32 protein-coding genes, 5 tRNA genes and 1 pseudogene are annotated in these 42,393 nt (G+C 24.4%); 14 read left to right on the forward strand and 24 right to left on the reverse strand.

Features of this window, described 5'->3' with window-relative positions; all coding sequences use genetic code 11:
- Positions 1–449 precede the first annotated feature (449 nt).
- The 4 genes from miaA to pgi all read right to left on the reverse strand — a co-directional run bounded on the left by miaA (position 450) and on the right by pgi (position 8,594).
- Positions 450–1,349 carry a tRNA (adenosine(37)-N6)-dimethylallyltransferase MiaA gene (gene miaA, locus U0T59_02620; protein ID XBC43596.1) on the reverse strand — a complete coding sequence of 300 codons (900 nt, stop codon included), beginning with the start codon at positions 1,347–1,349 and terminating at the stop codon, positions 450–452.
- A gap of 1,950 nt (positions 1,350–3,299) precedes the next feature.
- Positions 3,300–4,478 carry a mannitol-1-phosphate 5-dehydrogenase gene (locus U0T59_02625; GenBank protein XBC43299.1) on the reverse strand — a complete coding sequence of 393 codons (1,179 nt, stop codon included), beginning with the start codon at positions 4,476–4,478 and terminating at the stop codon, positions 3,300–3,302.
- Positions 4,479–4,577: 99 nt separating this feature from the next.
- Positions 4,578–6,497 carry a PTS mannitol transporter subunit IICBA gene (locus U0T59_02630; protein XBC43300.1) on the reverse strand — a complete coding sequence of 640 codons (1,920 nt, stop codon included), beginning with the start codon at positions 6,495–6,497 and terminating at the stop codon, positions 4,578–4,580.
- Positions 6,498–6,944: 447 nt separating this feature from the next.
- Positions 6,945–8,594: a glucose-6-phosphate isomerase gene (pgi, locus tag U0T59_02635; protein ID XBC43301.1), complete on the reverse strand. Its 1,650-nt coding sequence runs from the start codon at positions 8,592–8,594 to the stop codon at positions 6,945–6,947.
- A gap of 501 nt (positions 8,595–9,095) precedes the next feature.
- Here pgi and orn point away from each other — a divergent pair.
- The 3 genes from orn to U0T59_02650 all read left to right on the forward strand — a co-directional run bounded on the left by orn (position 9,096) and on the right by U0T59_02650 (position 10,889).
- Complete coding sequence (orn, locus tag U0T59_02640; GenBank protein XBC43302.1) at positions 9,096–9,641, forward strand: oligoribonuclease; 546 nt, start codon at positions 9,096–9,098, stop codon at positions 9,639–9,641.
- Positions 9,642–9,755: 114 nt separating this feature from the next.
- Positions 9,756–9,828: transfer RNA gene (locus tag U0T59_02645), tRNA-Gly, on the forward strand.
- A 164-nt stretch (positions 9,829–9,992) separates the two neighbouring features.
- Positions 9,993–10,889 (forward strand): N-acetylmuramoyl-L-alanine amidase, encoded by an 897-nt coding sequence (locus tag U0T59_02650; protein ID XBC43303.1) that lies wholly within the window; start codon positions 9,993–9,995, stop codon positions 10,887–10,889.
- 56 nt (positions 10,890–10,945) lie between these two features.
- Here U0T59_02650 and rpmE read toward each other — a convergent pair whose 3' ends face one another.
- Positions 10,946–11,152, reverse strand: a complete 207-nt coding sequence (gene rpmE, locus U0T59_02655; GenBank protein XBC43304.1) for a 50S ribosomal protein L31 — start codon at positions 11,150–11,152, stop codon at positions 10,946–10,948.
- A gap of 312 nt (positions 11,153–11,464) precedes the next feature.
- Between rpmE and U0T59_02660 the strand changes: the two genes are divergently transcribed.
- The 3 genes from U0T59_02660 (at position 11,465) to hslU (ending at position 13,948) form a co-directional block, all read left to right on the forward strand.
- Positions 11,465–11,743, forward strand: coding sequence for a hypothetical protein (locus tag U0T59_02660; GenBank protein XBC43305.1), 279 nt, complete (start codon positions 11,465–11,467; stop codon positions 11,741–11,743).
- Between the two features lie 328 nt (positions 11,744–12,071).
- Positions 12,072–12,602, forward strand: a complete 531-nt coding sequence (gene hslV, locus U0T59_02665) for an ATP-dependent protease subunit HslV (protein ID XBC43306.1) — start codon at positions 12,072–12,074, stop codon at positions 12,600–12,602.
- An 11-nt stretch (positions 12,603–12,613) separates the two neighbouring features.
- Positions 12,614–13,948, forward strand: a complete 1,335-nt coding sequence (hslU, locus tag U0T59_02670; protein ID XBC43307.1) for an HslU--HslV peptidase ATPase subunit — start codon at positions 12,614–12,616, stop codon at positions 13,946–13,948.
- 232 nt (positions 13,949–14,180) lie between these two features.
- On the opposite strand, the gene zapB is transcribed toward hslU, so the two are convergent.
- From zapB to U0T59_02685, 3 genes and pseudogenes are all read right to left on the reverse strand, one after another.
- Positions 14,181–14,420 (reverse strand): cell division protein ZapB, encoded by a 240-nt coding sequence (gene zapB / locus U0T59_02675; GenBank protein ID XBC43308.1) that lies wholly within the window; start codon positions 14,418–14,420, stop codon positions 14,181–14,183.
- A 424-nt stretch (positions 14,421–14,844) separates the two neighbouring features.
- Positions 14,845–15,414 (reverse strand): annotated as a pseudogene (locus tag U0T59_02680) (gamma-glutamyl-gamma-aminobutyrate hydrolase family protein).
- A gap of 2 nt (positions 15,415–15,416) precedes the next feature.
- Positions 15,417–16,994 carry an anthranilate synthase component 1 gene (locus U0T59_02685; protein ID XBC43309.1) on the reverse strand — a complete coding sequence of 526 codons (1,578 nt, stop codon included), beginning with the start codon at positions 16,992–16,994 and terminating at the stop codon, positions 15,417–15,419.
- 667 nt (positions 16,995–17,661) lie between these two features.
- On the opposite strand from U0T59_02685, the gene U0T59_02690 reads away from it, so the two are divergent.
- Both U0T59_02690 and coaD read left to right on the forward strand, forming a co-directional pair.
- Positions 17,662–18,411, forward strand: a complete 750-nt coding sequence (locus tag U0T59_02690) for a ferredoxin--NADP(+) reductase (GenBank protein XBC43310.1) — start codon at positions 17,662–17,664, stop codon at positions 18,409–18,411.
- Positions 18,412–18,873: 462 nt separating this feature from the next.
- Positions 18,874–19,359, forward strand: coding sequence for a pantetheine-phosphate adenylyltransferase (coaD, locus tag U0T59_02695; GenBank protein XBC43311.1), 486 nt, complete (start codon positions 18,874–18,876; stop codon positions 19,357–19,359).
- Positions 19,360–19,505: 146 nt separating this feature from the next.
- Here coaD and U0T59_02700 read toward each other — a convergent pair whose 3' ends face one another.
- The 4 genes from U0T59_02700 to dapF all read right to left on the reverse strand — a co-directional run bounded on the left by U0T59_02700 (position 19,506) and on the right by dapF (position 25,474).
- Positions 19,506–20,684 (reverse strand): hypothetical protein, encoded by a 1,179-nt coding sequence (locus U0T59_02700; GenBank protein XBC43312.1) that lies wholly within the window; start codon positions 20,682–20,684, stop codon positions 19,506–19,508.
- Between the two features lie 732 nt (positions 20,685–21,416).
- Positions 21,417–22,916 (reverse strand): inorganic phosphate transporter, encoded by a 1,500-nt coding sequence (locus U0T59_02705; protein XBC43313.1) that lies wholly within the window; start codon positions 22,914–22,916, stop codon positions 21,417–21,419.
- Between the two features lie 215 nt (positions 22,917–23,131).
- Positions 23,132–24,421 carry an MFS transporter gene (locus U0T59_02710; protein XBC43314.1) on the reverse strand — a complete coding sequence of 430 codons (1,290 nt, stop codon included), beginning with the start codon at positions 24,419–24,421 and terminating at the stop codon, positions 23,132–23,134.
- Between the two features lie 228 nt (positions 24,422–24,649).
- Positions 24,650–25,474, reverse strand: a complete 825-nt coding sequence (dapF, locus tag U0T59_02715; protein ID XBC43597.1) for a diaminopimelate epimerase — start codon at positions 25,472–25,474, stop codon at positions 24,650–24,652.
- A 248-nt stretch (positions 25,475–25,722) separates the two neighbouring features.
- On the opposite strand from dapF, the gene cyaY reads away from it, so the two are divergent.
- Entirely contained in the window at positions 25,723–26,046 is a 324-nt protein-coding gene (gene cyaY, locus U0T59_02720) for an iron donor protein CyaY (protein XBC43598.1), read from the forward strand.
- 795 nt (positions 26,047–26,841) lie between these two features.
- Here the strand turns inward: cyaY and U0T59_02725 are convergent.
- From U0T59_02725 to U0T59_02765, 9 genes are all read right to left on the reverse strand, one after another.
- Positions 26,842–26,915, reverse strand: a tRNA-Pro gene (locus U0T59_02725).
- A gap of 42 nt (positions 26,916–26,957) precedes the next feature.
- Positions 26,958–27,030: transfer RNA gene (locus U0T59_02730), tRNA-His, on the reverse strand.
- A 51-nt stretch (positions 27,031–27,081) separates the two neighbouring features.
- Positions 27,082–27,155: transfer RNA gene (locus U0T59_02735), tRNA-Arg, on the reverse strand.
- Between the two features lie 264 nt (positions 27,156–27,419).
- Positions 27,420–28,679 carry a transcription termination factor Rho gene (gene rho / locus U0T59_02740; protein XBC43315.1) on the reverse strand — a complete coding sequence of 420 codons (1,260 nt, stop codon included), beginning with the start codon at positions 28,677–28,679 and terminating at the stop codon, positions 27,420–27,422.
- A gap of 200 nt (positions 28,680–28,879) precedes the next feature.
- Complete coding sequence (gene trxA, locus U0T59_02745) at positions 28,880–29,215, reverse strand: thioredoxin TrxA (protein ID XBC43316.1); 336 nt, start codon at positions 29,213–29,215, stop codon at positions 28,880–28,882.
- A 102-nt stretch (positions 29,216–29,317) separates the two neighbouring features.
- Positions 29,318–31,303, reverse strand: a complete 1,986-nt coding sequence (locus tag U0T59_02750) for a 3'-5' exonuclease (protein XBC43317.1) — start codon at positions 31,301–31,303, stop codon at positions 29,318–29,320.
- A gap of 101 nt (positions 31,304–31,404) precedes the next feature.
- Positions 31,405–32,880 carry a ketol-acid reductoisomerase gene (gene ilvC, locus U0T59_02755; protein ID XBC43318.1) on the reverse strand — a complete coding sequence of 492 codons (1,476 nt, stop codon included), beginning with the start codon at positions 32,878–32,880 and terminating at the stop codon, positions 31,405–31,407.
- Between the two features lie 104 nt (positions 32,881–32,984).
- Positions 32,985–34,820: a dihydroxy-acid dehydratase gene (gene ilvD / locus U0T59_02760; protein XBC43319.1), complete on the reverse strand. Its 1,836-nt coding sequence runs from the start codon at positions 34,818–34,820 to the stop codon at positions 32,985–32,987.
- A gap of 324 nt (positions 34,821–35,144) precedes the next feature.
- Positions 35,145–35,217: transfer RNA gene (locus U0T59_02765), tRNA-Trp, on the reverse strand.
- Positions 35,218–35,487: 270 nt separating this feature from the next.
- On the opposite strand from U0T59_02765, the gene U0T59_02770 reads away from it, so the two are divergent.
- The 5 genes from U0T59_02770 to fdx all read left to right on the forward strand — a co-directional run bounded on the left by U0T59_02770 (position 35,488) and on the right by fdx (position 39,701).
- Positions 35,488–36,702, forward strand: coding sequence for an IscS subfamily cysteine desulfurase (locus U0T59_02770; protein ID XBC43320.1), 1,215 nt, complete (start codon positions 35,488–35,490; stop codon positions 36,700–36,702).
- 32 nt (positions 36,703–36,734) lie between these two features.
- The gene (iscU, locus tag U0T59_02775) at positions 36,735–37,118 is read left to right on the forward strand and encodes a Fe-S cluster assembly scaffold IscU (protein XBC43321.1); all 384 of its coding nucleotides are present in this window, start codon (positions 36,735–36,737) and stop codon (positions 37,116–37,118) included.
- Between the two features lie 118 nt (positions 37,119–37,236).
- On the forward strand, positions 37,237–37,743 hold the full coding sequence (hscB, locus tag U0T59_02780) for a Fe-S protein assembly co-chaperone HscB (protein XBC43322.1): 507 nt from the start codon (positions 37,237–37,239) through the stop codon (positions 37,741–37,743).
- Positions 37,744–37,775: 32 nt separating this feature from the next.
- A complete protein-coding gene (hscA, locus tag U0T59_02785) occupies positions 37,776–39,335 on the forward strand; it encodes a Fe-S protein assembly chaperone HscA (protein ID XBC43323.1) in 1,560 nt (519 codons plus the stop codon).
- Positions 39,336–39,374: 39 nt separating this feature from the next.
- Complete coding sequence (gene fdx, locus U0T59_02790; protein XBC43324.1) at positions 39,375–39,701, forward strand: ISC system 2Fe-2S type ferredoxin; 327 nt, start codon at positions 39,375–39,377, stop codon at positions 39,699–39,701.
- A gap of 171 nt (positions 39,702–39,872) precedes the next feature.
- Here the strand turns inward: fdx and der are convergent, their stop codons facing one another.
- The 3 genes from der to U0T59_02805 form a co-directional block, all read right to left on the reverse strand.
- A complete protein-coding gene (gene der, locus U0T59_02795) occupies positions 39,873–40,997 on the reverse strand; it encodes a ribosome biogenesis GTPase Der (protein ID XBC43325.1) in 1,125 nt (374 codons plus the stop codon).
- Between the two features lie 47 nt (positions 40,998–41,044).
- Positions 41,045–41,245 carry a GTPase gene (locus tag U0T59_02800; GenBank protein ID XBC43326.1) on the reverse strand — a complete coding sequence of 67 codons (201 nt, stop codon included), beginning with the start codon at positions 41,243–41,245 and terminating at the stop codon, positions 41,045–41,047.
- Between the two features lie 62 nt (positions 41,246–41,307).
- Positions 41,308–41,913: a tetratricopeptide repeat protein gene (locus tag U0T59_02805; protein ID XBC43327.1), complete on the reverse strand. Its 606-nt coding sequence runs from the start codon at positions 41,911–41,913 to the stop codon at positions 41,308–41,310.
- Positions 41,914–42,393: the final 480 nt, after the last annotated feature.

The following is a 42,393-nucleotide window of genomic DNA, read 5'->3' on the forward strand; positions in this document are numbered from 1 at the left end:
ATTATTAATATTTTCCTTTAACTAACATCGTTTATAAAAAATTTATTTCATAAAATATTAACATACCTTATTTTTATATTAATCAGCTACAAACTATATCTATAAGATATATTTTACATACATAATTTTAACACACATTAGACAAACACCTAAAAGTCTACCTTAAATTATATTAAAAAAGCAGTATCTAATACACTCTCTTATTTAGATATACAAATACCCCATTATATCTACTAAAACATTGTACAAAATTACTATCAGATTTTATATAATAAAACTCTTATATTAAAAAAAATATATATCAAACATTCAATACAAAAATCATCATAACAACAATAATATTTTGATAATACTTATTATAGTTCAAAATTTCATACATTAAAATTTTAAAAACTATACAACTTATACGTTTGTAATATAATACTAAAATACATATAAGCTCTTAAACATTATAACTTTTTAAGAATTCGAACTATTTTATGACTTAAAACATCTAAATTATCATTACTCTTTAATTTATATAAATTTTTCCAATTTTTTAACCATGTTAATTGACTTTTAGCCAATTTTTGAGTAGCAATTATGGACGCATATATCATTTCTTCATAACTTATATTTTTTGTAAGATAACTCCACATCTGTCGATATCCAACACAACGCATAGAAGGTAACTCAGAATTTAAATCACCACGATGTAACAAACGTTCTACTTCGCTTTGAAATCCCAATAATAACATTTTTTTAAAACGAGCATAAATATTATCAACTAGCCAATTTTTATCTTGTGGAACAATAGAAAATTGAATTACTTTATATGGAAATATGTAATTTTTAAGCTTAGTCAATTCAGTTAAAGTTTTTCCTGATATATAAAATATTTCTAACGCCCTTAATACTCTCTGAAAATCATGAGGATGAATTCTTGTCGAAGATATGGGATCAATTTTTCTTAATTTATTATATAAAGTTGTTTTATTCTTTTTATTTATCAGATACAAATATGAACGCACATCATAATTAGAAGCAGGCAATTTTGGTAATCCCTCCAATAACGTTTTAAAATAAAACATTGTACCACCTACCAATAAAGGTATCTTCCCTAAAGAAAGAACATGTTTGATTACTTTTAATGCGTCTCTTTGAAATGCACCTACTGAATATGCTTCTGAAGGATCTTTAATATTAATTAAATGGTACGGATCACACAATAATTCTGCGCGTGTTGGTTTATCTGTACCAATATCCATTTCACGATAGATTAATGCCGAATCAACACTAATTAATTCAACTGGAAGTAATCGTTTTAATTTCATCGCAATAGTACTTTTACCACATGCAGTAGGACCCATTAAAAATATTACTAATGGATAATCTGAATTTATATACTCAATAATCATATTTTTAATAAGCTTAGTATTAAATCAATGTCAATTAGCTATACAAATATTAGAACAAAACATAATTTAAAAACACTTGACAATATTTACTTAATTTCAATAATAATGCTGTAATTTGTAAAAAATTCCAATATAAATCTTAGCTTTAATATTTTTAAAAATATTTTAGTTAATTCAAACAAAGGGAATTATTTTTCGTTTAGTTAAACGATTACATATAATTAAAATTATGTTATCTAAACAATAGATAAAAAAAACCAAAAAACAAATAAAATTCAATCGAATTTATGAAAAAAATAATTCAAACCAATTTGAAATAATAGATCTTTACGTATATAAAAAATCTTATTGTGATCTCAATGTATGATAATAAAATGAGAAACATCAAAAAACTTCAATTTAATTCTATTAATTTTTATTTCTATTTCCAATTTAAATTTATATACTCGTTATTTAGTTATAGACGATGATGACGAAACTTTTTTTCATTTTTAATTAATAAATAATTATAAATAAATTGCTAAATACAATGAAATATTTTTTAAAATAAAAGTTTTCATAAGATATTTTTATTACTCAAAATTAATTAATGTATATTTAATTTCATGTTTAATACATTAGAACTAAAAGAATAACATATTTATTTATTTTAAATCTTTTAGAAAAAAAAGTTATACCAACACAAATTTTATTTTTTAAGATCCACTGTAACTTTAACGTTGAAGTACAACAATGACTAACTCGTTTTTCAAAAGATATAAAATAGTTTAATATATAAATCTATAGGTTAAAACACGTAGAAAATATTAACTTCTTTTTTTTAAGATGTATATTAACGTCTAACTCGTTAGTATTCATATTAAAGTAAAAAATATATGAAGCTTTGTATTCATTATTATATATTTTTTATACTACTTGAAAAAATATATTAAATAATATTATTATACGCAATACAGTTAATTAATATAAAAATATTAAATACATTTATTTATAGCATTATTAACATGAATATATCCATCTACGAACATTCATACTATCCTATTCATTACCAAAAATACTACCCTATTTAAATTAAATTCAAAACAATTATATTAGTTTTATTTTATTTTTTCATCCTTAATTTTAATACTTATAATAATATCGAAGTAATTTATTATTATATTTTAAACATACACTCATAGAATGTCTAGATAAAAGATAGGAAACGCACCATTTCATCAACTTTTATAAATTTAGAACATTCAAACATGATTTTTTTTTGACAAACTCACTTATTAAAAAATAAATCTAAAATAATTAGCGTGATTCCTTGAAAATAAGATATTGAATATAAAAAAGCCTCAAAATTTTTATTAGTAAAAACACTCTATCCTATTCTTTCTAAATAATGCCGAAAGATCATGTTCATCGAGATATTGAACTAATACGAGAAAAAATATTTCACCAAAAAAATCCTAAAGTAATAATGTACTCTAAATCTCATATAAAATAAATTTTACTTGTTAAGCACTGAATCAATAAAAAAACTAAATCTTGTTTTCGAATTCCAATACTATTTGTTTCTAACATTAACTAAACCTAATTTATTATTTTTAAATATTAACACTAATTTGCGCAAAACCAAAATCTATAATTGTTTTCCATTAATTCTTCTACAGACATTGGAAAACAAATAATTTCTCCTATAAAAATATAATTTAACACCATCTTTTAAGAAAAATAAACAATAAACATATACTTGAGTCTATAAATAATAAAACAAACAGTATTAATACTAAAATATTTACTTAATGCAACACACATTTTGATTAAAGTTAAAAATATGAATTGAGTACAAATATATTTTTAAAATAATAAAATTTACAATATAATGAACTAAATATACTTAAAATAAACTAAATATTAAATAAAATTTTTATTATTACATAACTGATTTTTAAAAAAGAAAAAATTTTTATTAATTAAATCTACTACAGGTAATCTTAAATCTAATCCGCTAATCTCAGATAAAATATAATTCACTCCTTTAGTTTCAATTAGATCACTCAATTGCACCGCTTCACTATCATGAATATTTGTATAACACAATGCAGCAGCTACACCTTTTATTAAGTTAATATTAGAACATTGATACTCTAAAGTTCCTAAAATAGGTTTTATCAAACGATCATTTTTACGTAGTTTTCTCAAAGGATTACGACCCACTCGTACTAAATCATCAATAAAATGAGCATTTTTAAATCTAGATAAAATTGAATGAATATATCTATTGTGCAAAATTTTATCCCAATTATATCGTAATTCTAATACATTTCCACTTTCACTCATAGCACCATACACCACATCATATATTCTCTTATCTAAAATAGCACTATAAACATTACTGTACCCATATAATAAACCTAAATATGCAGTAATTGCATGTCCGGTATTCAAAGTAAATAATTTTCTTTCAAAACATGCATCTAAATTATTACTTAATTGCATATCAACAATTTTGGGGACATTACCTCGAAATTGATTTATATCGCATATTAATTCTTTAAACGGTTCTACTCTTACAAATAATATATCATTTTTTCTTTTATCATTACATGATATAATTCTATCTACTACTGTATCTACAAATCCAATATTGTTCTCTAAATATCGATGATACTTTTCAGATAATAAATTTAGCACACATTTTTTTAATTCCGAACTACAACGAAAAGAATTTTCACATGCAATAATATTAACATAATTATTTTTTTTTATTTCTATTTTATGCATAATTCCTTTCGAAATTATATCCGCCAATGTATTAACATTGTTTACTCCTACTGCTGTAGTAATTATATCTGATTCTGCTATGATAGATAAAATATTAGGATCGTTAATATGTATAGCCTGTATTCCTTGAATGGAATCTAAAAAAAATTTTTTACTCAATATTTCAATGTCATATTTGCGACACGCATTAATAGAATTAACAATATTTTCATTAATATCAGAAAAAGTTAAATGAAATCCCGAATGTGCTAATATCTGTCCAATAAATCCTCTACCTATATTTCCAGCTCCAAAATGTAATGCTTTCATCATCATTCCTAGTTATAATAATTAATAAATCTATTCCTATCAATAATTTTAAAATAATATTTATTTTATATATTTATACTAAATTTTAAATAATTATTATTAAATGTTTCGAGAAAATAATCTTAATACATCGCTAACACAACTGGTATTAGACAAATGTTTAATTACTTTACTATCATCTAAAATACTCGTAATATTACTTACTACTGTAACATGTTCGTTATTACGAGCTGCAATACCAATTACTAAAAAAGCAATATCATCTGGATAATCTCCAAAACGCACACCTTTTGGAAATTGACAAAAAATAGCTCCAGTTTTCAATATAGAATCTTTTGCTGCTATAGTTCCATGAGGTAAAGCTATTGATTCTCCCAACCAAGTAGACATAATTTCTTCTCTTTCTAACATTGCTGCAATATATTCTTTTTTTACATATCCCTGATTTACTAATTGCATACCTATAAATTTAATAGCTTCTTCTTTATTCCTAGCAGCTTGATTTAAAAATATGTTCTGTTTAGTAAAATAAAATAAGTTATTATTTAGTTTTACTTCTTTTTGTTTTTTTAATTTAATATTCTTTACTAAGCCAGTAGAATCACAAATATTTCTTGTAATTAAATAACTTCCTAATGCTTCATAAAAATCATTGTCCAAAAAATTATTTAAAGATAAGTGCTGAGATTTCGGGTGTTGTATTTTTGCTCGTTCAGTAAGATTCTTATGCGTAATAACTAAATCAATATCATTAGGAATTGAATCAATAGCAAAGTTAGCCACAACAACATTAATATTCAAATCGTTTAATTTCCTTCTTAATATTCCTGCTCCTATTGCACTCGATCCCATACCAGCATCACAAGCAACAACTATATTTTTCACTTGTTTAGAAAAATTGAAATTACGACTACTAATTTCTTTCATATCATAATTCAATCCAACATTTTCTTTAGTATGTTTTTTACAAGAACCTACAACGTTTGTACGAGTTTTTTCATTAAATATTTTTAATATTACAAAAGAAATTAAAAAAGATACCAAGAAAGATGCAGTAACTGCAGAAGTATTAACAAAATATGAACCCCTTGGAGTCATAGCTAAAATTGATATAATAGAACCAGGAGAAGCTGTAGACATTAATCCACCTTTAAATAACATTAATATAAATATATTAGTCATTCCACCTAAAATTAGTGCTATAATTAATTTAGGATTTAATAGAACATAAGGAAAATATACTTCATGTATCCCTCCAAACAACTGAATAATTACAGCATTTCTTAAAGCAAACTTAGCATCTTTATTTCTATATTCTATACAAAATAAAGCCATAAGTGCACCAATTCCTGGGCCTGGATTAGATTCAATCAAAAAGAAAATAGATTTATTAAATATATCTACTTCTTGCATACCTAAAGAAGAAAAAATACCATGGTTAACAGCATTATTTAAAAACAATATTTTTGCAGGTTCAATAAAAATTGAAATTAAAGGCAAATAATTGTTTTTAATCATCAAATTAATACCATATTCTAAAATATGAGAAAATTCTTCAATTGCTGGGCCTATAGCAAAAAAAGATACTATTGACAATAATATTCCAATTATCCCAGCTGAAAAATTATTTATTAACATTTCAAAGCTACTAGAAACTTTACCTTTAACAATTTTATCAAACCAAAAAACAACCCAACCTCCCAATGGTCCAATTATCATTGCTCCTAATAACATTGGCAAAGTAGTATTGACTATAGCCCCCATTACAGCTATGCTTCCAACAATTGCCCCTCTTTTTCCACATATTAACCGACCACCAGTACTAGCGATTAAAATCGGAAAAAGATAAATTATCATCGGATTTATTATTTTTTTTAAATTTTCATTTGGTATCCACCCAGAATGAAGAAATAATCCACTAATCAATCCCCATGCAATAAAAGCACTAATATTTGGCATAATCATTTTACTCAAAAAACGACCAATATTTTGAATTCTAACTTTTATTAACATTGACATGTTTGTTCCTCAATCCCATCGATCAAATTTATAAAAATAATTATTTTTACAATATAGATATAAACTACACAGTGCTAATGACAATATTCCTAAATTTATAATCTTTAAAGCATGATCTTTAACATTAAATAATAAACTTACCAAATATATAAAAATACACATATATACAATGTATAGTAATCAAATATTACAAATATTTTTTATAATAAAAAATTTTTCATTAAATTAAATATCAAAATATAAATTATTATAATATCTTTACAAACTTAATATTAAATTATTTTCAACATGTTAGAACTTAAACAACTTACTTGAAAAAATAAAAACTACCGAAAACATATATAAAATAAATATTACTTTGATACATCTAGTAAAAATTTATTATTATTAAAAAATAAAATCACAGAAAAACTACAGCACATATAATAAAAGTTTATGCATTACATATTAACGAAGAGATTTATAAAAGTTAATTAATCCATTAGTGGACGAATCGTACATCATCTCTTTAAAATCATTGGTTAAACCAAAAGAAATAGATTTTGCAAGTTTTTTGCCTAACTCAACCCCCCACTGATCAAAAGTAAAAATATTAAATATTACGCCTTGAGTAAAAACTTTGTGTTCATATAATGCAATTAATGAACCTAAATTATAAGGATCAATTTTATATAATAAAATAGAATTACTAGGCCTATTACCTTCAAATGTTTTATATGGAGACACATTCCACAGTTCTCGTGATCGTTTTTTAATATTATTTAACTCATTTTTTGCAATATTTTGAGATTTTCCAAAAGCTAAAGCTTGAGTTTGCGAAAAAAAATGAGAAAGTAATTGAATATGATGATCAACTAAAAAATGGTTATTAGGGCATATAGACGCAATAAAGTCACAAGGAATTAATTTAGTACCTTGATGCAATAATTGATAAAACGCATGTTGTCCATTAGTACCTTGTTCTCCCCAAACAATAGGTCCTGTTTGCCAGCCAACACAATTACCGTTTCTATCAATATTTTTTCCATTTGATTCCATGTTAGTTTGCTGTAAAAAAGCAGGAAAACGACGCATACCTTGATCATACGGTAGAATCGCTTCTGTTTCTGATAAAAAAAAATTATTATACCAAATACCAATTAATGCTAATAAAACAGGTATATTTTGACTCAAATCCGTATTTAAATAATGCTGGTCCATAGCATAAGCACCATTCAAAAGAAGTAAAAAATTGTCAAATCCGATAGCAAGAGATACAGATAATCCTACAGAAGACCATAATGAATAACGACCACCCACCCAATCCCAAAATATAAATGTATTTTCCAGCTTAATCCCAAAATTAATAACATTCATTACATTAGCAGATATTGCAATAAAATGTTGATCAAAAAATTTGTTTGTATGAAAATACTTAGTCATCCATAATTTAGCGGTATTGGCATTCATAATAGTTTCTTGTGTGGTAAACGTTTTAGAAACAATTAAAAATAAAGTCGTTTCTGGATGAACTTTTTTAAAAACACTAGAAATATGCGCACCATCCATATTGGAAACGAAATGTATTTTTAGATGATTTTTATAAGCACTTAACGCTGTTACTACCATAGATGGACCTAAATCTGAACCTCCAATTCCAATGTTTACTACATCAGTTATTAATTTTCCTGTATATCCTTTCCATTCTCCGCTAATAACTGCTTTTGAAAATGATTCCATTTTCTCAAGCATTTTCCGAATATCAATCATGACATCTTTATCATTATAAATGATAGGAGTTTGATTATTATTTCTTAATGCTGTATGTAGTACAGCGCGATTTTCAGTCCGGTTAATTTTTTTCCCGTTAAACATAGATTGAATTGCGTTAACTAAATCTACTTCTTTTGCTAACATTAACAATTTAACTATTGTATCGCTAGTAATTCTATTCTTAGAAAAATCAACTAATATCTGATCATTAAAATTTATTGAAAATTTATGAAATCTATCTTTATCTTGACAAAATAAATCTTTCATATGTACATTTTTTATATCATGAAAATGTTTTTTTAAATTTTTCCACGCATTAGTATCAATAGGATTAATGTTTTTCATAAAATTTCTCACTAATTTAAAATTTTAAAACGTCGTTATTCTAGAAAATTTATATTAAAATGTTTTTAATACATTTCATATATAAAATTGTTGATTAAACTAACATTATTTTTTAAATATATTTGTATCGTGTTTATCACTCGTAAAAAATTTACAATATTGTTTCTAAAATACATCGTAATTCATTTTTTAAAATAAAATAAATAGTCATGCTTATTAATATACATATTTTTTCTACTTGTTTAAAATAACTTTAACACATTAGAAAAATTCAAATATTATCTAATTTTCAATAATTATGTTTACTCTGATTAAAAAACATATATATCAAAATTTTATAATAATTTTAAAAAATTAATAAAAATATATAATTATCTGTATGATACATAATAATATTGCATCATTTAACATTCATAACATTACATGTTATGTTAAAATTTCCACAATAACATAACAACTATAAGACAAACATGATTAATTATTACTTATCAAAACAGAAAAATGAATATTACTCAACATAATTTAATATGGATTGATTTAGAAATGACAGGCCTAAATCCCGAAAAACATAAAATTATTGAAATTGCTACATTAATAACTAATATTAACTTAGAAATACTATCTACTGGACCAGTTATAGCCATTTATCAAAAACATACCCAATTAATACAAATGAATCAATGGAATCACAATACTCATCGCAAAAGTGGACTCATAAAAAGAATAAAAAATAGTTTTTACAACAACAAATTAGCTGAACTTAAAACTATCTCTTTCCTCAAAAAATGGGTTCCTAAAAATGCATCTCCAATGTGTGGAAATACAGTGAGTAAAGATAGACAATTTTTATCTAAATACATGCCTACTTTAGAAAAATATTTTCACTATAGACAAATAGACGTTAGCACAATAAAAGAACTAGCTATAAGATGGAATCCTGAAATATATAAAACATTTAAAAAGAACCATAATCATCAAGCATTAAATGACTTATATGAATCAGTATATGAATTAAAACATTATAAAAAACATTTCTTAAAAAATTAATTGTAATTATGAATATAAAATGTTTATATAAAATTATGTTTTTAAAACCATTTATAAATTTTTATTAATTAACACTTGAATTTTTTTTATTTTTATAATAAAGTTTATTTTAATGCGGGAATAGCTCAGTTGGTAGAGTACAACCTTGCCAAGGTTGAGGTCGCGAGTTCGAACCTCGTTTCCCGCTATTTTAATGTTAAATTTAGGAAAAATTTATGCTTTATTATGTATTTTATGTGATATTTTTTTTATTTAATGTAACTTCTTTCAATCCTGTATACGCATCATCTGAATTGTTATCTCATTACAAAAAACATAATAATAATATATATGTTTTTAATATAAAACATAATGCAATATCATTGCATCACTATCGTTTTTTTTATATTTTTAAAAAATTTTTTTTATAAAATTTATCCTAAAACTAAAAATTTTCAATTTAAACATTTAATCTCAGCTAATTCAGATATAAATAATAAAAATTACAAAAAAAAAACATTTCATAAAAAAAGTTTTATCCAAAAATATCAAAAAATAAAAAAAATTGTCATTGCTATTGATGCTGGACATGGAGGACAAGATCCCGGAGCAATTGGAATTAACAAAACTCAAGAAAAAAATATTAATCTCGCAATTTCTGAAAAATTAAAACACAAATTAAACAAATCAAAATTATTCCAAGTAATCATGATAAGAAATGGAAACTATTACTTATCTATTGAAGAACGTATTAACATTGCTAAAAAGAAAAATGTTAATTTATTAATTTCTATTCATACTAATTCATCAAACAATCCAAAAATATCTGGATTATCTACGTGGATTTTATCAAAAAAAAGAATGAACTCTGAAATACATTACTTATCAAAAAAAAACACGAAAAAAATAAAATTATTCAAAAAAAATAAAAAATATTTTTTAAAAAAAAACACAAAACCATACTTAAAATCAATTATGTTAGACTTACAATTCAATCATATTCAAAAATCAGGATACTTATTAGCCAAAAAAATTATAAAAGAACTTAAAAAAACTCATTCTGTATATGAATCTCATCCTAAACGTGCCAGTTTTGGAATATTAAAATCTCCTAATTTTCCATCTATACTCATAGAAACAGGATTTATAAGCAACACATCAGAAGAAAAAAAACTAAACAGCGAAACTTATCAAAAAAAAATTGTCGATTCTATATATCTTGGATTAACGAAATACTTTTTTAAAATACCATGCAAACTAAAAAAATAAAACAACGTTTTTAAAAAACAAACTCATACTTTATTTTTAAAAAATTTATCTCGTTATCAACTATTCATTTTAAACTTTTTATTAAACTTTTCAATGCGACCACCAGTATCTGCTATTCTTTGTTTACCAGTATAAAAAGGATGACATTGAGCACATATATCAATATTTATATTTTTACGCAACGTAGAAAAAACTTTAATAGAATTACCACACGAACACATAACTGATATTTCAGAATAATTAGGATGAATATTTTTTTTCATAAAGCCGTCCATTTTTATATTTTAAATACAAAATGTTAATAACATAATATACTTTTATAAAAAACAAATTTTAATAGAGCATCATAACATCAAAAATTATAAGAAAAAAAATTATTTTTTTTAAATAAGTATACTGCTATTATATATATTTACAACTACCGAAATCAATATACTTATTTTTTAAATTTTATAATATATATTTACCCAATAAATGGTTAAAAAATAAATATTACTTGATAAAAAACAATCTATTTCATATTTATTTTTAATTAAAAACAACATATTTATTCCAAACAATATAATATCTTAAAAATGATTAACAAAGATTTTTTATTCTATAATACATTTAAGTACACTACTCTAAAAAAAAATAGTACTAAAACTAATAACATTGTTATAATTACCATGTTAATATCAATTATAATATTATCATTGATCATATCAATCAATATATTATTTGAACCAAAAATATTACAAAATAAAAATAGTTATTTAAAAACTAAAGAACTAAAAAAAAGAAACATAAATAATATTCCAAAACAACCTAAAGAAAAATGGAAATACATATATGAGTTGAAAAACGATATTTAAACATCGTATGATTATGCATTCAAAAAAACACATGCGAACATTTATACACTGATTAACTCATGCAACAGCGTTTATATTTAGCATATTATGTTTACTTATAAAACCTATCAAAACGTTAATCAGTCTAACCACTATTTTTTAGAAATAAAACAACTAAAAAATCATACATATAATAAATACAATGCTTTTTCTTTAAAAAAATAAACTATTAAATATAGTACACAAAACAACTACCACAATAAATATTTTAAATATTCTTCTAACAAATGTTAAAATCTAATCATTAACATTTTAATGTGATCAAAGTGTATATAAGGAAATACATTTTATGACAACCATTATTAGTGTTCGCCTTAAAAAAAAAGTAGTTATCGGAGGAGATGGACAAGCAACATTAGGTAACACTATTATGAAAAGTAATGTTAAGAAAGTAAGAACATTATATCATGATAAGGTCATTGCAGGATTTGCTGGAGGAACAGCTGATGCATTCACATTATTTGAATTATTTGAAAAAAAATTATTAATGTATCAAGGACACCTGCAACGCGCAGCAATTGAATTAGCTAAAGATTGGCGTACTGACAAAATATTACGTAAACTCGAAGCTTTACTAGCAGTAGCAAATAAAGAAAAATCATTTATTATTACAGGAAATGGAGATATAATTCAACCAGAAAACGATCTTATGGCTATTGGTTCTGGTGGTCCTTATGCACAAGCAGCAGCACAAGCAATGTTAGAAAACACTTCTCTTACTGCAAAACAGATCGTAAAAGCAGCACTTAAAATTACCTCTAAAATTTGCATATATACAAATGATGTTTTTACTATTAAAGAACTAACTTCAGAAAAGTAAGGATTATCTTTATGTCAGACATGACTCCCCGCGAAATAGTTACAGAACTTAATCGATTCATCATTGGCCAAGAAAAAGCAAAACGAGCTGTAGCCATTGCTTTACGAAATCGCTGGCGTCGTATGAAATTAAAAAAAGAATTAAGATCTGAAGTAACACCCAAGAACATCCTAATGATAGGTCCTACTGGAGTAGGAAAGACAGAAATTGCTAGACGATTAGCAACATTAGCTAAGGCTCCATTTATTAAAGTAGAAGCTACAAAATTTACAGAAATAGGATATGTAGGAAAAGAAGTAGACTCAATTATCAGAGATTTAACAGAATTATCCATAAAAATGGTACGCAATCAAGCATTTAAAAAAAATAAAAGCAAAGCAAAAGAAATGGCAGAAGAACGAATTTTAAATGTTTTAGTTCCTACTATTGAAAAAGAATGGAAAGAATCGGAAATCTCTAATAAACCTACTGCAGCTATTCAATTATTTAAAAAAAAATTGCGAGAAGGACAATTGGATGAAAAAGAAATTGAAATAAACATTTCTACAGCACCCATGGGAGTAGAAATAATGGCTCCACCAGGAATGGAAGAGCTAACCAATCAATTACAATCATTATTTCAAAATTTAGGAGGGAGAAAAAAAAATATAAAAAAACTAAAAATTAAAGATGCAATGAAACTACTAATAGAAGAAGAATCAACTAAATTAATCAACTTAGAAGTACTCAAACGAGAAGCAATCTATGCAGTAGAACAACATGGAATTGTATTTATTGATGAAATCGATAAAATATGTAAAAACAGAGGATCAACGGGACCTGACATTTCACGAGAAGGAGTACAACGTGACTTATTACCATTAATTGAAGGTTGTACAATTTCTACTAAGCATGGTATGGTCAGAACAGATCATATTTTATTTATCGCATCAGGAGCTTTTCAAATTTCTACCCCTGCAGATTTAATTCCAGAACTACAAGGTCGACTTCCAATCAGAGTAGAATTACAAGCATTAACAATTGACGATTTTGAATTAATCTTAACAGAACCAAAAGCGTCAATAACTGTCCAATACAAAGCTTTAATGCAAACAGAAAAAGTTCAAATAAACTTTACTAAAGAGGGAATTCGACATATTGCTGAAGCGGCATGGAAAGTCAATGAATCAATAGAAAATATTGGCGCTCGTCGACTATATACTGTATTAGAGCATTTAATGGAAGATATTTCATTTAATGCTAGTGAGAATAAAAATGAATTAACAATTAATATAGACGAAAAATATGTAAGTGAACATTTAGACAACCTTGTTCTAAATAACGATCTAAACCGATTTATTCTTTAATTATTTCAATGAGTAATTTTTTAATAAGAAGCAAATCACTTTCCTATCTTAGGAATAAAGATAGGAAAGATATTGTACTTGTAATAAGAAATATTATTCATTTAAAAAATTATATTAAAATAAATATTACTTCAAATATTCATGATATAATATATAATAATTTTATGTGCGAATAATATATGTACATAATACACTATCTTTTAATAATTTTAATAAATAATATATAAAAACTCTACATATTATTTATTTTACTCAATAATCCATTTAGCATATCTTTCCAAATATCTCTTTCTTCTTTTAATTTTTTATTTTCTTCTTCCAATTTAACACTATTTGATAATATTAAATTCATTTCTTGTTTTTGATTATCGTTTTTTTCCTTTAATTCTTTTACTTCCATTTGTAACAACAAAATAGTATCAATAGCTTGTTGTATTTTTTCTTCTAACTTCGAAAATGTCTCAAAAATCATTAATTAATTTCCTTATAAAAATATCACTGTTTTTATTCTTATATTAAAAAATAAAATACTTTTAATCAAATTTATAAAAGCATAAAAAGATATTCATGTTTTAGAATTATTAAAAATTTTTTTGAATTTATACAACAACAATTTTTAATAATTCTATTATTTAAATGAAACAACATTATAAAAATTTCGATGTTTGCATAAAGATTATTATAACTATATCTTATTTATATCAAGTAATTTATTTGTCAAAAAATTTATATAACTAAAACCAAAATACTAGCTATAACATAAAATATTAATATACGTTGTAAAATAAAATATTTCGAGATATTAATAAATGAAAAAATTAATTTCATAAAATTTACTTTATACAATTCATTATATAAAAAATTTTATAGAATCATAAATTTATTTATTCTGAAATCCATGCCATTACTTTGTTCAAAAACTCTACGCCTTGTGTAGTTAATATAGATTCAGGATGAAATTGAAAACCACAAATTTTTTCACTATCGTTACGAACAGCCATTACCATATTATTGTAATAAGCATTTACAATCAATGTTTTAGGAATATTACTACAAATAAGAGAATGATACCGTGCTACAGAAAAAGGATTAGGCATACCGAAAAACATTGCTTTTTCGTCATGCGTAATTAAAGAAGATTTTCCATGTAATATTTCTCCAGCACATTCTATATTTCCTCCATACATCTTTACAATAGCTTGATGTCCTAAACAAATACCAACAATCGGAATTTTTCCTCGCATTTCTTTTAATAAATCAGGCATACAACCTGCATTATCAGGATTTCCAGGACCTGGAGATAACATCAAAACTGGATTACACATTTTAGAAATTTTTGTTAAAATAATATCAATAGGGGTTGTATTACGATAAATAACAACATTATAATTATTAGTTCGAAGTTGATCAACTAAATTATAAGCAAACGAATCAATATTATCTAATAAAAGTACATTATTATTCATTATTAATACTCTATATGACAAGAATGCGACTCAGCAATTGCTTGTAATACTGCTTGAGCTTTATTTTTACTTTCGTCTACCTCTGATTGTGGTATAGAATCTAAAACTATTCCAGCTCCTACTTGAATAGTAGCAATATTATGTTCAACATATGCAGATCTAATTACAATACATGTATCTAAAGACCCTGAAGCAGTAAAATATCCTATAGATCCTCCATAACTACCTCTTCTTTCTCCTTCTGCATTAGAAATTAACTCCATTGCTCGAATTTTAGGAGCACCACTTAAAGTTCCCATATTCATGCATGCTTGATACGCATGAAATACATCTAAATTAGATTTTAATCTTCCTACTACTCTAGAAACTAAATGCATCACATGAGAATAGCGATCTACTTGAGTTAAATCTGCTACATAGCGAGTACCAGGATCACAAATTTTAGCTAAATCATTGCGAGCTAAATCTACTAACATTAAATGTTCAGACAGTTCTTTATGATTAGTTCGCATTTCTAATTCTATTCTGCTATCTAAATCTAAATCTAAAGATCCATCTATTTTTCTTCCTCTTGGTCTAGTTCCTGCAATAGGATAAATCTCAATTTGTCTAGATGATTCATCATATTTTAAAGCACTTTCTGGAGATGCTCCAAATAAAGTAAAATTGGCATCTTGCATGAAAAACATATATGGACTAGGATTATTCTTTTTTAATACGTCATAAGCAGCTAATGAATCAATACACGGTAAATAAAACCGTCTTGAAGGAACTACTTGAAAAACATCTCCAATAAATATTGATTTCTGCATGTTTTTAATAATATTACTATATTCTTGATCTGTTTTATTATATTTTAAAATCATTTTCTTTAATATTACAGGTTTCAATGAATGTAAATATTGGGACAATTGTTCTTTTACTTCTAATAATCTACGTTTCAACCTACTTTTTTCAAAAACATCCATGGAAAATATACTAGCTTGTATATAACAAGTTTTTTTCTTATGATTTAAAACTAATAATGTTTCAGCTAAATAAAAACAAAAATCAGGACAAGATTGAGTTGTTTTTAATTTTGGTAATGACTCAAAATGAGATACTAAATCATATGCAAATAAACCTCCAAAAAACATAGATTTAGAATCCATATTATTTGTAATACTTCTTATTAAAAACCGTATTGAATCTAATACAGACAATGCATGTAATTTTTGATCTTCATCTATATTTCTTGGAATCTCAGGAAATTGAACTCTTAAAAATTTTTTATGAGATAATATTTTTACTTCTTTTGGCAATAAAGATTTAAAAGTAGGTAATAAATTTTCTCCATTTTTCGTTAATGCTTCCAATGTTACTATTTGGTTTAATGCCGAAATTCGTAAAGCAGAATCTATAATCATCATACTTTTTAAATTATATCTTTTATTAATTTCAGCCGATTCTAAAAGTAATGTATTATTTTTTCCACGACAAATATGATGAAAAATAGCTGTCGGATTTGATCGGTACTGCGCTTCAACTTTCAAAACATCCATTATATTAAGATGTTTATTTATTTTTTTATATTGTTTCATATTATTTTACATCTATAGTCAGTGTAAATACTTAAAAATATTACATTGTATTTTTATTACACTAATATAGTTTATTTTATGATTATACAAAAAATTATAACACATGATCTATGACAATAATAAATTGAACTAATTTAAATATTTGTAATGTCAAAATTCTCCAATATCGCATTACATGTTATCAATTATTTTTATATACACTTTTCTCATATAACATTTAAAAAATCAAAATACTAAAAATATAATATTATGATATATTTTTACTAAATTAAACATCAATTTAAATACAAGTATAAAAATTCTTAAAAATAACTAAAACTAAACATTAGTGTACAAAATAAAAAACCATAATCATAATTCCAATTAAATAAAATATATTTATAAATCTTCAACACAGAGAATAACAGTAATTATAAAATATGTTATCTTATTAGTACAATTAAAAAAAGAAATATTTTAATAGATATAAATACTTTTAAAATTATTACTTTTATTTTTTTAAATTTAGTTGCCACACTTTCGCTTATATAATGATAAATATATATTAAAAAATATAGTTTTATTACGCTCATTAATTCTCTATCTAACATATAAAACAAATTACCATTTACGGATGATATAAAACTTTACAAATCTATGTATAATAATATTAAAGAGGATATCTAATATGAACGATTGGACTACAGCTAAAATAATACAAATTAAAAAATGGAATAATACTTTATTTAGTTTAATTTTAAATGCATCTATTCATCCCTTTATTCCAGGGCAATTTTCTAGACTATTATATATCCAAAAAAATGGAACAAAAATTCAAAGAGCATATTCATATGTCAATACACCTGAAGATATTAATCTAGAATTCTGTATCACACTAATACCACAAGGTCAATTAACTCCCAAATTGTATTGCCTATCATGCATGGATAAAATAATGATTAGAAAAACAGCGCTAGGATTTTTTATTTTAAAAGAAATTCCATACTGTAAAAACCTATGGATGTTTGCTACTGGAACAGGAATTGGTCCTTATCTTTCTATTTTAAAAAATGAAAGAAATACCAAAAAATTTAAAAATATTATACTCGTACATGCAGTACGATATTATAATGATTTAATATATTTACCTTTAATTAATAAATTGAAAAAACAATATGATGGAAAACTACATATACAAATAATTATAAGCCGAGAAGTAACTAATTTTTCGTTGCATGGAAGAATTCCAAAATTACTAGAAAATAATATACTAGAAAATAAACTAGGATTTAAAATTAACAAAGACACATGTCATGTGATGTTATGTGGTAATCCTAACATGGTAAAAGATACAAAAAAATTTCTTATAGAAAACAGAGAAATGAAAAAACATCTTCGAAAAAATCCAGGTCAAATTACTAGCGAAAACTACTGGTAAAAATAATACCTCATATTATATAAAAGATCTATCATGCATAAAAATTGATATAACCTTAATATTTATATTCACATAGTAAAAAAAATTTTAAAAACATCGTTTAAAAATCTATTGGAGTAATTTTTATTATTCAAAATATCATTATATACATTTTTTTAAAATTTATAAATGATCAACTAAAAAAATTAAATGCTAAATACTGCAATAAAACGATTAAAAATTAAATATAATACTCCAAACTTTCTATAATTTGTACACATATAAACATGTTTAAGAAATAATATTTAATAGACATAATATTTAAAAAAAATTATAAATTAATCAATAATACTCACTAAATACATTAATGATATTGATCAAAAACTACTAATTATAAATTAATTTTTCTTATTATAATCATTTTTTAAAAATTTGTTTTAATATTTCATGTACTAATGAAATAATCTATAAATATTACAATCGATGAAAAAAAAAGCAATTTATCCTGGAACATTCGATCCAATTACTTTTGGTCATTTAGACATTTTAAAAAAAGCAACAAAAATATTTAATTTTGTTATAGTTGCTGTTTTTGAAGATTCTGAAAAAAAAACCCTATTTAATATAAAAGAACGTATAAAATTAATACAACAAGTTACTTACGAATTTAAAACTATCACAAAAATTATCAGTTTCAAAAATTTATTAGTCCATGTTGCTCAAACTGAAAAAATAGATTATATAATCCGAGGCATGCGAACATCATTAGACTTTGAATATGAATTAAAAATGTTTACCATAAATAAAAAACTAGCTCCAAATTTAGAAAATATTTTATTTTTTCCATCTCCAAAATTCGCTTTTATTTCTTCATCATTAATAAAAGAAATCGTTAAATACGGAGGAAATGCAAAAGATTATATTCCAGAACTAGTACAACACGCTTTATTAAAAAAGTACAAAAAATAAAAATATTATAAATACTATTTTTATTGCATGTCATATATAAAACTAAAATCTAATGAAAAATGGAGTATATAAATTAAAAACATTTTATATACTCCAATATTTTAAAAAATATAAAAATGCTTAAATAGATAATTATTTACTAAATATTACATTAAAAAGTATGCATATTCTATATCTGAAATTTTATCTTTGGATAAAATTGTTGATGCTTGTAATCCAAATGAATCATGCATATTTCCATCTATCTTATGACTTGAATCTAATTTTGATTTACTAGTAGCAACAAGTCGAAATGTTCCATCATTTAATTCATCAACAACATAAGACGTTTTTACATCTTGTACTTTTAAATCAGCTAATTCTGGACGTGCAGAAAATAGTTCAATGTATGGTTTAGAGAATAAATCTTTATTAGAATATGCAGAAATTAATTGTCTTGATTCTAAATTAGGAACTGCATATTTAAAACTATTTAACATTTCTTCTGGAGAGTAATTAGAAATTTGTTGTCCATTAACTTGCAATAAAGAATCATTGCCTTCAAAAAGAAAGTTATCATTCAATTGAGAAGTTTGTCGCAATTGATTAAAATAATTTTGAAACTTATTGCCTAAAAATATTTGATCCTTACCATCGCTAGTTTTGTTCAACGCATACCAATAAGGTTTTTTAACATCGTCGCTTTCGACTTTTTCGTTAACTTGAGTAGAACTATCTGCTACAGGTATACTATTAGTTTGAATTTCAGCATCATCATCTGAACTAGAAGTCAAACTATTATAAAAATCAGTAACAGTAGATATTACACTTTTACCAAAATCTACAGAAGTATTAAATACAGACTCACTGGTATTTTTTATAAATTTAACAGTTGCATTAAAAGCCTGTTCTCCAGTATCATATATTAATGCGCAAGTATCTGATACCGAACTTAATATTGAATCAAAAAAATTCGATAAAGGAGTAAAATTAAATTGTAACATACTTGGCAAAACAAAATCTGGTGTAATTCTTTTGACAAAAGCAAAAGCAGGAATAAGAAATGAAGCAAAACCCTTTAATTGATCCGTTTTTTGTGAATCTTCATTTATTAATGAAAAATCACGAATCATAGTAGCATCCATTGGAAAATCTATAATTTGACCATTATAATCATCAGGATACATGGAATTAACGTCGTCCTGCTGATAAGAAGATAATTGTACTATATCGTTTTGCTTAGAAGGAAAATAAACAGCATTTTTATGTTTTGAAATATCTTGAGGGTGTGTGTTTTTATTCACATTTACAGATTGTACACTATCTACAACTGACATTGATGACATAATATTACGTCCTCTAACTTTTTTTTATTAGTTACTTTTACTTTAATTTAATTTTTTAGTCAAGTTTTGCATTAAACTTTATTGAAAATATTTAAAAAATAAACATAACTAATCGTTTTAAACACATTAACTTTTTAAAATTTATTTAAAATCTTAAAATAATTTTATTTTTTATTAATTACTATTTTAAGGTATATATTTATATATGATAATATACTTAATTTTATCTATTAATATTCTATTTATTTAATCAAAATTTGAACTATTAACTAAAAGCAAAAAGACAAATATTTAGAACATTAAACACTACATTAAAAATACATTTTTATAATATATTATGAACTTTTCTGTACCATAAACTAACTTAATAATTATATATTAACGGAGAATAATAACATAAAAAATAACAAACTTTAAAAAAATTGATATATATAGTAAATTATTATACTAAAATAAATTAAATTTTAAAAATATTAAATACTAATTCATTATATAAATAAAAATTTTAAAACGTCAACAAATTATTAAATCAAAAGTCTTTAAATACTAAATATTAAATAAATAAAATAAAAAGTCTTACTTGATCGTTAACATTATACACTTATTTCTATTTAATAATACATTTTTATTAAAAATTCAATTATTACATACTGTCAGATAAACATTAAAATTTCAACGTTTATCTGAAATTAAACAGTGATAACATGTATCATTATACTAACTTTATAAATTTTAACTAATAAATTTCAAACTAATCCAATATAAACTACTAGATAATATCATAGAAACAGGAAAAGTTAATATCCACGCAACAATAATATTTTTTATAGTACGCATTTGTACTTCATCTCCATTAATCAATATGGTTCCAGTAATAGATGAAGAAACAATATGAGTAGTTGAAACCGGAATTCCAGTATAACTAGCTGTACCTATAGAAATAGCAGATGTTAATTGAGATGCCATAGCTTGCGCATATGTCATATTTTTTGTTCCAATTTTTTCTCCAAATGTCATTGCTATTCTCCTCCACCCTATAACAGTGCCAATAGACAATGATACTGCTACCAGTACAATTATCCATATAGGAGCATATTCAACAGTATATAACAAATCTTTTTTCAAATTATTTAAAAAATGTTTGTCAGTGGATTTAATCATAAAATCTTGATTAATTATATCTATAAATTCAGTGATATAAAGTAATGATTGGCGTAATTTATAACGTTGATCAATATTTAATTCTGTATAACTCAATTTACCTTGCAATAAATTATATGCATAATGGAAAATTGCTAACATTTTTTCATCAGGAGATCGTTTAAAAGACAGAAATTTAATATTCGTTGCACGCGTAGACATAATATCTACACTTTTTTGCAAACTAAATTTGTTATGTATATAATATTTTTCTAAATTTAAAACAGAACTTTTAGTTTGATTGATATCACATTTCGATGCATTTAAATTAACAAAATATTCGGATGGAAAAAGACATATTAAAACTAACATAATTAATCCAATTCCCTTTTGACCATCATTTGCTCCATGCGAATAACTAACACCTATTGAAGATAAAATTAATACAGTTTTAACTAAAAATGGAGGATTAACATTTCGATGACATGGATCATAACTATTTTGAGTTATATTAGTAGTATAATAACAACTGTTATTGTTGCTAATCTTCCAAAAACGTTGAAAAAGCAAAACTAAAATTCCAGAAAATACTAAACCTAATATTGGAGAAATGATTAAAGATAAAAATACATTTAATAATTTACTAAAATTAAAAGAACCAATAATAGAAAAATGATTACTTATAGCATAAGTAATGTTAATTCCAATAATAGTTCCAATCAATGTATGAGAACTAGAAGTAGGTAAATAAAAAAACCACGTGCATAAATTCCATAACATAGCAGCAAATAAAATAGAAAAAATAGCTTTTAAGCCATACGACGAATTAATGTTTAATAACAAGTCAATAGAAAGAAGATGTACAATAGTATAAGCGACACTCAATCCTCCAAACATTACTCCTAAGAAATTAAAAATTCCAGAAACTATAACAGCTAACTCTGAACTAAGTGTATGAGTATAAATTATAGTAGCTATAGCATTAGCAGAATCATGAAAACCATTAATTACTTCATATGACAAAATCATTACAAAAGCAATAATTATTAAAAAATTACTATTATAATTCGAATAAGAAAACAAAAAAGACATAATCCTTAAACCATTTTTTAAAAATATAGATTTAATTCATTATCTGTGAGAAATCTAGATAGAGAAAGAGATAATTGTATACAATTAAAATAAATATAAACATTATACAAAAATAATGATATTAATTACAAAATAAACTTTTTATTATTTTAAAAATACTTTATAAAAACATATTTTATAAATATTAATAGTCAAATACAGTTAGTTCTAAAAAATTATCTTTTTCTTATATTATAAGTTATACTATTTAATCGCATTGCTAATATAATTCCCATACACAAAGCAATAATAACAAATACTGAAATTCCTATCCATTGTCCTATTATCCAAAACATTCCACTAATTGTACCCAAAATACTAGATCCTAAATAATATGAAAACAAATAAATAGATGAAGTATAACCTTTATTATCATTTCCATGTTGACCTATCCACGTGCTAGTAACTGAATGTGCTGCAAAAAATCCAGCTGCAAAAAATATTAAGCCTAAAACAACTAAAATTATTTCATTCCATTGCGAAATTAAAATACCGATAATCATCATAATTAAAGACAATATTAGCATAATGCCTTTAGTATATTTTTTAATAAGCATGCCTGCTTTAGGAGAACTATATACACCTATTAAATAAATCATTGATAACATACCTATCGTGTTATGATCTACATAAAATGGTTTAGACAACAATCTATATCCAATATAATTAAAAATTGTAATAAAACTACCCATTAAAAGAAATCCCATCATAAATAATTTAGATAAAACAGGATTCTTCCATTGTAATATAAAATGAGTAAAAATTTTTCGAGGACGTAACGAAACAGAACGAAAATTTTTTGAATGTGGTAATAAATATATAAAAAAAACTGAAAAAATAAACGCTAAAATACTGATCCATTCTAGTGCTAATCTCCATGAAAAATTTTCTGCTAAAAAACTACTCAAAAACCTACCAAAAAAACCACCAATAGTATTTCCGCTAATATATAATCCCATGGAAAATGATAAAGTATTTGGATGTATTTCTTCACTAAGATATGTCATAGCTACAGCTGCTACACCACTTAACGCTAATCCCGTTAGAGCTCTCATAAATATGACATTTTCCCAACTATTCATTTGCGAACAACAAAAAGTAAAAAAAGTTGCCAGTAATAAAGAAATAGACATAACTTTTTTTCTACCTATTCTATCTGATAATGGACCTGTAAATAACATACCTATTGCCATCATAGCAGTAGAAGATGACAGTGATAAACTACTTTCTGCAGGACTTAAAGAAAAACTCTTAGATAATAAAAATAAAATAGGCTGAACACAATATAAAATAGAAAATGTTGCAAAACCTGCTAGAAACAAAGAAATTGTTACTTCTATAAACTTTTTTGTACCTTTTTCTATATAATATTTATTATCATTTATATTTTCTTGAATTTGCATATCTTTATATTTACTAATATGACGTTGATTTTTTAAAATCAATTTTTTATTTAAAAAATGCAAAATATATTCCTTTTTAAGGATACAATTCTTAATTAAAGATTTTTAAATATATTTAGAAATATTATATTTAAAATTTTTTATATCATCTAAAAGAAATATTGTATATATATCGAGTTTTTCTTGGTAATTATACTATACTTCTCCATTTAAAAATTTTTGCACTGACATATAAAAGAAATATACATAATATATTAATAAAAATATATTATTTAAAAATCTATAATAACATCATAAAAAAAAATATCCATCATACACATGCGTAGCTGAACCTATCATATATAAATGTTCTAAAGATCCATTCCAACATATTCTCAATTGTCCACCTAATAAATCTACTTGAACTTTATTAGATAACATTTTTTCCTTAATTCCTACTGCAACAGCAGCACAAGCACCACTACCGCATGATCGTGTTTCCCCTACTCCTCTTTCGTAAACTCGAAGCAAAATCTGTTTTGTTGAAACAATTTCCATAAAACCAACGTTTACTCCCTTAGGAAACAATTTATGAACACTCAGAATAGAACCGATTTCTTTTACTGGATAATTTTTAATGTCTTTTACAATAATAATACAATGAGGATTACCCATTGAAGCAATATAATATTTTATTACTTTCCCTAAAATTAAAGTAGAAAAATAATTTTTAATATTAAATCCTAAATAAGGTATATATTGTGGTTTAAATAATGGAATACCCATATCCACACATACTTGTTGATTTTTTAATATATGTAAAATAATTATCCTAGTATTAGTACTAATGTAAATAATTTTCTTTTTTACAATTTTATTTAATATTAAAAATAATGCCAAACATCGAGCACCATTTCCGCATTGTGACACCTCTGTTCCATTGGCATTAAAAATACGATAATGAAAATCCGTTTTTTCTTTTATAGGAGATTCTAACATTAATAATTGATCGAAACCAATTCCTGTACGTCGATGAGATAAATATTGTATAATTTGAGGTGTAAAATATAAATTACCTTTAATATTATTTAAAACTATAAAATCATTTTCTAATCCATGCATTTTAGAGAAATTTATTTGCATTTTTTTTTAGCTAACATCATTATATTTATCCTTGTTTTCAATATAATAAATTGTACTATTTTAACAATATAATTCAATTATAATTTATTTGAAAGTACTATGCGTTTTAAATAATATTACAAAACATTTTATATTTTATATTAACTAAATTAAGTAAAAATATTTTTCTTGTATATTATTTATAATAATACTATTGTTATATTACATAAAAATTTCTAAAAAAATATAAAAAAACATATATGATAAACAATCTTGACTTTCATAAATTAACTGATCAACTATTTCTCTCTATAGAACGCAATATTGATAATTATAAAGGAAAATCAGATATTGATTGCGAAAAAAATTATAATGTAATAACAATAACTTTTGAAAATAAAAGAAAAATTATTATTAATAAACAAGAATCATTACATCAAGTTTGGTTAGCTACATATAATTTAGGATATCACTTTGAATATAAAAAACCGAAATGGATATGTCATCGTACTCAAAAAGAATTCTGGTATATTTTAGAAAAATCGTGTTCACATCAAACCCATGAAAATATTAAATTTTCCAATTGAAACGTACAATAAAAATGTTAGTTAACTCTTTCACAACTATAAAATCATCTTCAGCAACTATGTATTATTAAAAAACTCAAACACTATTAATAAATCTTTAAAAATAAAAACTTACACGAAAAAACTAAACAATATATCTCAAAAATTTTTTAATAAAAATTTATTGCATACAAATTAAACAAATTTAATATTTAGAACATATTTTATACTTATTAGAACTATTTGATTATATCAAGTAACATTTATTATTTAAAATAAAAAAAATAATTCTTATGTATTTCAAATAGTAAAAATATTTTTAAAAAAAATTAATTAACTATAATAGAAAGAAACTATTACTAATGTTTTTAACTAAAAATTAATATTTAAATAAATACCCATACATTAAAATAAATATTCTATTAATCTTGATTTAAAAGATTGTCATAATAGTAAAACTTATAATATTGTGTGTAACTAAATTTAAGAATATCATGCCAAAATGTAATGAATATCATGTAAAGTACTGAATGAATACTTACATAAATTATTATTGAAATAATGAATATTATTTAGAATAAATTCAATAGTAAAAAACGTTTTTTAAAAATTTTATCCAAAAAAAAATGAACAATATTTATTAAACATAAATGTTAAAAAACTAAAAAATAAACTACATTTATAACATTTCGTTTAAAATAAGCATTATATTCATTTTTTATAAATCTTAAAAAAATACAAGTAAAAAAATAAACAATTAATTATTAATAATTAATTGTTTATTACTGAAATAATACTGCTCTAAAAAATAAATTTTCGGTGAGAGAGGATTTGAACCTCTGACCTACTGGTCCCAAACCAGTTGCGCTACCAAACTGCGCTACTCACCGAAATAAAAATATTTTTAAAAAAACTACTGAAACATTCAAATGGGTGACCAATGGGATTCGAACCCATGACATCTGGAATCACAATCCAGGACTCTACCAACTGAGCTATGGCCACCATAGAAGTATACATAAATAAAAATATTATAACATTTAAAAAATAAATATTTGCGTTCGACAGGATTTGAACCTGAGACCTCTACCTTCGGAGGGTAGCGCTCTATCCAACTGAGCTACGAACGCTCTTTTATAATGTAATATTATTTATTTACAATCTAGATTTTTAAGCTAACACATTTTATTAAATATTTCAATCAATTTAAAATTATTTAAATCTATAAATATATTAAAAAATTGAATATAAAAAATATCATTATAATAGATAATTTTTATATTCAATTTATAAATCTAAAATAATGATCCTAAAATCACCTAATTTTAAATATTAATCAATAGTACTTAATTTATTATTATTAAAAAAATAATATTAATAGTCACTAAACAAAATTAAGAACGCTTCATCATATCAAAAAATTCATTATTAGTTTTAGTCATTGCCAATTTGTCTATTAAGAATTCCATAGCATCAATCTCACTCATAGGATGAATTATTTTTCGCAAAATCCACATTTTTTGTAATTCATCAGGTTGAGTCAACAATTCTTCTTTTCTCGTTCCTGATCTATTATAATCAATTGCTGGAAAAACACGTTTTTCTGCTATTTTTCTTGATAAAGGTAATTCCATATTTCCTGTTCCTTTAAATTCCTCATAAATAACTTCATCCATTTTTGAGCCTGTATCAATTAATGCTGTTGCTATAATAGTTAAACTACCTCCTTCTTCTACGTTACGTGCAGCACCAAAAAAACGTTTAGGTCTATGTAAAGCATTTGCATCTACTCCACCTGTTAATACTTTACCTGATGCTGGTACTACCGTATTATAAGCTCTAGCCAACCTTGTAATAGAATCTAATAATATAATAACATCTTTTCTATGTTCTACCAATCTTTTTGCTTTTTCAATCACCATTTCTGCCACCTGCACATGTCTAGAAGCTGGTTCATCAAATGTAGAAGCAACTACTTCTCCCTTAACTAATCTACACATTTCAGTGACTTCTTCTGGTCTTTCATCTATAAGTAAAACCATTAAAACACAATCAGGATGATTATAAGCAATACTTTGCGCTATATTCTGTAAAAGCATTGTTTTACCAGCTTTGGGAGGAGCTACAATTAGACCTCTTTGTCCTCTTCCAATAGGAGATGCTAAATCTAATACTCGTGCGGTTAAATCTTCAGTAGAGCCATTACCTCTTTCCATTCGCAAACGAGAATTAGCATGTAAAGGAGTTAAATTTTCAAATAAGATTTTGCTTCTAGCATTTTCAGGTTTATCATAATTTACTTTATTAACTTTCAATAATGCAAAATATCTTTCACCTTCTTTTGGAGGACGAATCTTACCAGAAATGGTATCACCTGTCCGTAAATTAAATCTTCGAATTTGACTAGGAGAAACATAAATATCATCAGGACCTGCTAAATACGAACTGTCAGAAGAACGTAAAAAACCAAATCCATCTTGTAAAATTTCTAAAACACCGTCTCCAAATATATCTTCTCCACTTTTTGCATGTTGTTTTAATATAGAAAAGATAATATCTTGTTTTCTCATACGTGCTAAATTTTCCAATCCTGCATTATCACCAAGAATGATTAATTCAGAAACTGGTATATTTTTTAATGCAGTAAGATTCATAATGATAGGTTCTTAGTAAAATCAGAATCGATTTCGAAATGATATTTGACATATAGAATAAAATAAATAAAATAACTCATATAGAACTAATTTGTTGTTTGCAATATTTTAAAATCAAGAAACATTTAATACTACCATATTGGTAGTATTAAATCTATAAGTTTTAAAAAATTTTAATATTTAAAATAAGAATACGCATTTTATGTTTGTTTTAAATTAGTATCCAAAAAATCTTTTAACTGACTTTTAGACAAAGAACCAATTTTAGTAGCTATTAATTTACCTTTTTGAAATAACAATAATGCAGGAATTCCTCTAATTGAATATTTAGGTGCAATATTAGGATTAGCATCAACATCTATTTTTGCAATAATTAAGTACTGACTATATTCTATAGATATTTCTTCTAAAATAGGAGATAATATTTTACATGGATGGCACCAATTCGCCCAAAAGTCAACTAGTACTATCTTATTAGATTCTAAAACTTTTTCATTAAAGTTTGCATCATTTAAATTAATTATATTTCCTTTCATAATGATCCTTAACAAAAAATAATTAGTTATGCATAAAAGTTATCTATATTCAAAAAATACATATTAAAAAATAACTACATAAATTATATATATATATTCATTCTAACGTTTACGCATATTTTTAATATAAAAAATATTTTTATTGCGGAAGTTTCTAATATTATCTTGAACTTTATTTATTGTCCAAAATACATCATTTTTTGGCAACTCTAACAAAAACCGACTAGGAGAAGTATAAATCATTTCTCCATACTGATAACGGGTTTCAGAATAACTAAGGAATAATTCTTTTTTAGCTCTAGTAATACCAACATACATCAATCGTCTTTCTTCATCGATATTATTATTCACAGAACTTTGATGAGGTAAAATTCCTTCTTCCATTCCTATTATAAATACATAAGAAAACTCTAATCCTTTAGAGGCATGCAATGTCATTAGTTGAACTTGATCACTATTACGATGTTTATCTTCTAGTTCATTATGCAGAATAAATTGAGTTAAAATTTCTGAAAGAAAATCAGATTTATGTGGATTTTTATATTTTTTTATTAACTCAATCATCCAATTCAATAACATATGCATATTTTTTATACTTGTTTCATACAATTTTAAACTTTTCAAAGTTTTAGATAGCCATATATCATATTCTATATTAGAAATAAGATTATTCAACATAACTACAGGTTGAACATAAATATTTTCTGTTAACGTTTTTATTAAAAATAAAAATTTTTGTAATGCATCAAAACTTCGAGGTGTTAAAATAAACTGCAAACCGAAATCGCTACTAGAATAAAACAAGCTTTTTTTTCTTTTTTTACTCCATTCTTTTAATTTATTTAAAGTAACAATACCTAATCCTCTAGGAGGTTTATTTATTATTTTTAAAAAAGCCATATCATCATTTGGATTAAGTATTAATTTTAAATATGCTAATAAATCTTTAATTTCAGGACGAGAAAAAAAGGATGAACTAGTTATAATGTTATATGGAATTTTAAAATTTATTAATATTTTTTCAAATATTTTAGCTTGATAATTATTTCGATATAATATAGCATAATCTTGATATTTATTTGTATTAAGATACTTATGAGCTAATATCTTTTTTAATACTAATTTAGCTTCTTCTTCTTCATTTTTAGCAGATATTACATTTACAATAGGTCCGTATTCTAAATTAGAAAATAATTTTTTTTCAAAAAAATGTGGATTTTTTTTTATTAAATAATTTGCAACTTTTAAAATTCTACCGGAAGAACGATAATTATGTTCTAATTTTATTATACGTAATTTTGGATAATCTGTTTTTAATAATGAAAAATTATGTACTCTAGCTCCTCTCCAAGAATAAATAGATTGATCATCATCACCTACTAAAGTAAAATTGGGATAATTAATATTTAATAACTTTATTAGTTCATATTGAATACTATTAGTATCTTGATATTCATCAACTAATAAATATTGAATTTTTTTTTCCCATTTCTTTTGCAAGAATATCTTACTTTTCAATAACAATGTAGGTAAAAAAAGTAAATCATCAAAATCTAATGTATTGCATGATTTAAGGTATAATTCATATAATTCATAATAAGATGCATAATCTTTTTCTAAATCAGATCGCGCATTAATTTTTGCATTATAAGAATCCATTAGTTTATTTTTCCAACTAGAAATCGCAATACGAACTTTTTTTAAAAATATCTTATCTTTTTTTTTCGTAATATTCTTTAATACAGATATTTGATCTTGTTCATCAAAAATAGAAAAATTAGATTGAATATTTAGATAATTACATTCACATTTAATAATATTTAATCCTAACGCATGAAATGTTGAAATAGTGAGTTGTCTTGCAACATGAGAAGATAATTGATTAGTAATTCTATTTCTCATTTCATTTGCAGCTTTGTTGGTAAAAGTAATAGCAAAAATATTTTTTGGATTAAAATTACATTTATCAACTAAGTGAACAATCTTTTTTATAATCACTTGTGTCTTTCCTGATCCTGCTCCAGCTAATATTAAGCAAGGACCTGAAATGTAATGAACAGCTTCATTTTGGTTTATATTTAAATCCATAGAAAATTTATAACACTATATTTAATCTAAAATTACCGTAAAAAATATTATTTTTATTTTAAAATTTTGTATTCATAATATAAAAATGCAAAATATCATGTTTATTTACTAATTGTAATAGGTTTCATATCAGTCATATATTGCCTCAATTTTTTACCAATTAACTCTATAGGATGATTTCTAATATCATTATTTATCTTATTTAAAACTAAATTATTCACTTCTACATCAAAAATTTTTTTTCCAAGATCACCTGGTTTTAATTCATTTATAAATTCTTTTAATAACGGTATTGCTGCATGCGCAAACAGATAACTTCCATATTCAGCAGTATCAGAAATTACTAAATTCATTTCATAAAGACGTTTGCGAGAAATAGTGTTAGCTATTAACGGCAATTCATGTAAAGATTCATAATATGCTGATTCTTTCTTAATTCCTGATTCAATCATAACTTCAAATGACAATTCAATACCAGCCTTTAATACCGCAACCATCAACAACCCATGATCAAAATATTCTTGTTCTGATATATTACTACAATACGTATTACACTTCTCAAAATCAGTATTACGTGTTTCTAATCTCCATTCTTTTAATTTTTTATCATTATTTTCCCAATCGTTCATCATACATTTAGAAAATTCACCTGAAATAATATCATCCATATGCTTTCTAAACAAAGGAGAAAACATTTGTTTTAATCGTGTAGATAAAAAACATGCTCTAATTTTTGCAGTATTAGACAACCTATCTAACATTAATGTAATTCCACCGTGTTTAAGTGATTCAGTAATAACTTCCCATCCTGATTGCACTAATTTTCCTGCATAGTTTAAATTAATATTTTGAGAAACAAGATATTCATAAAAAACTAAAGAACTAGCTTGTAACATCCCACATAAAATAGTCTGCTCACCCATTAAATCTGATTTAACTTCTGCTACAAAAGAAGAATGTAAAATACCTGCACGATGACTACCAATAGAAATAGCCCAAGATTTTGCAATATCCAGTCCACTTTGAAATGGATCATTTTCAGGATGTACAGCAATTAAAGCAGGTACACCGAAACCTCGCATATATTCTTTTCTTACTTCTGTTCCTGGGCATTTCGGAGCAACCATAATTACTGTAATATCGCTTCGTATAAATTGGCCCATCTCGACAATATTAAATCCATGAGAATAACCAAGAACAGAATTTTTTTTCATAAATTTTTGTAACAATACTACTACTTTTTTATGTTGTTTATCAGGAGTTAAATTTATAACTAAATCTGCTGTAGGGATAATATCTTCATACGTACTTACAAAAAACCCATGAGTAGTAGCATTCATCCAAGACTGATTTTTTTCTAAAATAGAAGCATTCCGTAATGCAAAGGAAACGTGTAAACCTGAATCTCGCATATTTAAACCTTGATTCAAGCCTTGTGAACCACATCCAACAATAACAATATTTTTATTTTTTAAAACATTATTTGTCTCAGAAAGAAAACATTTTTCTATCAATTGACATTGTTGTAAATTACTTAATTTTTGACGAAAATTAAGTGAATTAAAATAATTTTTCATAAAAAAATCCATTATTTAATAAAATAAGAAAAAACTACATATTTAAATCACTAAAAATTTTCACTATATTAGACAACGGTAAACTTAAAAAATAAATTTTAAAATTATATTTTTCTAATTGCACCTTGATCTGCACTTTTAGCAAATAATGCATACATTTTCAATGCAGACGATATATAACGTTTTCGAAATTTAGGAGTATAAGATAATTGCTTTCTTTTATATTCCTTTTTTATTCTCAATGATAATTCATCTTGAGTAATATTCAAATGTATAATACGACGAGGTATATCAATATCAATAACATCATTATTTTCAATTAAAGCAATATTTCCTTTACTGGCTGCTTCAGGAGAAATATGTCCTATAGATAAACCAGAAGTACCTCCAGAAAATCGACCATCTGTTATTAAAGCACAACATTCATGCAAACCCATTGCTTTTAAATAAGTAGTAGGATATAACATTTCTTGCATGCCAGGACCTCCTTTTGGACCTTCATAACATATAACGATAACACTACCTTTTTTAATTTTCCCTCCCAAAATTGCTGTTACTGCATCTTCTTGACTTTCAAACACTATTGCATTACCTCTAAACACTAAATTTTGTTTTTTGACTCCAGCAGTCTTAACAACACAACCATTTTTTGCAATATTACCATATAATATAGCTAACCCTCCATCATGACTAAAAGCAAACTGATAAGATCGAATACACCCATGTTGACGATCTTTATCTAATGATTCCCATTTATATGCTTGAGTAAATGGTTGAACTGTTTTTTTTCCAAAAGGACCTGAATGAAACATATCTATAACATTTTTGTCTTTCGTTGTTAAAATGTCATATTTATTTAATGTTTCTTCCAAATTTAACCCAAGTATATTATATGTATTTTTATTTAATAAATGAATACGATTTAATTCTGCAAGTAAACCCATTACTCCACCAGAACGATGAAAATCTTCCATATGATATATGGAACTATTTGGAGCTATTTTACATAAATGAGGAGTTCTTCTAGATAAAACATCAACATCAGACATTTTAAAGTTAATTTTTCCTTCTTGAGCAGCTGCTAACAAATGTAATATAGTATTCGTAGATCCACCCATAGCAATATCTAAAGTCATAGCATTCAAAAAAGCTTCTTTTGAAGCTATATTTCGAGGTAATACGTTCTGATTATTATGTTCGTAATATTCTTTAGTGATTTTAACAATTAATTTTCCTGATTCAACAAACAACTTTTTTCTATCTATATGTGTTGCCAATAATGTACCATTACCAGGTAACGATAAACCTAGTACTTCAGTAAGACAATTCATAGAATTAGCAGTAAATAGACCAGAACAAGAACCACAGGTAGGACAAGCAGAACGCTCAATTTCATTAACTAAATCATCTGGAATATTTGGATTAGCGCTATGTACGATAGCATCTATTAAATCCAATTTTTTAACTTTTCCTTTTATATTGATTTTTCCAGATTCCATGGGTCCACCAGAAATAAATACAGATGGAATATTTAAACGCATAGCTGCCATCAACATACCTGGAGTAATTTTATCACAATTTGAAATACATATCATAGCATCTGCACAATGCGCATTAACCATATATTCCACAGAATCCGCTATTAATTCGCGAGACGGAAGAGAATACAACATTCCAGAATGTCCCATAGCAATTCCATCATCTATAGCAATAGTATTAAATTCTTTAGCTACTCCTCCTTCTGCATGAATTTCATTAGAAACAAGTTTACCTAATGTTCGTAAATGAATATGTCCAGGAACAAATTCAGTAAAAGAATTTACCACTGCAATAATAGGCTTATTAAAATCTAAATCAGTCATGCCTGTAGCTCTCCATAACGATCGTGCTCCAGACATGTTGCGTCCTTGAGTAGTTGTTGAAGAACGATACTTTGGCATAATTGTTTGTTCCTTTAAAAATAGCTTTTTAAAAATTATCTCAAATTTTTGTTATAAATTTATGTATAAAAATATATTTACTAAAAAATATAAAAAATTATGTCTTAACGATAATTTTTAAAAAAGTAGATATAAAATATTTAAAACAGACAGACAATATTTTCATAACTCTAATGCAAAATATCATTAATAAATACATTAAGAAAAATATCGCTTTAAAAAAAATGAAAAAAATAAATACCTTTTAAAAAAATATTATCAAGCAACGTTTAAGTTAAAATTGATTATTATGATTTATAAAAAATTTTTTAAATAACTATTTTTCAGGGGTGAAGGGAATCGAACCCATAACTTTCGGTTTTGGAGACCGATGCTCTACCAATTGAACTACACCCCTAAATTAATACATTAAAATTATTATAATAACTAAAAAACGTTTTTTGAAATATTAGTATACTATTAAATACAATTCAAGTCTAGAATCAACCTATTGATAAATTAGCATTTGCTATTATCAAATTCACTAATTATTTATTGTTTAATATGTTCTTTTTTATTAAAAATATCTAAAGTATTTTTTCACAATTAATAAAATTTAACTGAAATATTAACTATTAAAAAAAACTAACAAATATAACTTAATATTTATAATAGTGGGTAACATGTAATGAAACTTCCAATTTACTTAGACTATGCAGCAACTACACCAATGGAATTACAAGTAATGGAAAAAATGATAAAATTTTTAACATTAAATGATACATTTGGAAATCCAGCATCTCGCTCACATCAATTTGGATGGAAAGCAGAAGAAGCAGTCAACATTGCAAGAAGTCAAATTGCTGAGTTAATTAATGCAGATTTTCGAGAAATAATTTTTACATCAGGTGCTACTGAATCTAACAATTTAGCCATTAAGGGTATTGCTGATTTTTATAAAACAAAAGGAAATCACATCATTACTAGCAAAACAGAACACAAAGCAGTACTAGATCCTTGTAAATATTTAGAAAATAAAGGATTTAATGTAACATATCTTAGTCCACTAAAAAATGGAACAATTGACCTAAAAGAACTACAAGAAAAAATTAACAGAAAAACTATACTTATTTCTATTATGCATGTAAATAATGAAACAGGTGTAATACAAGATATACAAAGCATATCTGATATTTGTTCTAATCATGGAATAATATTTCATGTAGACGCTACCCAAAGTATAGGAAAATTACATATTGATCTTAAAAAATTAAAAATAGATTTAATGTCGTTTTCTGCACATAAAATATATGGTCCTAAGGGTATCGGAGGACTATATGTTCGACGAAAACCGCGTGTACGATTATCTGCACAAATTCATGGAGGAGGGCATGAGAAAGGTATGAGATCAGGAACATTACCTGTACATCAAATTGTAGGTATGGGTATGGCGTATTACCTTGCAAAAAAAAACATCGATAATGATTATAAAAACTTAACAAATCTTCGGAACTATTTATGGGATGGTTTAAAAAACATTGAAGAAGTATATTTAAATAGCAATATTAAAAATGGAGCTCCACACATATTGAATATTAGTTTTAACTATGTAGAGGGTGAATCTTTAATTATGGCATTAAAAAATATAGCAATATCATCAGGTTCTGCATGTACATCTGCAAGTTTAGAGCCGTCATATGTTTTGCGAGCTTTAGGTATAAAAGATGAACTAGCTCATAGTTCTATTCGCTTTTCAATTGGGCGTTTTACCACCAAACAAGAAATAGATTATACTATTCAAACAGTACACAAAGCTATTAATCGCTTGAGAAACTTATCACCACTATGGGAAATGTTTAAGTCTGGAATTAATTTAGATTCTGTAAATTGGACACATGATTAATTTTAATTATGTAAAAATAGGAAAAAAATAAAATGGCGTATAGTAAAAAAGTACTAGATCACTATGAAAATCCACGAAACGTAGGTTCGTTTTCAAATTCAGATCCTAATATAGGAAGTGGTTTAGTAGGAGCTCCAGCATGTGGAGATGTTATGAAATTACAAATAAAAGTAGATGAAAATGAAATTATCAAAGATGCTTGTTTTAAAACTTATGGATGTGGATCTGCAATAGCTTCTAGCTCTTTAATAACAGAATGGATTATAGGAAAATCATTATCAGAGGCTTCACGTATAAAAAATACCAACATTGCACAAGAACTTGATTTACCTCCAGTAAAAATACACTGTTCTATTTTAGCTGAAGATGCAATTAAAGCAGCTATTGCTGACTACCGAGATAAAAAAAACAAATAAACAATTTTAGAAAAATTATCTAAAATAAACCTAAAAAAATAAAACGTGTTGAAAGTTTTAAATTCATTTCAACACGTTTAAAAAATCAATAAAAAATATATTTAAATGGAAAAAATATATGAATTATTTTCAATTATTCAGCATTTCTCAAGAATTTAACATTGACATAAAAAACCTTTTATTAAAATTTTATGAATTACAAGAAAAATATCATCCCGACACACAATATAATAATTCTAAAAATCAACATAAAAACTATTTAGAAAAGTCTATACATATTAATAAAGGTTATCATATTCTTAAAGATCCATTGCAAAGAGCTGAATATTTATTATTTTTAAACTCATATAATTTCAAAAAAGAACAAAAAAATTTATCTCAAAATATTTTTCTTAACGAACAATTAAAATTGTATGAAAAATTAGATACGATAAAAAAAACAAAAACAAAACAAGTAGAGTTACATTATCTTTCTAATATAATTAAGCATAAAAAAGAACATTATTTATTAAACTTAGAATTAATGCTCAATAAAAAACAATGGAAATTGGCAGGAATAACATTGCATAAACTATTATTTTATAAAAAGTTTGAAAATAAGTTACATGAATTAAAATATGAATAAAATAACTACATACTAAATAGGAAAAAACAATTATGATTATAATTAAAAATTATAATAAAAATTCAAAAATACATATAGATAACAGTACTATGTCATTTGGTATCGATTTCGGTACTACATACTCCTTAATAGCAACTACTATATTAGATGATATAATTATTATTACTGACGAAAAAAACCGTGTTCTTTTACCTTCAATTGTAAACTATAGCGGTGTTCAACCTATTGTTGGATGGGAAGCTCAAAAAATGATTATAAGTGATCCTATCAATACAATCACTTCAATAAAACGTTTAATTGGACGCCCATTAAAAGAAATTAAAGCACTATATCCTTATTTACCATATAATTTCAAAAATGATAAAAATAATATAGTTTCATTTATTATAAATAATACTATAATAAAAACTGTTGATGTATCTAGTCAAATCTTCAAAACACTAAAACAACGCATAAATTCTACGTTTAATAAAAAAATTAGTGGAATAGTTATTACTGTACCAGCTCATTTTAATGATAAACAAAGACAAGAAATAAAAACATCAGCACAATTAGCGCATTTAAATGTGTTACGTTTGTTAAATGAACCTACTGCAGCTGCAATTGCTTATGGATTGCATTTAAATAAAAAAGGAACTATTGCAATATATGATCTTGGAGGAGGCACATTTGACATTTCTATACTTAATTTAAATGAAAATATTTTTGAAGTGTTATCTACTTCTGGAAATACTAATTTAGGAGGAGAAGATATTGACTATGCATTGTTAAATTACATTAAAAATAAAATAATATCATTTGATTCACAAGATATATCTCTAAACAAAGAACTACTACATCTCACTCAATCTATTAAAATTCAATTAAGTTCTAAACATTATGTTACTGCCACATTTAAATCACATAATTTTTGTATTACTCGAATGGAATTTAATAATATCATTCAACCTATCGTCTTAAAAACATTAGCTATCTGTAAACATACATTAAAAGCAGCTAATATTCCCGTTGAAAACATCGATCACATTATTTTAGTAGGAGGGTCTACTTATATTCCCACAATAAGACAACACGTAATGAAATATTTTAAAAGAACTCCTTTATTTTCAATTAATCCAGATCAAGTGGTAGCGATAGGAGCTGCTATTCAAGCTAATATGTTAACTCAAAAAAATAAAAAAAATAATGTTATATTATTAGACGTAGTTCCCCTATCATTAGGAATTGAAGTGATGGGAAATATAGTAGAAAAAATTATTTTTAAAAATACTAAAATTCCCATATCGCAAACTAGAGAATTTACTACTTTCAAGGACAAACAAAAATCCATATTAATTCATATTTTACAAGGCGAACAAAACTTAGTAAAAAACTGCGAGTCTTTATCAAAATTTGTATTAACTGGTATTCCAGAAAAACCTGCTGGAAAAATAATTATTATTGTAAAATTTCAAATAGATGTCGATGGACTGTTATCAGTAACAGCTAAAATAAAATCGACAAACATTGAAAAAAATATATTAATAAAATCTACTTATGGATTAAACACATCTCCAATATTTAATATAACAAAAAATAACGATTTAAAATAAACAACATTTTTTTAAAAAATATAACTATATAACTATAATATGCCAAAAATTACATTTTTACCTCACAAAATATTACTACCAAAAGGTGGAGTTTTTCATGCTAAGCAAGGAGAAACCATTTTAGATGTCGCATTAAAAAATAACATCAACATTGAACATGCTTGTAATAAAGCATGTGTATGCACTACATGTCATTGTTTTGTAAAAAAAGGATATTTCTCTTTATCTATTTGTCAAGAAGAAGAAGAAGATATACTTGATAAAGCATGGGGAGTTCAATTAGATAGTCGACTTAGTTGTCAAGCTAAAATTATGAATCAAGATATAGAAATCGAAATTCCTGTATATACTATAAATCAATTTTAATATTATATTAAAAACCATTATACTATTACAATATATATCCATAATATTAATTATAAAACTTGTTGAACAAAATAAAATTACTTTTTATAGTATAATTTAATTTCATTAAAAAAATTAAGATTAATAGTTTCGAAAATATGCTTCGCAAAATTTAATATATTTTATACAAATTTACTTTAAGAAAGAATTGCTATTATTTTTAAAATAGAAATGTATAGGACTACCTATTAACTTTAGTTTTTCTTTAAAATAATTAGAGATATACTTTTTATAAGTACATGATAAATAATTCAGTTTTTTTCCATGAATAATAATAGTTAGTGGATTTTGCTTTCCTACATGCGCATGTTTTAACTTAACTTTATTACCTTTAACAATAGGTGGTTGATGTTTCTCTACAGCTAATTTCATAATTTCAGTTAACGTTGAAGTACTCCACTTTTTCATAGAGCTATGAAAGACTTGGTTTATTAATGTAAAAATTTTATTCACTCCTAATCCATTAATAGCAGAAATAAAATGAATCATTCCAATATTCATAATTTTAAATTTTTGAGATTTGATGAGATTTTTTTTATCATATTTAGATAATTGATCGCATTTATTAAATATTATTACAATTCCGCATCCATAATTAACAATATAATTAAACAATATTATATCTTGATCTGATATAACATTTGTAGCATCCAACACAAATATAACAACATTAGAAAATTTAATAGAACTTAATGATTTTTGAACTGAAAATTTTTCTATAAAGTTTTCAATTTTATTTTTCCTTCTTATTCCTGCTGTATCAACAAAAATATAGTTATATTTTTTATGTATAACATTGCTCCAAATGCTATCTCTAGTAGTTCCAGGCTGATCGTCAGTAACCATTCTATTTGTATTAAGTAATTTATTCACTAAAGTAGATTTTCCTACATTAGGTTTTCCAACAATAGCAATTTTTATAATATTAAAGCCATTACTTAGTTCTATATTTGTTTTTCTTTTTTTTAAAAAATAAGAATCTAAAGCAAGTACTTTATTGTAGTTAAAAGAACTATTCAATAAACGTAAAAAATGATCTTGAATTAAATTTTTAATTCCTATTCCATTAGTAGCTGAAACAGCATGAATATTTGAAAATCCTAATGAATAAAACTCCACTTTTACTACATCAAAGTTTAATCCATCTATTTTATTAACTATAACTAACACATCTTTCTTATATCTTCTGATTTTTTTTGCAATATTTAAATCTTCATTAACTAATCCATCTCTAGCATCAACTATAAAACAAATCAAATTTGCCTCTTCAAGAGCAAACAAAACTTGTTCAAATATTTTTTTATCTATATTTTTTTTTTATTATTCATTCCAGCTGTATCAACAACAGAAATGACATTATTCTGAATTTTTAAATATCCATATTTTCGATCTCGAGTTAATTCTGGAAAGTCAGATACCAGCGCATCTTTAGAACAAGTTAGCCTATTAAACAAAGTAGACTTGCCAACATTAGTTCTTCCAACTAAAACAACTAAAGGAGTCATAATAAATTACCTCTCAAACATTGCATAATAATAAATTTTATTACTTATCCAAAACAGTTTTACTAATACTCATTTTTAATTCTATTTAACTTCATTGTAATTACTTCTTTTAATTCAAAATCACTTTGCAAGTCTAAACTTTTTTTCCATAATAAAAAAGCCATTTTCTTATTATTTAATAAAAAAAACATATCTCCTTTAAGATCATTTTTAAAACTTTCCCAGGAACTATCTGAAATTAAATTAATAACTTTTATAGCTTTTATGTTATGAAATAATTGAAATTCTATCCTAGAAATATTCAATATCATTATATTAGAAATATTAACATCAGACGTATATTTTAAACTTTCTTTCAATATTAATAAAGCACTATTTAAATCATTTTTATATACATACATCTTAGATAATTGTAAGGCAAATAAAGATCCATAAACACTATTTTTGTTCTTTTGAATAAATTTAATAAATTTAACAATTGAACTGGGATCATTAATATTATTTTGTTGAATAATATTCTTATAATTATCCGAATAAATAAAACTTTCAGAATACATCTTTCTGAAGTACAAAACTATCAATATAAGAACTAGAAATAAAAAAGATACACTAATTTTTTGAATATAGTTAAGACCATAATGAATTTCTATATTTTTTCTTTTAAACATATAAAAACATCTTTAATATTAAGAAAAAATTACACTATAAAATTTTTAATTAAAAACATCAATATTTTTTAAAAAATAAATTTTAATTCTCTTCAAAAAAATGACTTACAAATAAGAAATGCAAAATTAATAGTATATATAAATATATTTATATATATGTATACATGTACTTAAATATGTAAAACATATTTAAGTACATGTATACTAATATACCTAAATATATAAATATATACCTAAATATATAAATATATACCTAAATATATAAATATATACCTAAATATATAAATATATACTTAAATATATAAATATATACCTAAATATATAAATATATACTTAAATATATAAATATATACTTAAATATATAAATATATACTTAAATATATAAATATATACTTAAATATATAAATATATACCTAAATATATAAATATATACTTAGGTATATGTAACTTTGCATTAAAAATTTTAATTAGGAAATATTA

It is taken from the genome of Buchnera aphidicola (Meitanaphis flavogallis) (genome assembly GCA_039830035.1).
In the GTDB taxonomy this organism is placed as follows: domain Bacteria; phylum Pseudomonadota; class Gammaproteobacteria; order Enterobacterales; family Enterobacteriaceae; genus Buchnera_B; species Buchnera_B aphidicola_AZ.

What these genes read in the sequence shown, in the direction of transcription:
- miaA (XBC43596.1), bottom strand. Translation starts at nt 1,349, where the DNA reads ATGGGTCCTACTGCATGTGGTAAAAGTACTATTGCGATGAAATTAAAA.
- U0T59_02625 (XBC43299.1), bottom strand. Translation starts at nt 4,478, where the DNA reads ATGAAAGCATTACATTTTGGAGCTGGAAATATAGGTAGAGGATTTATT.
- U0T59_02630 (XBC43300.1), bottom strand. Translation starts at nt 6,497, where the DNA reads ATGTCAATGTTAATAAAAGTTAGAATTCAAAATATTGGTCGTTTTTTG.
- pgi (XBC43301.1), bottom strand. Translation starts at nt 8,594, where the DNA reads ATGAAAAACATTAATCCTATTGATACTAATGCGTGGAAAAATTTAAAA.
- orn (XBC43302.1), top strand. Translation starts at nt 9,096, where the DNA reads ATGAATATTACTCAACATAATTTAATATGGATTGATTTAGAAATGACA.
- U0T59_02650 (XBC43303.1), top strand. Translation starts at nt 9,993, where the DNA reads ATGCAATATCATTGCATCACTATCGTTTTTTTTATATTTTTAAAAAAT.
- rpmE (XBC43304.1), bottom strand. Translation starts at nt 11,152, where the DNA reads ATGAAAAAAAATATTCATCCTAATTATTCTGAAATATCAGTTATGTGT.
- U0T59_02660 (XBC43305.1), top strand. Translation starts at nt 11,465, where the DNA reads ATGATTAACAAAGATTTTTTATTCTATAATACATTTAAGTACACTACT.
- hslV (XBC43306.1), top strand. Translation starts at nt 12,072, where the DNA reads ATGACAACCATTATTAGTGTTCGCCTTAAAAAAAAAGTAGTTATCGGA.
- hslU (XBC43307.1), top strand. Translation starts at nt 12,614, where the DNA reads ATGTCAGACATGACTCCCCGCGAAATAGTTACAGAACTTAATCGATTC.
- zapB (XBC43308.1), bottom strand. Translation starts at nt 14,420, where the DNA reads ATGATTTTTGAGACATTTTCGAAGTTAGAAGAAAAAATACAACAAGCT.
- U0T59_02685 (XBC43309.1), bottom strand. Translation starts at nt 16,994, where the DNA reads ATGAAACAATATAAAAAAATAAATAAACATCTTAATATAATGGATGTT.
- U0T59_02690 (XBC43310.1), top strand. Translation starts at nt 17,662, where the DNA reads ATGAACGATTGGACTACAGCTAAAATAATACAAATTAAAAAATGGAAT.
- coaD (XBC43311.1), top strand. Translation starts at nt 18,874, where the DNA reads ATGAAAAAAAAAGCAATTTATCCTGGAACATTCGATCCAATTACTTTT.
- U0T59_02700 (XBC43312.1), bottom strand. Translation starts at nt 20,684, where the DNA reads ATGTCATCAATGTCAGTTGTAGATAGTGTACAATCTGTAAATGTGAAT.
- U0T59_02705 (XBC43313.1), bottom strand. Translation starts at nt 22,916, where the DNA reads ATGTCTTTTTTGTTTTCTTATTCGAATTATAATAGTAATTTTTTAATA.
- rho (XBC43315.1), bottom strand. Translation starts at nt 28,679, where the DNA reads ATGAATCTTACTGCATTAAAAAATATACCAGTTTCTGAATTAATCATT.
- trxA (XBC43316.1), bottom strand. Translation starts at nt 29,215, where the DNA reads ATGAAAGGAAATATAATTAATTTAAATGATGCAAACTTTAATGAAAAA.
- U0T59_02750 (XBC43317.1), bottom strand. Translation starts at nt 31,303, where the DNA reads ATGGATTTAAATATAAACCAAAATGAAGCTGTTCATTACATTTCAGGT.
- ilvC (XBC43318.1), bottom strand. Translation starts at nt 32,880, where the DNA reads ATGAAAAATTATTTTAATTCACTTAATTTTCGTCAAAAATTAAGTAAT.
- ilvD (XBC43319.1), bottom strand. Translation starts at nt 34,820, where the DNA reads ATGCCAAAGTATCGTTCTTCAACAACTACTCAAGGACGCAACATGTCT.
- U0T59_02770 (XBC43320.1), top strand. Translation starts at nt 35,488, where the DNA reads ATGAAACTTCCAATTTACTTAGACTATGCAGCAACTACACCAATGGAA.
- iscU (XBC43321.1), top strand. Translation starts at nt 36,735, where the DNA reads ATGGCGTATAGTAAAAAAGTACTAGATCACTATGAAAATCCACGAAAC.
- hscB (XBC43322.1), top strand. Translation starts at nt 37,237, where the DNA reads ATGAATTATTTTCAATTATTCAGCATTTCTCAAGAATTTAACATTGAC.
- hscA (XBC43323.1), top strand. Translation starts at nt 37,776, where the DNA reads ATGATTATAATTAAAAATTATAATAAAAATTCAAAAATACATATAGAT.
- fdx (XBC43324.1), top strand. Translation starts at nt 39,375, where the DNA reads ATGCCAAAAATTACATTTTTACCTCACAAAATATTACTACCAAAAGGT.
- U0T59_02800 (XBC43326.1), bottom strand. Translation starts at nt 41,245, where the DNA reads ATGACTCCTTTAGTTGTTTTAGTTGGAAGAACTAATGTTGGCAAGTCT.
- U0T59_02805 (XBC43327.1), bottom strand. Translation starts at nt 41,913, where the DNA reads ATGTTTAAAAGAAAAAATATAGAAATTCATTATGGTCTTAACTATATT.